This is a genomic window from Pseudomonas sp. FSL R10-1350 (genome assembly GCF_009600525.1).
GTDB classification, from domain to species: Bacteria; Pseudomonadota; Gammaproteobacteria; order Pseudomonadales; family Pseudomonadaceae; genus Aquipseudomonas; species Aquipseudomonas helleri.
In genome coordinates this window covers 1-52,925 of sequence record NZ_WIVR01000036.1, presented here as the reverse complement: position 1 = coordinate 52,925, position 52,925 = coordinate 1, and the positions used below count along the sequence as shown (strand labels likewise).

At 57.8% G+C, this 52,925-nt stretch carries 46 protein-coding genes and 2 pseudogenes; 23 read left to right on the top strand and 25 right to left on the bottom strand.

The genetic code is table 11. From position 1 onward, the window contains the following. Nucleotides 1-17: 17 nt before the first annotated feature. Both GHO25_RS16315 and uvrD read right to left on the bottom strand, forming a co-directional pair. A pseudogene (locus tag GHO25_RS16315) lies at nucleotides 18-197 on the bottom strand (hypothetical protein); the annotation flags it as partial. Between the two features lie 209 nt (nucleotides 198-406). Continuing rightward, nucleotides 407-2,587: a DNA helicase II gene (gene uvrD, locus GHO25_RS16310; protein WP_153331008.1), complete on the bottom strand. Its 2,181-nt coding sequence runs from the start codon at nucleotides 2,585-2,587 to the stop codon at nucleotides 407-409. Nucleotides 2,588-3,033: 446 nt separating this feature from the next. Here uvrD and GHO25_RS16305 point away from each other — a divergent pair. The 3 genes and pseudogenes from GHO25_RS16305 to GHO25_RS16295 all read left to right on the top strand — a co-directional run. Further along, nucleotides 3,034-4,713 (top strand): annotated as a pseudogene (locus GHO25_RS16305) (putative bifunctional diguanylate cyclase/phosphodiesterase); the annotation flags it as partial. A 156-nt stretch (nucleotides 4,714-4,869) separates the two neighbouring features. Then, a complete protein-coding gene (hexR, locus tag GHO25_RS16300) occupies nucleotides 4,870-5,736 on the top strand; it encodes a transcriptional regulator HexR (RefSeq protein WP_048373728.1) in 867 nt (288 codons plus the stop codon). Between the two features lie 192 nt (nucleotides 5,737-5,928). Then, nucleotides 5,929-6,141, top strand: coding sequence for a PA3496 family putative envelope integrity protein (locus GHO25_RS16295; protein WP_048373729.1), 213 nt, complete (start codon nucleotides 5,929-5,931; stop codon nucleotides 6,139-6,141). On the opposite strand, the gene GHO25_RS16290 is transcribed toward GHO25_RS16295, so the two are convergent. Continuing rightward, nucleotides 6,083-7,045 carry a LysR family transcriptional regulator gene (locus GHO25_RS16290; RefSeq protein ID WP_048373731.1) on the bottom strand — a complete coding sequence of 321 codons (963 nt, stop codon included), beginning with the start codon at nucleotides 7,043-7,045 and terminating at the stop codon, nucleotides 6,083-6,085. The genes GHO25_RS16295 and GHO25_RS16290 overlap by 59 nt on opposite strands. Nucleotides 7,046-7,237: 192 nt before the next feature. Here GHO25_RS16290 and GHO25_RS16285 point away from each other — a divergent pair, with 192 nt between their 5' ends. The 5 genes from GHO25_RS16285 (at nucleotide 7,238) to GHO25_RS16265 (ending at nucleotide 13,260) form a co-directional block, all read left to right on the top strand. Continuing rightward, the gene (locus tag GHO25_RS16285) at nucleotides 7,238-8,653 is read left to right on the top strand and encodes an acetyl-CoA carboxylase biotin carboxylase subunit (protein ID WP_048373732.1); all 1,416 of its coding nucleotides are present in this window, start codon (nucleotides 7,238-7,240) and stop codon (nucleotides 8,651-8,653) included. 11 nt (nucleotides 8,654-8,664) lie between these two features. After that, nucleotides 8,665-10,473, top strand: a complete 1,809-nt coding sequence (gene oadA, locus GHO25_RS16280) for a sodium-extruding oxaloacetate decarboxylase subunit alpha (protein WP_048373734.1) — start codon at nucleotides 8,665-8,667, stop codon at nucleotides 10,471-10,473. A 427-nt stretch (nucleotides 10,474-10,900) separates the two neighbouring features. After that, entirely contained in the window at nucleotides 10,901-11,329 is a 429-nt protein-coding gene (locus GHO25_RS16275) for a hypothetical protein (protein WP_123750584.1), read from the top strand. Nucleotides 11,330-11,662: 333 nt separating this feature from the next. Next, a complete protein-coding gene (locus GHO25_RS16270; RefSeq protein ID WP_153391256.1) occupies nucleotides 11,663-12,988 on the top strand; it encodes a type II toxin-antitoxin system HipA family toxin in 1,326 nt (441 codons plus the stop codon). Further along, nucleotides 12,985-13,260, top strand: a complete 276-nt coding sequence (locus GHO25_RS16265) for a transcriptional regulator (RefSeq protein ID WP_048373812.1) — start codon at nucleotides 12,985-12,987, stop codon at nucleotides 13,258-13,260. The genes GHO25_RS16270 and GHO25_RS16265 overlap by 4 nt, the downstream gene beginning before the upstream one ends. A 56-nt stretch (nucleotides 13,261-13,316) precedes the next feature. Here GHO25_RS16265 and GHO25_RS16260 read toward each other — a convergent pair whose 3' ends face one another. From GHO25_RS16260 to GHO25_RS16250, 3 genes are read right to left on the bottom strand one after another with little or no spacing between them, the layout of a single operon-like run. Beyond that, nucleotides 13,317-13,997 (bottom strand): GNAT family N-acetyltransferase, encoded by a 681-nt coding sequence (locus GHO25_RS16260; RefSeq protein ID WP_048373737.1) that lies wholly within the window; start codon nucleotides 13,995-13,997, stop codon nucleotides 13,317-13,319. 14 nt (nucleotides 13,998-14,011) lie between these two features. Next, complete coding sequence (locus tag GHO25_RS16255; protein ID WP_153391254.1) at nucleotides 14,012-14,464, bottom strand: GNAT family N-acetyltransferase; 453 nt, start codon at nucleotides 14,462-14,464, stop codon at nucleotides 14,012-14,014. A 4-nt stretch (nucleotides 14,465-14,468) separates the two neighbouring features. Continuing rightward, the gene (locus GHO25_RS16250) at nucleotides 14,469-15,098 is read right to left on the bottom strand and encodes an FMN-binding negative transcriptional regulator (protein WP_153391252.1); all 630 of its coding nucleotides are present in this window, start codon (nucleotides 15,096-15,098) and stop codon (nucleotides 14,469-14,471) included. Nucleotides 15,099-15,187: 89 nt separating this feature from the next. On the opposite strand from GHO25_RS16250, the gene GHO25_RS16245 reads away from it, so the two are divergent. Continuing rightward, nucleotides 15,188-16,744, top strand: a complete 1,557-nt coding sequence (locus GHO25_RS16245) for a PLP-dependent aminotransferase family protein (RefSeq protein ID WP_153391250.1) — start codon at nucleotides 15,188-15,190, stop codon at nucleotides 16,742-16,744. Nucleotides 16,745-16,835: 91 nt separating this feature from the next. Here GHO25_RS16245 and GHO25_RS16240 read toward each other — a convergent pair whose 3' ends face one another. The 5 genes from GHO25_RS16240 to aspA form a co-directional block, all read right to left on the bottom strand. Continuing rightward, nucleotides 16,836-17,873, bottom strand: coding sequence for a histone deacetylase family protein (locus GHO25_RS16240; protein WP_153391248.1), 1,038 nt, complete (start codon nucleotides 17,871-17,873; stop codon nucleotides 16,836-16,838). Between the two features lie 152 nt (nucleotides 17,874-18,025). After that, a complete protein-coding gene (locus GHO25_RS16235; protein ID WP_153391246.1) occupies nucleotides 18,026-19,018 on the bottom strand; it encodes an AraC family transcriptional regulator in 993 nt (330 codons plus the stop codon). A gap of 53 nt (nucleotides 19,019-19,071) precedes the next feature. Then, complete coding sequence (locus GHO25_RS16230) at nucleotides 19,072-20,076, bottom strand: asparaginase (protein WP_153391243.1); 1,005 nt, start codon at nucleotides 20,074-20,076, stop codon at nucleotides 19,072-19,074. A gap of 56 nt (nucleotides 20,077-20,132) precedes the next feature. Continuing rightward, on the bottom strand, nucleotides 20,133-21,554 hold the full coding sequence (locus GHO25_RS16225; protein ID WP_048373751.1) for a sodium:alanine symporter family protein: 1,422 nt from the start codon (nucleotides 21,552-21,554) through the stop codon (nucleotides 20,133-20,135). Between the two features lie 610 nt (nucleotides 21,555-22,164). Then, nucleotides 22,165-23,589 (bottom strand): aspartate ammonia-lyase, encoded by a 1,425-nt coding sequence (gene aspA / locus GHO25_RS16220; protein ID WP_048373753.1) that lies wholly within the window; start codon nucleotides 23,587-23,589, stop codon nucleotides 22,165-22,167. Between the two features lie 180 nt (nucleotides 23,590-23,769). On the opposite strand from aspA, the gene GHO25_RS16215 reads away from it, so the two are divergent. After that, nucleotides 23,770-24,678, top strand: a complete 909-nt coding sequence (locus tag GHO25_RS16215; protein ID WP_048373755.1) for a LysR substrate-binding domain-containing protein — start codon at nucleotides 23,770-23,772, stop codon at nucleotides 24,676-24,678. 50 nt (nucleotides 24,679-24,728) lie between these two features. On the opposite strand, the gene GHO25_RS16210 is transcribed toward GHO25_RS16215, so the two are convergent. Both GHO25_RS16210 and GHO25_RS16205 read right to left on the bottom strand, forming a co-directional pair. Further along, nucleotides 24,729-25,325, bottom strand: a complete 597-nt coding sequence (locus tag GHO25_RS16210) for a reprolysin-like metallopeptidase (RefSeq protein ID WP_153391241.1) — start codon at nucleotides 25,323-25,325, stop codon at nucleotides 24,729-24,731. Nucleotides 25,326-25,365: 40 nt separating this feature from the next. Further along, nucleotides 25,366-25,920 (bottom strand): M12 family metallo-peptidase, encoded by a 555-nt coding sequence (locus GHO25_RS16205; protein ID WP_178110112.1) that lies wholly within the window; start codon nucleotides 25,918-25,920, stop codon nucleotides 25,366-25,368. A 434-nt stretch (nucleotides 25,921-26,354) separates the two neighbouring features. On the opposite strand from GHO25_RS16205, the gene purE reads away from it, so the two are divergent. From purE to GHO25_RS16185, 4 genes are all read left to right on the top strand, one after another. Next, nucleotides 26,355-26,846, top strand: coding sequence for a 5-(carboxyamino)imidazole ribonucleotide mutase (purE, locus tag GHO25_RS16200; protein ID WP_047279087.1), 492 nt, complete (start codon nucleotides 26,355-26,357; stop codon nucleotides 26,844-26,846). A gap of 11 nt (nucleotides 26,847-26,857) precedes the next feature. Next, nucleotides 26,858-27,943, top strand: a complete 1,086-nt coding sequence (locus GHO25_RS16195; RefSeq protein ID WP_153391237.1) for a 5-(carboxyamino)imidazole ribonucleotide synthase — start codon at nucleotides 26,858-26,860, stop codon at nucleotides 27,941-27,943. A gap of 104 nt (nucleotides 27,944-28,047) precedes the next feature. Further along, a complete protein-coding gene (locus GHO25_RS16190) occupies nucleotides 28,048-28,296 on the top strand; it encodes a GlsB/YeaQ/YmgE family stress response membrane protein (protein WP_048373764.1) in 249 nt (82 codons plus the stop codon). Between the two features lie 80 nt (nucleotides 28,297-28,376). After that, complete coding sequence (locus tag GHO25_RS16185; RefSeq protein ID WP_123750571.1) at nucleotides 28,377-28,913, top strand: DUF3299 domain-containing protein; 537 nt, start codon at nucleotides 28,377-28,379, stop codon at nucleotides 28,911-28,913. An 89-nt stretch (nucleotides 28,914-29,002) separates the two neighbouring features. Here GHO25_RS16185 and GHO25_RS16180 read toward each other — a convergent pair whose 3' ends face one another. Both GHO25_RS16180 and GHO25_RS16175 read right to left on the bottom strand, forming a co-directional pair. Beyond that, nucleotides 29,003-29,899: a D-hexose-6-phosphate mutarotase gene (locus tag GHO25_RS16180; protein ID WP_153391235.1), complete on the bottom strand. Its 897-nt coding sequence runs from the start codon at nucleotides 29,897-29,899 to the stop codon at nucleotides 29,003-29,005. A gap of 25 nt (nucleotides 29,900-29,924) precedes the next feature. Beyond that, nucleotides 29,925-30,326 (bottom strand): acyl-CoA thioesterase, encoded by a 402-nt coding sequence (locus tag GHO25_RS16175; RefSeq protein WP_048373769.1) that lies wholly within the window; start codon nucleotides 30,324-30,326, stop codon nucleotides 29,925-29,927. A 373-nt stretch (nucleotides 30,327-30,699) separates the two neighbouring features. On the opposite strand from GHO25_RS16175, the gene GHO25_RS16170 reads away from it, so the two are divergent. The 7 genes from GHO25_RS16170 (at nucleotide 30,700) to GHO25_RS16140 (ending at nucleotide 40,240) form a co-directional block, all read left to right on the top strand. Beyond that, a complete protein-coding gene (locus tag GHO25_RS16170) occupies nucleotides 30,700-31,989 on the top strand; it encodes an MFS transporter (protein ID WP_048373771.1) in 1,290 nt (429 codons plus the stop codon). A gap of 165 nt (nucleotides 31,990-32,154) precedes the next feature. Continuing rightward, complete coding sequence (locus GHO25_RS16165) at nucleotides 32,155-33,141, top strand: phosphate ABC transporter substrate-binding protein PstS family protein (RefSeq protein WP_048373778.1); 987 nt, start codon at nucleotides 32,155-32,157, stop codon at nucleotides 33,139-33,141. Between the two features lie 197 nt (nucleotides 33,142-33,338). Then, nucleotides 33,339-35,624: an ABC transporter permease subunit gene (locus GHO25_RS16160; RefSeq protein WP_048373780.1), complete on the top strand. Its 2,286-nt coding sequence runs from the start codon at nucleotides 33,339-33,341 to the stop codon at nucleotides 35,622-35,624. Nucleotides 35,625-35,639: 15 nt separating this feature from the next. After that, a complete protein-coding gene (gene pstA / locus GHO25_RS16155; RefSeq protein ID WP_178110111.1) occupies nucleotides 35,640-37,310 on the top strand; it encodes a phosphate ABC transporter permease PstA in 1,671 nt (556 codons plus the stop codon). Between the two features lie 180 nt (nucleotides 37,311-37,490). Continuing rightward, the gene (pstB, locus tag GHO25_RS16150) at nucleotides 37,491-38,324 is read left to right on the top strand and encodes a phosphate ABC transporter ATP-binding protein PstB (RefSeq protein ID WP_048373783.1); all 834 of its coding nucleotides are present in this window, start codon (nucleotides 37,491-37,493) and stop codon (nucleotides 38,322-38,324) included. A gap of 111 nt (nucleotides 38,325-38,435) precedes the next feature. Then, a complete protein-coding gene (phoU, locus tag GHO25_RS16145; RefSeq protein ID WP_048373785.1) occupies nucleotides 38,436-39,188 on the top strand; it encodes a phosphate signaling complex protein PhoU in 753 nt (250 codons plus the stop codon). Nucleotides 39,189-39,352: 164 nt separating this feature from the next. Beyond that, nucleotides 39,353-40,240 (top strand): response regulator, encoded by an 888-nt coding sequence (locus tag GHO25_RS16140; protein ID WP_153329971.1) that lies wholly within the window; start codon nucleotides 39,353-39,355, stop codon nucleotides 40,238-40,240. A 29-nt stretch (nucleotides 40,241-40,269) separates the two neighbouring features. On the opposite strand, the gene GHO25_RS16135 is transcribed toward GHO25_RS16140, so the two are convergent. The 10 genes from GHO25_RS16135 to gcvA form a co-directional block, all read right to left on the bottom strand. After that, nucleotides 40,270-42,231 (bottom strand): DUF4105 domain-containing protein, encoded by a 1,962-nt coding sequence (locus tag GHO25_RS16135; RefSeq protein WP_178110110.1) that lies wholly within the window; start codon nucleotides 42,229-42,231, stop codon nucleotides 40,270-40,272. Beyond that, nucleotides 42,228-42,548 carry a DUF2388 domain-containing protein gene (locus GHO25_RS16130; protein ID WP_048390771.1) on the bottom strand — a complete coding sequence of 107 codons (321 nt, stop codon included), beginning with the start codon at nucleotides 42,546-42,548 and terminating at the stop codon, nucleotides 42,228-42,230. Before GHO25_RS16130 ends, GHO25_RS16135 begins: the two co-directional genes overlap by 4 nt. Nucleotides 42,549-42,574: 26 nt before the next feature. Then, nucleotides 42,575-42,868, bottom strand: a complete 294-nt coding sequence (locus GHO25_RS16125; protein ID WP_123750565.1) for a DUF2388 domain-containing protein — start codon at nucleotides 42,866-42,868, stop codon at nucleotides 42,575-42,577. A gap of 191 nt (nucleotides 42,869-43,059) precedes the next feature. Then, nucleotides 43,060-43,377, bottom strand: coding sequence for a DUF2388 domain-containing protein (locus GHO25_RS16120; RefSeq protein ID WP_048373793.1), 318 nt, complete (start codon nucleotides 43,375-43,377; stop codon nucleotides 43,060-43,062). A gap of 299 nt (nucleotides 43,378-43,676) precedes the next feature. Further along, nucleotides 43,677-43,892, bottom strand: a complete 216-nt coding sequence (locus tag GHO25_RS16115) for a DUF1127 domain-containing protein (RefSeq protein ID WP_048373794.1) — start codon at nucleotides 43,890-43,892, stop codon at nucleotides 43,677-43,679. A 318-nt stretch (nucleotides 43,893-44,210) separates the two neighbouring features. Then, nucleotides 44,211-45,701, bottom strand: coding sequence for an acetyl-CoA hydrolase/transferase family protein (locus GHO25_RS16110; protein WP_048373796.1), 1,491 nt, complete (start codon nucleotides 45,699-45,701; stop codon nucleotides 44,211-44,213). A gap of 179 nt (nucleotides 45,702-45,880) precedes the next feature. Then, nucleotides 45,881-47,317: an NAD(P)(+) transhydrogenase (Re/Si-specific) subunit beta gene (locus tag GHO25_RS16105; protein WP_048373797.1), complete on the bottom strand. Its 1,437-nt coding sequence runs from the start codon at nucleotides 47,315-47,317 to the stop codon at nucleotides 45,881-45,883. Continuing rightward, a complete protein-coding gene (locus tag GHO25_RS16100) occupies nucleotides 47,314-47,637 on the bottom strand; it encodes an NAD(P) transhydrogenase subunit alpha (protein ID WP_003438157.1) in 324 nt (107 codons plus the stop codon). Before GHO25_RS16100 ends, GHO25_RS16105 begins: the two co-directional genes overlap by 4 nt. Before the next feature lie 11 nt (nucleotides 47,638-47,648). Further along, a complete protein-coding gene (locus GHO25_RS16095) occupies nucleotides 47,649-48,770 on the bottom strand; it encodes a Re/Si-specific NAD(P)(+) transhydrogenase subunit alpha (RefSeq protein ID WP_178110109.1) in 1,122 nt (373 codons plus the stop codon). A gap of 436 nt (nucleotides 48,771-49,206) precedes the next feature. After that, a complete protein-coding gene (gene gcvA, locus GHO25_RS16090; protein ID WP_048373802.1) occupies nucleotides 49,207-50,103 on the bottom strand; it encodes a transcriptional regulator GcvA in 897 nt (298 codons plus the stop codon). 158 nt (nucleotides 50,104-50,261) lie between these two features. On the opposite strand from gcvA, the gene GHO25_RS16085 reads away from it, so the two are divergent. Together GHO25_RS16085 and GHO25_RS16080 are read left to right on the top strand one after the other, a co-directional pair. Then, complete coding sequence (locus tag GHO25_RS16085; protein WP_048373804.1) at nucleotides 50,262-51,443, top strand: acyl-CoA dehydrogenase; 1,182 nt, start codon at nucleotides 50,262-50,264, stop codon at nucleotides 51,441-51,443. A gap of 14 nt (nucleotides 51,444-51,457) precedes the next feature. Beyond that, entirely contained in the window at nucleotides 51,458-52,678 is a 1,221-nt protein-coding gene (locus tag GHO25_RS16080; RefSeq protein ID WP_153391233.1) for a CaiB/BaiF CoA-transferase family protein, read from the top strand. Nucleotides 52,679-52,925 lie beyond the last annotated feature (247 nt).

Genomic DNA, 52,925 nt, shown 5'->3' with positions numbered 1-52,925 from the left:
AGCCATCAAACTCGCCAAGCGGCTCCAGCCGCAGCGCCTGCGGCAGCAGGAGCTGCTGCGGCTGGAGCCGCTTGGCGAGTTTGATGGCTTGGCGCTGAACCGGCGCTTTTGCCGCCGCCGAAGCGTTTGGCGTTCGCGTCGAGGCTCATCGTTAAACCGATGCACAACGCCATGGCGATGCTAAGAAAACGTTTCATAAAGGGAATTCCCATTTGTGGATGACACGCGCGCCATGTTGCACAGGTGAGGTGTGACTAGCTAGCAGTGAAATGTTTCGGGCTTTTGCCTGATTGGGTGTAGGACGGATCCTGAAGTCACGTAATACATGTAGGAGAGAGCTTGCCTTGCGATCTTTTTGACGCTCAAAAGATCGCGAGGCCCGCTCGCCCTACAGGCTATTAACGTGTCAGACGGCCTCTAGCTTGGCGTAGCCCATCATCAGCCACTTGCTGCCGTCGGGGAAGTTCACCTGCACCCGGGCCTGTGCGCCAGCGCCTTCAAAATTAAGGATCACGCCTTCACCAAACATAGCGTGCCTAACCAGCTGGCCCAGCTTGAATTCGGTTTCGGGAATTTCCGAACCGCCGAACAGCGTGCTGGCGCTTTGTTTCTGGCCGCCGAAAGGGCGACTAACACTGTTGGACAGACGAACTTCCTGGATCAGACCTTTTGGTACTTCACGCACGAAGCGCGAAACCTTGTTGTAGGTCTCAGCACCATAGAGGCGTCGGGTTTCTGCATAGGTCATGACCAGGTTGTGCATCGCCCGGGTGATGCCCACGTAGGCCAGGCGACGCTCCTCTTCAAGGCGGCCGGGCTCTTCCAGGCTCATCTTGTGCGGGAACAGCCCTTCTTCCATGCCCACCAGAAACACGTACGGGAACTCCAGGCCTTTGGCGCTGTGCAGCGTCATCAGCTGGATACCGTCTTCGTGCTCTTCGGCCTGGGTATCACCGGCTTCCAGCGAAGCATGACCAAGGAAGGCGGCCAGAGGCGACAGCTCTTCGTCTTCTTCATTGCTTTCAAAGTTGCGCGCCGCGCTCACCAGTTCCTCAAGGTTTTCTACCCGGGCCTGGCCTTTTTCACCTTTTTCCGCCTCGTGGTAGGCAATCAGCCCACTTTGCTCGATCACGGTCTGGGTCATCAGGTGCAGCGGCATGTCCATGACTTTGGCGGCGAGGTTCTCGATCAGCTCGATAAAGCCTGCGATGGCACCAGAGGCCCGGCCCGGCAAAGCTTTATTGGCGATCAGCTGGCGCATGGCTTCCCACATCGACACATCGCTGTGACGGGCGTGCTCGCGGATGGCCTCGACGGTTTTTTCACCGATGCCCCGCGCCGGAACGTTGATCACCCGCTCCAGTGCCGCATCGTTGCCGCGGCCTTCGAGCAAGCGCATATAGGCCATGGCGTTTTTGATTTCAGCGCGTTCAAAGAAGCGCTGGCCGCCATAAATACGGTACGGGATACGTTCGCGCAGCAAGGCTTCTTCCAGCACCCGCGACTGGGCGTTGGAGCGGTACAAAATAGCGATGTCGTTGCGGGCCAGGCCGGTGTTCAACGCGCTCTGGATGGTTTCGACCACATAACGCGCTTCATCATGCTCGTTGAAGGCCGCGTACAAGTTGATCGCTTCGCCATCACCGCCATCGGTCCACAGCTCTTTGCCCATGCGCCCGCTGTTGTTGGCAATCAGGGCGTTGGCGGCTTTGAGGATGCCGGCCGTGGAGCGATAGTTTTGCTCCAGACGAATGGTCTCGGCGTCCGGGAAGTCGGTCGAGTACTGGTAGATGTTTTCGATCTTGGCGCCGCGCCAGCCGTAAATCGACTGATCGTCATCGCCCACCACCATCAAGCTGTCGCCACCTTTGGCGAGCAAACGCAGCCAGGCGTATTGCACGGCGTTGGTGTCCTGGAACTCGTCGACCAAGATGTGCCGGAAGCGTTTTTGGTAGTGCTCCAGCAAGCCCGGGTGGTCGCGCCACAGATCGAGGGCACGCAACAGCAGCTCAGAGAAGTCGATCACGCCTGCACGCTGGCAGGCGGCCTCGTAGGCTTCATAAATGCTGCGCATGGTGCCCAGGAACAAATCGCCGCTGGCTTGAATGTGCTGTGGGCGCAGGCCTTCGTCTTTCTGGCCGTTGATAAACCATTGGGCCTGACGCACCGGCCAGCGCTGCTCATCGAGCCCCAGATCACGAATCACCCGCTTGACCAGGCGTTGCTGGTCATCGCTGTCGAGAATCTGAAACGTCTGGCTCAAACCGGCTTCTTGCCAGTGAGCCCGCAACAGGCGGTGTGCCAGCCCGTGGAAGGTGCCCACCCACATACCGGCCGGGTTGATCCCCATAAGCTGCTCGATACGATGACGCATCTCGGCAGCGGCCTTGTTGGTGAAGGTCACCGACAGCACGGAGTGCGGGGACGCGTTTTCGACCTGGATCAACCAGGCGATACGGTGCACCAGCACACGGGTTTTGCCGGAACCTGCGCCGGCCAGGACCAACTGACGCCCAATACTGGCCGTGACGGCCTGACGTTGGGCATCGTTGAGGGAATTTAACAAGAGAGAGAGATCTTCGCGCATCGACGCATTCTAGGGTGCCGGGGCAAACCGGGCAAACACCAATCCAGTTCTGTTGGGCCGTCTGTCGTGGCGTTGTGCCAAACGTCAAAAAAGACTGTCTACAAGCTGTTACGTCATTGGTTTGGTTAACTGCAATAATGTCGTCTATTTTTTGACGTCTCATCGTTTGGTCGTGGGCACTGCTTGTGTATGCTCGGGCGACTTTTTTGGCTCATCTCCCTTGAATAAGAACGTTGCCGATGAATCAGAGTTTTACCTCCCTGGGGATATATTCCGGCTTAGGATTCGGGCTTTTTCTGGCTCTGCTGGGTGCATTCGTCTGGCGAATCGATCTGATTAATCAGCGTCGTAAAGTGCGTAATAAAAAATTCAAAAGTGTGTTCGAAGAACTGCAGGACGCTAATTTTCGCAGTGAGCAGCTCAACGCTGAACTAGCCCGCGAGGTCGAGCAGCGTCGGCTGGCGTCGACGGTGTTCGAGGCCGCCAGCGAAGGCATCGTGATTCTTGACCCTACCTACAAAATGCTCACGGTCAACCAGGCGTTCAGCCGGATCAGCGGGTATGCCGTGGCAGAGCTGGTGGGTCGCCGTGTTGATGAGCTGGCTTGCAGCCGCGATGCGCGGCGGCATTTTCCGATCATTCAGGCCTCGCTGGCAGAGCACGACAGTTGGTTGGGTGAGCTGGTAGAAACCCGCAAGAACGGCGAACTCTACCCGCAATGGTTGCAACTCAAGGTGGTGCGTGACGACGCCGCGCAGGTTAGCCATATCGTGGCCTTTATTACCGACCTGTCGGCGCGGCGTATCGTTGAGGCGCGGGTGCGTCACCTGACGCATTTTGATGAACTGACCGGGCTGGCCAATCGGCTGCTATTTAAAGAGCGTCTGGAAGAGGCCAATCAGCGCGTCCGCCAAGGCACGTCAAGAAACCTGGCATTGCTGCACATCGACCTGGATCGCTTCAAGTTGCTCAATGACAGCCTCGGGCCGGAGCTAGCGGACCAAGTGCTGCAAAAAATTGCAGAGCGCCTGACCAAGGCATTGCCCGAAGCTGACACCATTTCGCGCCTCTCCAGCGATGAGTTCGCCGTGCTGTTCGATGCCTACGGCAGCCTGACCAGCCTGGCGCGGGTTGCCACCCGGCTGATGGGCAAGCTGAGCCGGCCGATAGTGGTCGACGGCCACGAGTTGGTGGTGAGCGCATCAATGGGGATCAGCTTGTTGCCCGATGGCGCCCGAGACATCGCCCAGTTGGTCAGCCAGGCCAACAAAGCCATGCAACAGGCCAAACACATGGGTGGCGGGACGTTTCAGTTTTTCAGTCACAGCCTGCAACACAGCACCCTTGAGCGTTTGCAGTTGGAAAATCAACTGCGCAAAGCCATTGGCGAACGCAAGCTCAGCGTTTTTTATCAGCCTAAGCTTTGCCTCAAAAACGGCCGTCTGGATTCCGCTGAAGCCTTGGTGCGTTGGGATCACCCCGAGTTGGGCAGTGTGTCGCCGAGCGACTTTATCGCGCTGGCTGAAGAAACTGGCCTTATCGTGCTGATCGGTGAATTTGTGCTGCGTGAGGCCTGTCGTCAGGCCGCGCAATGGCAACAGGCGGGGCTGGCGCCAATACGGGTGTCGGTGAACCTGTCGGGCCATCAATTGCGCCAAGGTAATCTGGTCAGCCTGGTGCGCCAGGTGCTGGAAGATACCGGGCTGGCGCCGCACTGCCTGGAGCTTGAAATCACCGAAAGCCAGTTGCTTGAAAATGTCGACTACGTGATCGCCACCTTCCAGCAGTTGCATGAATTGGGCGTGAAACTGGCCATTGATGACTTCGGCACCGGCTACTCATCGCTCAGCTACCTCAAGCGCTTTGCCGTGGACTACGTAAAAATTGATCAGACGTTTATCCGTGGCGTGGGCACCTGCGTTGAGGACGATGCCATCACCAAGGCGATCATTGCCATGGCCCACAGCCTGGAGTTGAAAGTGGTGGCCGAGGGCGTTGAAAACGAAGTGCAACTGGCGTTTCTCAAGGAGCATCAGTGCGACGAAGTGCAGGGTTACTTGATCAGCAGCCCGACCAACGCTCAGGCCATGGCTGATTTATTGCGGGCCGGTGTCGCCATTTGGTAGTGGCAAGAAAGGCTACATGCCCGGAAAACACGGCATTTTGCCGATAAGGCTTGCGAGACTACGACGTATTGGTTGGGCAAAAAACGAATTCTTGTAGTATAACTACAAGATTGCTACATCCCCGGCGCCCGCCGCTTCCAGACCGAGTCCTGCCTTTTGAACCTGCTGCAACATATCGCCCAGTCACGCCACTTGTTACGTAAATCGGAACTCAAGGTCGCCGATCACGTGCTGCTTGATCCTGCGGCAGTAATGCACAGTTCCATGGCCGACCTTGCTCACAGCGTGGGGATCAGCGAACCCACCATCGTGCGCTTTTGCCGGGCGATCGGCTGTTCGGGGTTTCAGGACCTAAAACTCAAGCTGGCGCAAAGCCTGGCAGCGGGTGCCAGTTTTGGTCAATTTGCGATTCATGAAGATGATTCGGTTGCCGATTACAGCCTGAAAATCTTCGACACCACGTTGCACACCTTGATGGATGTGCGCGAGAAGCTCGACCCGGTGGCGTTGCAGCAGGCCGTGACCGCCATGTCGCAAGCGCAACGCGTGGAGTTTTATGGCTTTGGTGCATCGGGCGCTGTGGCCGCGGATGCGCAACATAAGTTTTTCCGGTTGTTGCTGACGGCGGCGGCGTATTCCGACCCGCACATGCAGGCGATGTCGGCGGTAACCCTAAAACCGACAGACGTGGCCATTTGCATCTCGCAGTCCGGGCGTTCCAAAGACTTGCTGATCACCGCCAACCTGGTGCGTGAAAGTGGCGCGACGCTAATTACCCTGTGCCCAAGCCAAACGCCTTTGGCTGAACTGGCGACGGTGAACCTGGCGATCGACGTGCACGAAGACACCGAAATTTATACCCCGCTGACCTCGCGTATCGCCCACCTGGTGGTGATTGACGTGTTGGCGATGGGCGTTGCCATGGCCCGCGGCCCGAGCCTGGTCAACCACCTTAAAAGCGTTAAACGCAGCCTTCGCAGCCTGCGCCTGTCGCCAAAATCGCTGAAAAGCCACGAAGATTAAGAGCGTTGAAGATCCACGGTGGGAGCGGGCTTGCTCGCGATGGAATCGCTGCGATCATTCAGGTAAACCGTGTTGTCTGAATCGCGAGCAAGCCCGCTCCCACAGTTTCATCCCCCTGTCACTGCACGTTCGCAAAGTCGTCACAAACAAAGTCCATCGTGAAACTCCCGTACACGCCTTGGGAGACTCGAAATGGCCCAGCCTTACGAAGAACGCAACAGCGCCGTCAAAACCCGCCGTCAGCAAGAAGACCAGCGTCGCATGGCCTTTCGTCGTGCGATTGAAGACCTTACGGACCAGCGTCAGCTGCGCCTGGAAACAGCCGATTACCCTGATATCGCTGCACTCAATTACTGGCAGACCCCGTCGGCAAATGGCCGTCGAACCGCTCAACCAGCGCGCTGATTTGTTGGCGTTCACTGCGAATAAATTCCAGGAACGCATGCGCCACCGGTGACAGGCGTTTGGCTTTAGCCTGCACCAGGCACCAACTGCGATACAGCGGCAACTCTTCGACCGGCAGCTCATGCAGCAAGCCGGTCGCCAGCTCCAGGCTGACGGCGTGGCGCGTTAACAGCGCCACGCCTAACCCGGCCACTGCGCACTCACGTTGCGACTCGTTCGATGACACTTCCAGGGTTTGATTGAAGTGCACGCGCTTTTCCTTGAAATACTCCTCACACGCCATGCGCGTGCCCGAACCTTGCTCGCGCATCAGCAAGGTATACGGCTCAAGGTCTTGCAAGCGCAGCGGGCCACGCTCGCACAGCGGATGCCCGGCCGGGGCGACGGCAACGATGGGGTTATTCAAGAACGGTAGAAACTCCAGGCCCATGTCCAGCGGCACCATCGACATGATCACCAGGTCATCGCGGTTATCCGAAAGCCTGCGCACGGCCTGTGCCCGATTGACCACCGTGAGCTGCAAGTTGACCTCTGGGTGCTGGCGCTTGAAGGCGGCAAATAAATGCGGCACAAAATATTTTGCGCTCGATTCGATGGCCAGTTTCAGTTGGCCTTGCAGCGAACCCAGCATGTCCGACAGCTGCATATCGAGGTTTTCGAGACGTCCGAAAATATCCCGGCTGGCCAGCTTAAGCGCTTCAGCGGCCTCGGTGAGGTAGAGCTTTTTGCCCACATAATCGAACAAAGGCTGGCCAATCAGCTCTTCCAGCTGACGAATTTGTAGACTTACGGCGGGTTGCGTCAGCGACATTTCTTCTGCTGCGCGGCTGTAAGAGCGCAAATCGCACACCTCATTGAACACCTGAAGCTGGCGAAAAGTTATACGCATCAATGACTTACGCATTTTATTGATTTTTCTTAAGGCAAGTGAGTTGCCTGACTATAAGTCTTTGCTAATGGCAGGCCCAAGAATTATTGATTTTTGTTTATTCATGCGTAGGACTAGTGTGACAACGCAACGGTTCAGACACATTTGGACACGTGCGGACCTGGTCTAGCAGGTCGTTTGTTCCATGGGCTTTAGGGAAAAATCCAAGTGATAAAAAAGATCCTGATCGCCAACCGCGGAGAAATTGCCGTCCGTATCGTGCGTGCCTGCGCAGAGATGGGCATTCGTTCCGTAGCGGTTTATTCCGAGGCTGATCGCCACGCTTTGCACGTCAAGCGTGCGGACGAAGCACACAGCATTGGCGAAGACCCGCTGGCCGGTTACTTGAACCCGCGCAAGCTGGTGAACCTGGCGGTTGAAACCGGCTGCGATGCGTTGCACCCCGGCTACGGTTTCTTGTCAGAAAACGCCGAGCTGGCGGATATTTGTGCCGAACGCGGCATCAAGTTCATCGGCCCGGCCGCCGAAGTCATTCGCCGCATGGGCGACAAGACCGAAGCCCGCCGCAGCATGATCAAGGCCGGTGTGCCGGTAACGCCAGGCACCGAAGGCAACGTTGCCGACATCCACGAAGCGTTGATCGAAGGCGACCGTATCGGTTACCCGGTCATGCTCAAAGCCACCTCAGGCGGTGGCGGTCGTGGTATTCGTCGCTGCAACAGCCGCGAAGAGCTGGAACAAGCGTTCCCGCGTGTGATCTCCGAAGCCACCAAAGCGTTTGGCTCGGCTGAAGTCTTCCTCGAAAAATGCATCGTTAACCCCAAGCACATTGAGGCGCAGATCCTCGGTGACAGCTTCGGCAACGTCGTGCACTTGTTTGAGCGCGACTGCTCGATCCAGCGTCGCAACCAAAAGCTCATCGAAATTGCCCCAAGCCCGCAATTGACCCCGGAACAGCGCGCCTACATCGGCGACCTGTCCGTGCGCGCAGCCAAGGCCGTGGGCTACGAAAACGCCGGTACTGTGGAGTTCCTGCTCGCCGAGGGCGAGGTGTACTTCATGGAGATGAACACCCGGGTGCAGGTGGAGCACACCATCACCGAAGAAATCACCGGCATCGACATTGTTCGTGAGCAAATTCGCATCGCCTCTGGCCTGCCGCTGTCGATCAAGCAAGAAGACATTCAGCACCGTGGCTATGCCCTGCAATTTCGGATCAACGCTGAAGACCCGAAAAACAACTTCCTGCCCAGCTTCGGCAAGATCACCCGTTACTACGCGCCAGGCGGGCCTGGCGTGCGGACCGACACAGCGATCTACACCGGCTACACCATCCCACCGTATTACGACTCCATGTGTCTGAAACTGGTGGTGTGGGCACTGACATGGGAAGAAGCGATGGACCGTGGTTTGCGCGCCCTCGACGACATGCGTCTGCAAGGGGTCAAAACCACCGCCGCGTATTACCAGGAAATCCTGCGTAACCCGGAATTCCGTAGCGGCCAGTTCAACACCAGCTTCGTAGAAAGCCATCCAGAACTGACCAACTACTCGATCAAGCGCAAACCCGAAGAGCTGGCCCTGGCCATCGCCGCCGCCATCGCCGCCCACGCGGGCCTGTGAGGAATAAAACAATGTCCAAGAAAATTTTCGTAACCGACACTATCCTGCGTGACGCTCACCAGTCCTTGCTGGCCACCCGCATGCGCACCGAAGACATGCTGCCGATCTGCGACAAGCTCGACAAAGTCGGCTACTGGTCGCTGGAAGTGTGGGGCGGCGCGACGTTTGACGCCTGTGTGCGCTTCCTCAAAGAAGACCCGTGGGAGCGCCTGCGCCAACTGCGTGCGGCATTGCCTAACACCCGCCTGCAAATGCTCCTGCGCGGCCAGAACCTGCTGGGCTATCGCCACTACAGCGACGACGTGGTTAAAGCCTTCGTCGCCAAGGCAGCGGTTAACGGTATCGACGTGTTCCGTATCTTCGACGCCATGAACGACGTGCGTAACCTGCGCGTGGCCATCGAAGCGGTAAAAGCCGCTGGCAAGCACGCACAAGGCACCATCGCCTACACCACCAGCCCGGTGCACACCATCGAGGCGTTCGTGGCGCAGGCCAAGCAGATGGAAGCCATGGGCTGCGACTCGATCGCAATCAAAGACATGGCTGGCCTGCTGACACCGTTCGCCACTGGCGACCTGGTCAAAGCGCTGAAGGCTGAAATCGGCCTGCCGATCTTTATCCACTCCCATGACACAGCCGGCCTGGCTGCCATGTGCCAGCTCAAAGCGGTTGAAAACGGCGCCGAGCACATCGACACCGCGATCTCCAGCTTCGCTTGGGGCACCAGCCACCCGGGCACCGAGTCGATGGTCGCGGCCCTTAAAGGCAGCGAATACGACACCGGCCTCGACCTGGCGCTGTTGCAGGAAATCGGCCTGTACTTCTACGCCGTGCGTAAGAAGTATCACCAGTTCGAAAGCGAATTCACTGCCGTCGACACCCGTGTACAAGTTAACCAAGTGCCGGGCGGGATGATCTCCAACCTCGCCAACCAGCTCAAAGAGCAGGGCGCGCTGAACCGCATGAGCGAAGTGCTGGCCGAGATCCCGCGTGTGCGTGAAGACCTGGGCTTCCCGCCGCTGGTGACCCCGACCTCGCAAATCGTGGGCACCCAGGCGTTCTTCAACGTCCTGGCAGGCGAGCGCTACAAGACCATCACCAACGAAGTGAAGCTCTACCTGCAAGGTGGCTACGGCAAAGCGCCGGGCGTGGTGAACGAAAAACTCCGTCGTCAGGCCATTGGCAACGAAGAGCTGATCGACGTGCGTCCGGCTGACCTGCTCAAGCCAGAAATGGCCAAATTGCGTGGCGAAATTGGCGCGCTGGCCAAGTCTGAAGAAGACGTGCTGACCTTCGCCATGTTCCCGGACATCGGCCGTAAATTCCTTGAAGAGCGTGCTGCGGGCACCCTGGCTCCAGAAGTGCTGCTGCCGATCCCTGAAGCGGGTGGCGTGAGCAAAGCGGGCGGCGAAGGCGTACCGACCGAATTCGTGATCGACGTCCACGGCGAAAGCTACCGCGTCGACATCACCGGTGTGGGCGTCAAGGCCGAAGGCAAGCGCCACTTCTACCTGTCCATCGACGGCATGCCGGAAGAAGTGGTGTTCGAACCGCTCAACGAATTCGTCGGTGGTTCCTCCAGCAAGCGCAAACAAGCCAGCGAGCCGGGCCACGTCAGCACCGCCATGCCGGGCAACATCGTCGACGTGCTGGTCAGCGTGGGCGACACCGTCAAAGCGGGCCAATCGGTACTCATCACCGAAGCCATGAAAATGGAAACCGAAGTACAGGCCTCCATCGCCGGCAAAATCGTCACCATCCACGTCATCAAAGGCGACCGCGTCAACCCGGGCGAAATCCTGATCGAAATCGAAGCCTGATACGCCATTGATTCAAACGCTTTAAACCTCGGGGGAGCATGTGCTCCCCTTTTTTTATCCGAGATTTGACTCCTACGCGGGGGTGAAATCAGGCATTTCGTACGACGTTTCCCTTTCAATCTGTAAAAGTTTGATCGGCGGCGACTCGATCAGGCCAGGGTGCAGTCTTTGGGTGATTATGTTTATGTAATGCTGATTATTAATATTCAAGATTCTTAATAGTTAAAGTCGAAAGTTATCGTCTAGTTGTAGGAGATTATCCATGTAGGACATTGATATGTACTACATGCCGAAGATATAGCGCCGGTTGATTTAGAGTTTTTAACAAGGCGTGGCCCGGATACATACACTTCGTGGTATACCGTAATTCCACAGGCGGTACTATTGAGAGCCGCTTGAGCAGCGCAGATTAAGGCGGGCATAGATTATGCAAAATCAAAGGGCTATTAAGTGGGCGTTCTGGGCGCTTTTGGTTATTTGCCTGGTACAGGCACTCTATATCTTTATATCTTCCCCATTCAGGCCAGACCCTAGCAAGGTGGTATCAGCCACTAACGTCAGCGGAGGTGGAGCTGTTTATGAATTGCTGTACGACACTGGTGGCGCCACTGTGGCGGACACTTACAGGTATTTCCTCATGGAAGTTCAGTCTAGTGACGAAGCGGTCCTTGAAAAATCTAAAAAGATGGAGCCATTCCTCGTTACCAAGAGTGGCAATGCTGTTCGTGAGGTTACAGGAGATAAGGTGAAATTAAAAACTAATAATACGATTTATAAGTTTGTTAACATCTCAATATTTAAATTAAATGGAGAGATTCAGATCGTAAGGTTTGAACTTGATGCAACTGTCCCTTAGGAATGGCTGCTACCGATCCCTGAAAAGATCGCGTCAATCTGGGCGAAATCCTGATCGAAATCGAAGCCTGATACGCCATTGATCAATTTTTTTACCCGAGATTTGACCCCGACCTGTAGGAGCGAGCTTGCCTCGCGATCTTTTTAAGATCAAAAGATCGCGAGGCAAGCTCGCTCCTACAAGGTCTGCGTTTTAATGCAGATTTATTTTCGGATACGGGACTACATCTGCAATTTATTGCATTTTTAAGCAGGAAGCACCTGTGAAACTGCACTATATTGCAGTGCATGGTCTGTTCGTGTATTTGAAGTGCATTAAATTGCAGGTGGGTAAATGTTCCAATTAACGCTTCAGCTCTACAGTGCTGGCCAGTGGTGGGATGCGATGACGCTGGCTTTTTCTGAGCCGGAAAAAGGTCTGAAAGGGTCTTGTCGCTTTGGGTACAAGCAGGATTATTTAGTAGAAAACCTGCACGCCATTGATAGCCCTTTCTCAGCTTCGGTGAGTGCATGTGTATCGCTTGGTTGGGAGGCCCGGCACACCAAAGAGGCGCCGGCTTTTCTGCATGACATTGCACCCGCAGGTGCTGCTAAAAAAATTCTGACTCGGAAAATAGGTCGTGAAAAGCCGGACGCTCTGGCGATTGATCTTTTTTTACTGGGCCGCAGCACGCCGGCACCTATTGGTCACCTTCGAATTAAAGAGTCGTATGAGCGGTTGGGGGTCAACGCGCCCATTGGTTTTTCCCGGCAGTCACTGATTGACCGCGACAATGATTTTCTTGAGTACGCTCATGAGCAGGGCGCCGCTATTGGCGGGGCGACAGGGGCGGGCGGGGAGGCTCCCAAGCTCTTAATGGCTGAGGCGGCTGATGGATTGTTGTACCCGGATGCCACGCTTGCCGATGCTGATGTTAAGCAGCACTGGTTTATAAAGTTTTCCCGCAATCAAGCGCTCGAGCGTGATCAAGTCATTCTACGCAGTGAATACCTGTACTACCGGGCGCTGCAAACATTGGGTATTGAAACCGTCCCCGTCCAGGGTTTGGCTTTGGAAGAAGGCCGTAAACCGAGCCTGTGGATGCAGCGCTTTGATCGCCAAGTAACGGCTCAGGGAGTGCAGCGGCTGGCCGTGGAATCGGTTTATTCGTTGGCTCAAGTCACGGAGGCAGGCAGTGATATGAGCCACCTGGAAGTGATCAAATTATTGGCAACGCTGTGGGCGCAGGCGGGGCAGCAAGCGCAAATCCCTGATCTGGTGGCTGAATATTTGCGCCGCGATCTTTTAAATAAAATCCTGGGCAACAGCGATAACCACGGTCGTAATACGGCGATCATTCGTGGTGCGGACTCGTTTCGTTTGGCTCCAATCTATGACTTGGCACCCATGGTGATGGACGATGAAGGCATTACTCGCACCACCAAGTGGGGGGCGGGTATTGAGAGCGCTGGGCAGATCAATTGGCGAGCAGCCTGTGAGTCGCTGGGCGCCATTGTTGTTCCGGATATGGCCTTTGAACGCTTACGCGCCGATGCAGAGCAACTGCGGGCCTTGCCGGATCTGCTCAGTGCGAGCGGTCTGCCCGATATCACCATGAATCACCCGCAAATCGCGCTCAAACATCTGGATAAACGCCTACAAGAATGGGGGCTGAAATGACCCTGAGCATTGATGTGCGCCAACTGAAGATCGAGAGCATTGAGGCCGATCTGACGCAGGGCAAGATCACGCTAGGCCAAGCGGTGAAGCGCTTGAGGGTGGATGTCACGACGCTACAGCAAACCCAGTTCGCCGGGATGTGCAGAATCTCGGTCCGTACGTTGATCCAGATTGAACACGACGAGGGCAACCCCACGCTCAAATCCTTGAATGCAGTCTTCAAACCGTTCGGTCTGCAAATGGGTGTGGTGCGTCGGCCAAGAAAATTTTAAGTCCCTTTTGAGCCCAAAAACGCCCAACAGTCCTTGTTGGGCGTATTGATCAAAAATTAATCAGTTAATGCTCTGCATTCTTCAAGTGTCTTGATTTGACCGCTTTTTGGTTGGTTATCCAGTGCCAGCCATTTTTCAAAGCCTGTCGCTATAGCCGGCCATTCCGTACTAATAATGCTGTACCACGTGGTATCACGGTTATTGCCTTTGGCTACCATATGTTGGCGAAATACGCCTTCGTATGTGTACCCTAATCGTACCGCAGTACGATTGGAGCGGGCGTTTTCGCTGTTGCACTTCCATTCCAGGCGGCGGTTGCCCAGGGCGAAGGATTCCTTGGCCAGCAGGTAAGCGGCTTCGGTGCTTTTCGGCGAACGCTGCATCGGTGCGCCGAAGGTGACGTGGCCGATTTCGATGCGCCCGTGCTCGGGCACGATGGACATTAGGCTGAGCATGCCCTGCGCCTGCCCCGAGGCCTGGTCGATGACGGTGTAGTAGTAAGGGTCTTGGCTGGCGGCATTGCTGTTGAGCCACTGGTCAAAGGCCGCACGCTCCTTGAAAGGGCCGTAGGCCATGTAGTCCCAGAGTTTGGGGTCGCCTGCGGGCCCTTCCAAGGCTAGCCATAAATCATCGCCATGGCGCTGTGGATCGAGCTTTTCCAGACGAATGTAACGCCCCTGGATGACGGGGTTGTGTGGACGCTTGGCGGGTTGCCAGTGTTCTAGAGATTGAGGCACCGCGGGTTCCTTATTTATGACAAGGCTTTGCGAAACTGGATAAAGCCAGGGCGCTCGGCAATCCGTTCGTAAAGTTGGATCGCCGTGGCGTTGGTTTCGTGGGTCAGCCAATGGACTTTGGCGCAATGGTTGTCGCGGGCGGTGGCGTAGACGTGTTCGATCAGCAGGCGACCGGCGCCGGTGCCACGGATTTCGGGGCTGACAAACAGGTCTTGCAGGTAGCAGGAATTACCGATGCTCCAGTTGGAACGGTGGTAAATGAACTGCACGATGCCCACCGCTTTGTCGCCTTGCCAGGCAATGGCCAGTTGGGTCGGTTCAGCCGGGTCGAGAAAGCGCTGCCAGGTCGACTCGCTGACTTCGGCAGGCAACTCGGTGTTGTAGAAGGTCAAGTACGCCTGCCAGAGCGGCAACCAATGGTCGTGATCGGCGGCGGTGGCGGGTTTGATCTGCACGTGGTGGGTCATGTTGCTATTCCTTGGCCATTAAGTGAGCGAGGGCGTGGTCGTGTGAATTGGGGTTTGCCAATAGCCCGTCGCGCACACCGAGTTGGTCAACACTGCTGCGGTTTTGGCTGAGTTTGCGTTTGCCGATCAGTCGGGAGATGGGCACGCTGAACCCGACGATGGCTTTGAGCATGCTGTCGATGTATTCGCTGGGGGCGTCGCTGACCGCCCACGGCTCGGGTCGATTGGCTTCATGTTTGCTGCTCAGTCGGCTGACCAATGCCAGCAAGCGGTCGTGATCGTCGAACACGTCGGGTTGGCCATAGGCATGCACGGCCAGGTAGTTCCAGGTAGGCACTGCTTTACCGTGTTCGGCTTTGCTGGGGTAAAAGGACGGGCTGATGTAGGCCTGTTCGCCAGCAAAAATCACCAGCGCTTCGCCGCCTTCAGCCAGTGCCTGCCAGTGCGGGTTGGCGCGTGCCAGGTGGCCATACAACGTACCGTAAGGGCCTTCATCGGGAGCGAGCAGTAGCGGAACATGGCTGGCGATCAGGCCTTGGCTGCCCTGGGTGATCAGCACGGGCAGAGGTGAGGCTTGCATCTGAAGATGCAAGGCAGCGGTGTCGTTTTCGGCGAAGGCGCGGGGTACGTACATAGAAATATTCCTTGGCGAATGACTGCATCCTAGGCAGGCTAATGGTTCGTTGTAAGAGCCATTAATGGTCATTTTTATAGGTCCAATCCATGCCTGATTCAGCGTTATCCATCGCGTTCAATGCGACCGGGATCGAGCTTGATCCCAAGAAGGGGTTGAGCGCCCAGCTGTATCAGGCGTTACGCCAGCGCGTGCTGGATGGACGGCTCAACAGCGGTTCGCGGTTACCGGCCAGTCGCGACTTGGCGGCGGCGCTTGGGGTTTCGCGCAACAGCGTGGTGCGGGCCTACGATCAGCTCTATGCCGAGGGGTTTATCGAAGGGCGGGTCGGTGACGGTACTTATGTGGCGCAATTGCCCGAAAAAGCCTTACCGCTTAAAAAGTTGTCCACCAAGTTACCCACAGGCTTTTCAACAGGGTTACCCACAGGTTTATCCACAAAAGCGGTCGATTTACCTGTAATTACATCCAGTAAACTTATCCACAGCACGGCCTTGGGGAGGGTTATTCAGCACCCTTTACCGCTGCCGGCGAAGGGGGCACCACGGGCTTTTCGGGTGGGGGTACCGGCCTATGATTTGTTCCCGTTCGAGGTCTGGAGCAAGCTCCAGGCGGCTTTTTGGCGCAAGCCGGACATGCAGCATTTGTGTTACGGCGATCCAGCCGGAGAACAGCGCTTGCGAGAGCTGATTGCCGTCTATTTGCGCACTTCGAGGGGTTTATCCTGCACGTCTGAGCAAATTTTGATCACCAGTGGTGCACAGCAAGGAATTAGCCTTTGTGCACAGCTGTTGGTGGAGCCCGGCTGTGGGGTGGCTGTGGAAAACCCCGGGTATCGCGCGGCCGCGCAGGCTTTTGCGATTGCCGGGGCCCGGGTGCAGGGTGTTGCGGTCGATCACGAAGGCATGGACTGCGCGGCGCTGGCGGGTTTGCACGATTGCACGCTGGCTTACGTGACCCCGTCGCATCAGTACCCCACCGGCGTCACCATGAGCCTGGCCCGGCGCCTGGAGTTGCTGGCGTGGGCCGAGCGCACGCAGGGCTGGATCATCGAAGACGACTACGACGGCGAATACCGCTATAGCGGCGCGCCCTTGGCCCCGCTGGCGGCACTGGATCGTCAGGGGCGGGTGATCTATGTGGGCACGTTCGGCAAGGTGGCGTTTCCGGCGCTGCGTCTGGGGTATGTGGTATTACCGCCTGCGCTGGTTGAGCCCTTTGCCCAGCGGCGGGCGCTGGACATGCGTCATTCAGAGGTCAGCACGCAAGTAGTGATGGCGGAGTTCATGGCCGCCGGGCATTTCCAGCGCCATATCAGGCGCATGCGCCGGGCTGCGCTGGCGCGGCGCAATGCCTTGCTGGCGGATTGGCCTACTGATATCCCCGGGCTGGGCGCCGCGCCCAGTGTGGCGGCGGGTTTGCACATGAGCGTGCAGGTTTCAAGCGTTGAGCGTGAGCACACCTTGTTGGCGCAGGCAGAACAGGTTGGGGTTGAGATCAACGGTTTAAGCCGTTATTGGCTGGACGATTCGGTCGAGCCTGTGGATAAACGTGCAGGGTTGGTGCTGGGCTTTGCGGCGGTGCCGGAGGCAGATATCAAAGCGGCGCTGGTGCGGTTGAAACGGGCGTGGAAGAAAGCCCCGTAGTCGCTGTCGAGGCACGAGGCTGCGATGCGGCCCGCAGGACCGCCACATGGGGTCGCTGCGCAACCCATCGCAGCCTCGTGTACAGGCTTTTTTACTTTTTGGACACTTTCAGAAATCCTTCCAGTACGTTGACCGCGTTCACGCCGATCTCTTCTACCGCGTAACCGCCTTCCATCACGAACAAGGTCGGTTTGCCCAGACGGGCAATGCGTTCGCCCATGAGCAGGTAGTCCGGGCTGTCGAGTTTGAACTGAGAAATCGGGTCGCTTTTAAACGTGTCCACACCGAGCGATACCACCACCACATCGGCTTCGTAGTGCTCGATCTCGCTGCAGGCTTGTTCCAGTGCAGTGCTCCAGCGATCCCAGCCTGAGCCGGCTGCCAGCGGGTAGTTGAAGTTGAAGCCTTCACCCGCGCCTTCACCCAGTTCATCGGCATAGCCCAGAAAGAACGGGAACTCGGCTTCAGGGTGCCCGTGAATCGAGGTGAACAGCACGTCGTCGCGTTCATAAAAGATCGACTGGGTGCCGTTGCCATGGTGGTAGTCCACGTCTAGGATGGCGACTTTGCTGCGGCCCTGGTCGAGGAAGGCCTGGGCGGCAATGGCGGCGTTGTTGAGGTAGCAATAACCGCCCATTAAGTCGCTGGCGGCGTGGTGCCCAGGCGGACGGCACAGGGCGAATGCGCTGTGGGCGCCGTTCTGGATGGCCGCTTGCGCCGTCAGTGCAACTTGCGCTGCGCTGTAGGCCGCCTGCCAAGTGCCCGCGGTAATCGGCGCGCCACCGTCAAAGCTGTAATAACCCAGTTGGCCATGCAGGCTGGTGGGGACTACGGCGCGCAGGGTGCGGGCTGGCCATGTGTACGGGAGCAAGTCGCCGTCTTTGCCGTGTTCGAGCCAGCGGTTCCAGGCACCCTGGAAAAAGTCCAGGTAGGCCTCGCTGTGAATACGCTGGATCGGGTCGCGGCCAAAGTCGTGGGGGCCTTGCACCGGGCCCAGCTCACGGTTTTTGACCCGTTGCAGAATGTGGTCCGCGCGCGAGGGCATTTCGAAGCAAGGCAGCAATTGCCCGTCTATCAACTCGCAGCGGCCATGGTGCAGATGGTGGTCGTCTGAATAGATAGTCAGCATTTTTCTTGTTCTCCGTAGGCTAGATCGGTGACCTACAGTTTTGCGGCGCTGGCGGTTTCAGAGAACGACAGGAGCGGCCAAAAGGAGATCAATATGGCCGAAATAACTGTCCGAAATTCGCCCCTTTTCAGGGCGCGCTGCTCCCTGTTGGCTCATGCGCGAAACTGACTGGGCGACACGCCACTCCAGCGAACAAAGGCATGGCGAAAGCTCGCCGTTTCGCTAAAGCCCAAGGTGTCGGCAATGCGATAGATCGGCCATTCGGTCTCGTGGAGTAACAACTTGGCGCGCTCAAAGCGCAGTTCGTCGAGTAATTCCTGATAGCTGCAGCCCGCGTCATGCAGGTGGCGGCGCAAGGTGCGTGGCGAGCAATTCATTTGCTCGGCCAGCCCTTCCAGTCCCGGTGCGGCATTCAGTTGGGCAGCGAGCAACTGGCGGATCCGCGACAGCCAGGTTTGTCGCCCGGTGAACTCCAGGTTCTGTTTGCGGCAGCGCTCCGCCATGGCCTGGTGGGTGATGGTATTGGCCAGCGGCAGCGGGTATTCCAGCCAGTGCCTGGCAAAGGCGAAAGCGTTGTCCGGTGCATCAAACAGGCGCGGGCAATTGAAAGTGTGCTGGTAGCGGGCGTGGTAATCCGGCTTTCTGTGGGCAAAGCGCGCGGCGAGCAAAGGTAGCGGCTGGCCGATCAAGTCTTCGCAAATGACCTTGAGCGAGACAAGGCACAGCTGCGCGTTGAACACGGCCAGTTGCGGGTCTTCATGGTAGTGATCGGCACAGAACCAGACCTGATCGTCTTCGACCTTAAGGCTTAGCTCAAAGAGTGTTCCCAGCAGTGCCGGGTAGCGTAAAGCCAAGCGCAAAGCGTCACCTAAGGTGGCACTGGTGAGTAGGGCGTAACCCAGCATGCCGTAGGACGATACATGCATGCGGCGTCCCAGTTCCAGGCCGATTTCACGGCGCAAGGCCACTGCATTGGCGCAGACGCGCATTTCTTGGTTGGTGGTGATGCGAATGTCGGCGCGGTTTAAATCCGCGGCCCGTATGCCGCTACCGGCCAACAAGGCCTCGCTGGGCAAGCCTTCGGCCTCGAAGGTGCTGAGCACCAGCGATACCGCATTTAGCGTGGTGAGATGTGAGTGCAGCATGTTCGCTTCCTGCGTGGGGACACAGGAAGCGAGCAAGTTGTGTGCCGGGGGCGTTAAGCCAATTCGCCACACAGATCCCGTTCAACCAGGCGGCGTACGTCGGCGGTGGGCAAGTCCGAGCCCAGCAACGCATGCAGCTTGCCGAATGCGGCTTCACGGGTCATGCCGCCGCCCGACAGTACGCCAGCCCCACGCAAGCGGCTACCGGCTTCGTACACGTCCAGCTCCACACCGCCTTCGTGGCATTGGGTGATGGCGACCACGACGATGCCGTTTTCGTACGCCTGTTGCAGGCTTGCGAGAAACGCCGGGTTGTCGCTGGGGCCGGTGCCGCTGCCGAAACATTCCAGCACCAGAGCTTCAATCCCGCTGTTAAGCACGGCATCCAGTTGGGCGGCGCCGATACCGGGGACCAGCGGCAATACACCGACACGGGCTTCTTGCTTGGGCTGTTGATAACTCAGCGCTGCTGGCAATGATTCGGCCTTGGTGCCGCCGCCGTTGCGCTTGAGCGCCACGAACGGGTTGCGGCCAAAGCTGCGTACTTTGGCGCAGTGGGTCGGGTCCAGCAGTTCGTCATGGAAGTACAGCTGCACGCCGAAGGGCTGACCTTGGGCAAGCGCGCTCAAGGCACCGCTGACGTTTGGCCAGGCATCGCTGTCGGGCACGCCCGCAGGCAGCATCGAGCCGGTGAACAGTACCGGGGCCTGCAAGCCCAGCAGTTGAAAGCACATGGCCGCAGCGCTGTAGGCCAGAGTGTCGGTGCCATGCAGGACAAGCACTGAGTCGCAGCCATCCTGTTCGACAGCTTCAATGATTGCGCTGCGCAGGCGCAGCCAGTAGGCGGGTGTCATGTTGGCGCTGTCGATCAGCGGGCTCATTTCACGAAAGTGCCATTGCGGTATCTGCACGTGCGGTTGGCTGGCGAGGAAGTCGCGCATGCGTGCTTCAAAGCCGGATGCAGGCGCCAAGCCGCTGGCGCTGGCTTGCATGCCGATGGTGCCGCCGGTGTAGAGCACCATGACGCGCTGGGCAGGATGAAGAGTGGCTGCAGTCATTCAGGAGTCCCCATAAGCAAAAACGCGGCGGTTCTGTCAGAACCGCCGCGTTGATATTAGCGTTTTGTTTCTTCGGTCTTGGCGGGCGGCAGAGGCGGCCAAGCCTTCAGGTCCAGATCCAGGTCCGGGAATTTGCTGGAATCGAAGACGGGAACCTTGATACCCGCGTTACGTTGGTCATCGTAGTCCTTGAGCACGCGCATGCATATCTTGAACAGCATCGCCAAGGCGATCAGGTTCACGAAGGCCAGCAAGGTCATGGTGATGTCCGCGAAGGCGAAGACGGTTTCCAGGTTCTCAATCGAGCCCCACACAATCAACATCAGTACCAGAGCGCGATAACCCATCAACGCCTTGCGGCTTTCACCGACCAGAAAGCGCAGGTTGTTTTCGCCCAGGTAGTAGTTGTAGAGCATCGAGGTGAACACGAACAACGCCAGTGCCACGCTGATGAACACGCGGCCCCATTCACCGACTACTGCGGCCAGCGAGTTTTGCGTCAGAGCAATGCCGTCGCCTTCAAAGCCCGGAGTGTAGAAGCCGGACAGCAGAATCAGCAGCGCGGTGCAGGTGCAGATCACGAAAGTGTCGAGGAATACGCTGAACGCCTGAACCACGCCTTGGGCAATCGGGTGTTCCACGTCTGCCACGGCGGCCACGTTCGGGGCGCTGCCCAAACCGGCTTCGTTGGCGAATACGCCACGTTTTACGCCCATCACGATGGCGCTGCCGATCATGCCGCCAAACACCGGGTCCATGCCGAAGGCACTTTTCACGATGTGGCCGAGCATGGCGGGGACTTGGTCGAATTGCAGCACGATCACGTAAACGGTGACGGCGATGTACGCCAGGGTTTTGACCGGAACCAGCAGGTCTGCCACCGAAGCAATACGCTTGATACCGCCGATAAACACCAGACCCAGCAGTACGGCAATGGCCACGCCGGTGTAGTTGACGTCAAAACCGAAGGCGTTTTGCAGCGAGTGGGTAACGGCATGGGCTTGCAGGCCCATAAAGGCAAAGCCGAAGGTGATCAGCAGCAAGACTGCCATCAACTTGCCCATCCAGATTTTGCCCAAGCCGTACTTCATATAAAAGGACGGGCCGCCGCGCAGTTGGCCTTCCGCGTCGCGACGCTTGTACAGCTGGCCTAACGAACATTCGATCAGGCTGCTGGACATGCCGACCAGTGCGGTCACCCACATCCAGAACACGGCACCGGGGCCACCCAGGGTCACGGCAATGCCGACACCGGCAATGTTGCCCGCGCCTACACGGCCCGCCAGGCTCAGCATCAGCGCTTGAAACGAGCTGAGTTGGCCGGCGCTGCTGCGCAAGCTGTCTTTAAACACTGCAAACATGTGCAGGAAGTAACGGAGCTGAACGAAACGCGAGCGGATCGTGAAGTAGCCACCGAGCCCAACCATGAGCACGATTAGTACTTTCCCTGAGAGGAAGTCATTGATGACTTCTAGCATGGATTATTCCTCGCTGTTTTTATCTGATGGCAAAACGGCCGGATCAGGGTTACCCATTACGCCCGTCAAGTCAGGGCATAAAGCTAGGTAATCAAAGGGATCCTGGCCATGTTGCTGCTTGGTTTACGATGCTGTTTCCGCACTGCCGATGGCCGCTGTTGCAGGGCCCATGCACGGGAAGAGGGGCGGCACTATACCTAGGAGTGTAGGAAGCGTCTCTATAAGTGACTGATTTTTCATGTGTGTCCCGTCTGAAAAGCCCTCGTTTGTGGCCGAAATCGACGGTAGGCGCTGACGTAGGCTGCAATTTTTTGAGCGAGCTATCGGTCGGGGGGTACGCAAAAAGATGTAGCAGTTGCCGAAGGCTACGTCCGATTGCGCAGCGATCGTAAATCCGGAATACGCAGTATTGCTGGTGCATCGAGGTGTCTGATTTTACGGCGGCTTCGCCCCCGGACGTAGCCTTCGGCAACTGCTACGAAAACGTACAGTGCCCTTGAATCCCAGGCAAAAAAAAGGGCCTGCAGATGTGTCTGCAAGCCCTCAAAAGGTGAGAGGTGTCTAGTCCCTCGACCTGGTGAGCTTCAAATCGGTAGCGGGTGTTACGGCGTTAGTCCTTCAAAGGCACCAAACGCGGGGCAATCATGTTTTCCGGGCGCAGGATGTCGTCGAGCATGGCGTCGTCGAGCAAGCCTTCTTCGCGCACCAGTTCCAGTACGCCACGGCCGCTTTCAAGGGCGATACGGGCGATACGGGTGGCGTTTTTGTAGCCGATGTACGGGTTCAGTGCAGTTACCAGGCCGATCGAGTGTTCGACCAGTTCACGGCAGCGTGCTTCGTTGGCGGTGATGCCGACGATGCAGTGTTCGCGCAGCATGTCCATGGCGCGTTGCAGCAGGCGGATCGAGTCGAGCACCTTGAAGGCGATCAGCGGCTCCATCACGTTCAGTTGCAGTTGGCCGCCTTCGGCTGCCATGGTCAGCGCCAAGTCGTTACCGATGACCTGGAAGGCTACCTGGTTAACAGCTTCCGGAATAACCGGGTTGACCTTACCGGGCATGATCGAGCTGCCTGGCTGACGCGCTGGCAGGTTGATTTCGTTGATGCCGGTGCGTGGGCCGCTGGACAGCAGACGCAGGTCGTTGCAGATCTTCGACAGCTTGACCGCGGTGCGCTTGAGCATGCCGGAGAACAGCACGAAGGCGCCCATGTCGGAGGTGGCTTCGATCAGGTCGGCGGCCGGTACCAGCGGCTGACCGCTGATCAGCGCCAGACGCTGTACGGCCAGCGCTTGGTAGCGCGGGTCAGCGTTGATGCCGGTACCGATCGCGGTGCCGCCCAGGTTCACTTCAGTCAGCAGTTCCGGAGCCAGCGTCTTCAGACGGGCCAGGTCTTCGCCCATGGTGGTGGCGAAGGCACGGAATTCTTGACCCAAGGTCATCGGTACGGCGTCTTGCAGTTGGGTACGACCCATCTTCAGGACGTGGTTGAATTCAACACCCTTGGCGGCGAAGGCCTGAATCAGGCTGTCGAGGCTGGCCAGCAGGGCGTCATGGCCCAGCAGCAGACCCAGACGGATCGCGGTCGGGTAGGCATCGTTGGTCGACTGCGCCATGTTGACGTCGTCGTTCGGGTGCAGGTACTGGTACTCGCCTTTCTGGTGACCCATTGCTTCGAGAGCAATGTTGGCGATCACTTCGTTGGCGTTCATGTTGGTGGAGGTACCGGCGCCACCTTGAATCATGTCGACCACGAATTCTTCGTGGAAGTCACCGCGGATCAATCGTGCACAGGCTTCGCTGATGGCGGCGTGCTTGGCAGCGCTCAGATGCCCCAGTTCACGGTTGGCGTCTGCAGCGGCCTGTTTGACCATTGCCAGACCGACAACCAGTTTTGGGTAATGCGAAATCGGAACGCCCGAGAGGCGGAAGTTATTCACCGCTCGCAGGGTCTGGATGCCGTAATACGCTTGAGCCGGTACTTCGAGGGCGCCAAGTAGGTCGTTTTCTGTGCGGAATGATGCAGCGGAGGACATGATAGAAATCATCTCGATATGGACCCGGTCTGGGCCGGAACGCTGCGAATCCTAGGCTTGCAGACTATTTTGGGCCAATGCCTTTAAACACTATCCTATGCAGAAACGGCATAATGGCGACGTGACGCGACCGCCGCGTCGAACGTGTGACCCAATTTGGTGCGCGTCCGGGAGGACTCGATGAATCTCGAAAGTAAATGGCTGGAGGACTTCAGTGCCCTGGCCGCCACTCGCAGTTTTTCTCAGGCGGCAGAGCGCCGCTTTGTGACTCAGCCAGCTTTCAGCCGACGTATTCGCAGCCTCGAAGCGGCCCTGGGGCTGACCTTGGTGAATCGTTCCCGCACCCCGGTGGAGTTGACTGCGGCCGGTCAGCTGTTTTTGGTTACGGCGCGCACGGTGGTCGAGCAGCTTGGCGAGGTGTTGCGTCACTTGCATCACCTCGAAGGCGGGCAGGGCGAGGTCATGCAAGTGGCGGCTGCGCACTCTCTGGCGCTGGGGTTTTTCCCGCGCTGGATCGCTCAATTGCGCAACGAAGGGTTGAACATCGCCACGCGGCTGGTTGCGACTAACGTCGGAGACGCGGTGCACGCTTTGCGCGAAGGCGGCTGCGATTTGATGCTGGCTTTTTACGATCCGGACGCTGCGTTGCAGATGGATCCGGAGATTTTTCCGTCGCTGCACTTGGGCAACACCGAAATGCTGCCCGTGTGCGCTGCCGATGCTGACGGCAAGCCGCTGTTTGATCTGGAAGGTGAAGGCAGCGTGCCGTTGCTGGCGTACAGCGCCGGGGCGTTTCTTGGGCGCTCGGTCAACTTGCTGCTGCGCCAGCGTGCCCTGCGGTTTACCACTATTTATGAAACCGCGATGGCGGACAGCCTCAAGAGCATGGCGCTGGAAGGTCTGGGTATCGCCTGGGTTCCGCGTTTAAGTGTGCGGGCAGAGCTTGAGCGGGGCGAACTGGTGATCTGTGGCGGCCCGCAATGGCACGTGCCGCTAGAGATTCGCCTGTATCGCTGCGCGTTGGTGCGCAAGGCGAACGTGCGATTGTTGTGGCGCAAGCTGGAAGGCGGGGCGTCATCGACCCCTTAAGTGAAGGCCGGGCGTGACGGCCTTCATTCAACGGTTCTCAGCAACTGTTGTCAGTCGAGCTGGCTGACATAGTTGCGGATATTTCCACGGTTCTCATCGCTGTAGCGAAAGCGTGCGCAGGTCCCCTCTTTACGCTCCGTTGCCATGAATGTTGCACACCCGTGGGCGCTAAATTGTTCGGGGTCCACATAGTAAGAGGTCGCCGCGTGGGTTGCGCCGAAACAGTGGCCTATTTCATGAGCCACGACAGTGCGGCCCAAGGTAGTGGCGAAAGCGATGTTGGATTCCTGCAAGGCCAAGCCTTCGACCCCCTGGGCAGGGGATAAGTAGCCATCAATCAGTATCAGGTATATATCAGTGGCTTTGGCTGTTCGTTGCTGCGCAACCCTGTACGCATCAACGGCGTGATTGATGTCAGCTGAAATCAATCCTATATAGTCGTCTAAATTTGGGTATCGGGTTGCATATGACAGGTAGTCAAAGTCTGTCATGCCTGGCGTGTCGTAGATAAATTCAACGTTGACTGGGCGCTTTGTTATGTCTGAAAGTTCAGGCGTGAAGTGAGTGAAAAACATGCCTTTCAGGTGTTCTTCATTTTTTAACATGACAGTGTCATGGACAAAGGTATAAATATTAATCGGGAGCATGGCTGATTACACCGTTTAGTAAAGATCAGAGACTTATGAGTTAAGGGGCATCGCTCAGGAAGGCTTTGATGCGCTCTCTGTTTTTTGGCGTATAGCGATAACAGTTGCCTCGGACATTGGATATGTCTTGATACATGTACGTCTCACATTCACCGCCCCACGCATTCCAGCCCAATTCGGCATCTTCATGGGTTGCGTTGAAACTGTGACCGATCTCATGGGCAATCACTTGATAGGACTGGGCGCTGGCAATGACGGCAGGTTTGCCGGGGTAGGCGCACCCCAGGGTCGTGGCGTTGATCGGGTCTTTGGTGACTAAAATATAGCGCTCGGTTTTTCCCCACTCCAAACCCTTGTCGTTTTTGTAGCCGGCGGCGGCTTTTTGCCAACTCCATAAAATGTCATCTACGTTTTCGCCCTTGTAGTTATGGTCTGTCAGACCCTGTACATGACGTACTTCATTAAAGGCAAAGGACCTGCCGGTAATAAAAGCTATTTCATCCGTAAACTCCTTGAAATAGCCCCGGCCCAGCGTGTGGGCGATGCTGCCTGGGACATCATCGTGAACAAAGATATAAAGCGTAATCGGTTTCATGTTAATCATCCTTAATTGTGGCGCTGACACATTATTGAGTGTTGTGAGCGCCGCCTGCAGTCCTTGCAGGTAGTTGGTTATTTGGGTGCTGCATAAAGAGTTAAGCGGTTATTGCGTGAGTGTGTGAGGCGTCTAATTCGATGCGGCAAGTAGTCAATATCACCTCAGATCGTAAGTCTGACAGCAGGAGGCAACATGCCTCCAATGCTGTTAATTATTGACCTGTCGGTCAGTAAAACCAGTCGTTTCGGGGTTTGATTTGCCTGCAGACAGATGGTCGCCAAAGGTGCTTTCAAATGGCCTCTTTGGGGTATACTGCGCGGCCTTCGGCTGGCATGACCGGCCTTAATTTCTATAACAAGCCACGTCGGATCCTCCACGTGGCTTGTTGTTTTTTGACGCGCCTGCGGGCGCCCAAGAGAAGAGGCGCGACGATGAGTGCACTGGTAGGCGTGATCATGGGCTCCAAGTCCGATTGGTCCACCCTCAGCCACACCGCCGATATGCTGGAAAAACTCGGCATCCCTTACGAAGTTAAAGTGGTCTCTGCCCACCGGACTCCGGATTTGCTGTTCCAGTATGCCGAAGAGGCCGAAGGCCGCGGGATCGAGGTCATTATTGCCGGAGCCGGTGGCGCAGCCCACTTGCCTGGCATGTGTGCCGCTAAAACCCATTTGCCTGTACTGGGTGTGCCGGTGCAATCGTCGATGCTGTCGGGTGTCGACTCGCTGCTGTCGATCGTGCAAATGCCGGCTGGCATTCCGGTCGCTACTCTGGCCATCGGCAAAGCTGGCGCGATCAACGCCGCGCTGTTGTCGGCGAGCATTCTGGGCGCCAAGCACCCGCAGTTCCATACCGTATTGAAAGCATTCCGTGCAGAGCAGACTGACAGCGTGCTGGACAATCCAGACCCGCGCCTGGCCTGAGGTTTTTGACGATGAAAATCGGTGTAATCGGTGGCGGCCAACTCGGTCGCATGCTGGCCCTGGCGGGGACTCCGCTGGGCATGAACTTCGCCTTCCTGGACCCGGCACCTGATGCCTGTGCTGCTGCCTTGGGCGAGCACATTCGTGCGGACTACGGCGATCAGGATCATCTGCGCCAGTTGGCTGACCAGGTTGATCTGGTGACGTTTGAGTTTGAAAGCGTCCCGGCTGAAACCGTGGCATTCCTGTCGCAATTCGTTCCGGTTTACCCGAGTGCCGATGCCCTGCGCATTGCCCGTGACCGCTGGTTCGAAAAGAGCATGTTCAAGGACTTGGGCATTCCGACGCCTGCGTTCGCTGACATCCAGTCCCAGGCGGATCTGGACGCGGCGGTGGCCAGCATCGGTCTGCCTGCGGTGCTCAAAACCCGCACCCTGGGTTATGACGGCAAAGGTCAGAAAGTGCTGCGCACTGCGGCTGATGTTGAAGGGACGTTTGCTGAGCTGGGCAGTGTTGCCTGCCTGCTGGAAGGCTTTGTGCCGTTTACCGGTGAAGTGTCGCTGATCGCCGTGCGCGGTCGTGATGGCGAAACCCGGTTTTACCCGCTGGTGCACAACACCCACGACAGCGGCATTCTCAAGTTGTCGGTAGCGAGCACGGATCATCCGCTGCAAGCCTTGGCCGAAGACTATTCCAGCCGCGTGCTCAAGCACTTGGATTACGTGGGCGTGATGGCTTTCGAGTTCTTTGAAGTCGACGGTGGCCTCAAGGCCAACGAAATTGCCCCGCGTGTGCACAACTCCGGCCACTGGACCACCGAAGGCGCCGAGTGCAGCCAGTTCGAAAACCATCTGCGCGCCATCGCTGGCCTGCCGCTGGGTTCGACGGCCAAGGTGGGCGAGAGCGCCATGCTCAACTTCATCGGCCGCGTGCCACCGGTTGAGCAGGTGATCGCGATTGCCGACTGCCATTTGCATCATTACGGCAAAGCCTTCAAGGCCGGCCGCAAGGTGGGCCATGCCAACCTGCGCTGCGCCGACATGGCCACCCTGAACTCGCAAATCCAGCGCGTTGAGGCGTTGATCGACGAGGCATAAGTCTGCAGTCGACGGAACCATTGAGGTGCCGTTGCTCTCTGATGGCGTGAAACCAAAGTGCTGACTAGGCTTTGGTTAACGCCATCTAATGAGAGGACGCGTGCATGGGCATCATCGGAACCATTTTTATCGGCTTGATCGTTGGCCTGCTGGCTCGTTTCCTGAAACCGGGTGACGACAGCATGGGCTGGATCATGACCATCATTCTGGGTATCGCGGGCTCTTTGGCGGCGACCTATGGTGGGCAGGCGTTGGGTATCTACCATGCTGGCGAAGGTGCCGGCTTTATTGGTGCGGTCATCGGCGCCATTATCCTGCTGGTCATTTACGGCATGGTGAAGAAAAAGAGCTGATCGCGTGCAGCCCTCTCTGCGCTGATCGCAGAGAGGGCTAGAATGCGCGACGTATTCACTTCTCTTTGATTGAGCTCTTCATGCGCCGCCTTCTATTGACCTTTCTTTTGCTGGGCTGCGGCCTGGTACACGCGGCAGAACTGCCCGAAACCGACTGGCTGGACTTGATGCCCAAGTCGGATCAAAAAGCCCTCGAAGCCATGCCTGAAATCGATCACAACTCGCCTGAAGCTCAGGGGACGTTTACCGATAAGGGTGGCTTGAAGCAAAGCAAAGGCCTGCCGGCCGTGATGTATTCCAACAAAACGGTTGCCAGCATGAACGGCAAAAACATCCGTTTGGGCGGTTACCCCGTGCCGTTGGAAACCGACGCCAAGGGTCGCAGCACGCTGTTTTTCCTGGTGCCTTACCCGGGGGCTTGCATCCATGTGCCGCCGCCGCCGCCCAACCAATTGGTGCTGGTGCGCTATCCAAAAGGCTTGAAGCTGGACGACATCTACACGCCGCTGTGGGTGATGGGCACGCTGAAAGTCGAGAAGGTCAGCAATGACCTGGCAGATGCGGCTTATGCACTGGATGCCAGCAAAGTGCGGGTGGTGGTTGAGGCGGATTTGTAACAGCTGCCTGGACTGTAGGAGCCGCCGCAGGCTGCGATCTTTTGACGTTCAAAAAGATCGCAGCCGTCGTTCCTCGGCAGCTCCTACGTTCAGGCCAGTTTTTGGCTGCTGATGCTCACACTCAAGGTGTGGTTTGCGCCTGGCGCCAGGGTGATGATGTCGTCCATGACGTTGGCGGTTTCGATGCACAGCATGCGTTGCCAGCCATCTAAAGCCATGTCGCCGAGGGTGGCTGTTTTGTCGATCCACGGGTTCCAGATCACGGCAGAGCGCGAGCCTTGGCTGGTGAGCTGAATGCGGCGGTGCCAGTCTGCATCGACAATGCTCAACTGTGGCGGTGTGTCCAGGTAGATACGGTCAGTCTCACCGGTAAAGGTCAAGTTGCCGATTTGTGGCACACGCCTCCAGTCGTCGAGGGTTTCGATGTAGGTCAGCCCGTCAACGCCTTCGACATGAACGTTGCGTACGTCACTGACCGCGAAATAGCTGTGCAGCGCCTGGCTGATGCTCACCGGTGCGTCGCTGCGGTTGTGGCTGGTGAGGCTGACATGCAACTGGGTATCGAGACGGATGTTCAGGGTCAGTGCCACGTGATGGGGCCAACCGGGCAGGCCGCCTTCGATGTGGGGCAGGCCCAACTCAATGTGCAGGGCTTCACCTGCATCGTCGATTTCCAGCACTTCCCATTCACGGGTGCGCACCAGACCGTGGGCGGTGGCGGGCTCAGTACTGTCGTGCATGGCCTGCACGCTGTCCGGGTTGCGCGCCAGGTTGCCAAACCACGGCCAGCACACTGGCATGCCGGTGCGGATGCCATGACCTTTTTTGAATTGGGCTTTTTCATTGAGCCAGATAATGGGCGGCTCATCGCCCACCTGGTAGCTGAGCACCTGCGCGCCTTGTTTGGCGACCAGTAGCTGGGCCTGGCCATGCTGAAAGTGCCAGCACTCCAGTTCGTCCAGGGTGACAGACTCAATGTGGTACATGGCAGGCTCTCTATACAGGGGCGGGTTAGCGGCGTGGCGGAACGGAACGTGTGCGGCCGCTGCCATCAATGGCAACGAAGACAAACACGGCTTCGGTGACTTTGCGCCATTCGCTGGACAGCGGGTCGTCGCTCCAGACTTCAACCATCATCTGGATCGAGCTGCGGCCGATTTCCAGTGCCTGGGTATAGAACGACAACTGCGCGCCGACGGCCACAGGCACCAGAAACGCCATGCGATCAATCGCGACGGTGGCTACTCGGCCACCCGCAACCTTGCTGGCCATTGCGGTACCGGCCAGGTCCATTTGCGAGACCAGCCAGCCACCAAAAATATCGCCGAAACCATTGGTTTCGCGTGGCAATGCGGTGATTTGCAAAGCGAGGTCGCCTTGCGGGATTGGATCTTCTTGTTCGAGCTCTATCATGCCGAAGGGCCTCTGACCCGTGATTCATCTTGTGTATTGCGGGTGAATAAGCGTCTAAAGAAAAACGATTCAGCCCGAACATACTACGTTCGTCACGTTCTTCATAAGCCGCGCCAAGGGAAACTCTGCGAAATCGGCTGGGGAGGGCCCAGCGGGCGCTTTCGCACAGCAACCTTGGTAGTTTCCGAATGTTTCATTCGGGCACGAGTATATCGGGCCATCGCTCGCCCGACGACCTTCCGGTTCTGCTTTTTCAAGCCGCTGTGCGTCTAGCTCTATGCTTTTGCAAACAATTTGTTATCTTTCAAGGCCTACCAAGCCTTGCCGGCATCGATGCAGCTTTCGCCGCACCTAATAAGAGAAGCCATACCTCATGATCACTGAGCCTTCCAGTGCCGCACCCCCCTCGCGACCGTTGTCGCGTAATGACCTCAAAACCTTGTCGTTGTCCGCTCTGGGCGGTGCGCTGGAGTTTTACGATTTCATCATCTTTGTGTTCTTCGCCACGGTCGTCGGGAAGCTGTTTTTCCCGGCTGACATGCCCGAGTGGCTTCGCCTGATGCAGACCTTTGGCATTTTTGCCGCGGGTTACCTGGCGCGTCCTTTGGGTGGCATCGTCATGGCGCACTTCGGCGACCTGCTGGGCCGTAAAAAGATGTTTACCTTGAGCATTTTCATGATGGCCGTGCCGACCCTGATCATGGGGTTGCTGCCAACGTATGAGCAGATCGGCATGCTGGCGCCGATCCTGTTGCTGCTGATGCGGGTGATCCAGGGCGCGGCCATTGGTGGTGAAGTGCCGGGGGCATGGGTTTTTGTTTCGGAACACGTGCCGGCGCGTCACGTTGGCTACGCCTGCGGCACCCTGACCTGCGGCTTGACGGCCGGTATTCTGCTGGGCTCGTTGGTGGCAACCGCCATCAACTCGATCTACACCCCGGCCGAAGTCTCGGACTTCGCCTGGCGAATTCCATTCCTGTTGGGCGGTGTGTTCGGTTTGTTTGCGGTGTACCTGCGCCGCTGGCTGCACGAGACCCCGGTGTTTGCCGAGCTGCAACTGCGCAAGGCGCTGGCCGAAGAAGTACCGCTTAAAACGGTATTGCGTGACCACCGTGGCGCCATTGTGATTTCGATGCTGCTGACCTGGCTGCTGTCTGCCGGGATCATCGTGATCATCTTGATGACCCCGACTGTGTTGCAAACCGTGTATGGCTTCCCGGCCACCACTTCATTACAAGCCAACAGCCTGGCCATTGTGTTCCTGAGCCTGGGATGTATCGCCTCGGGTGCCCTGGCTGATCGCTTTGGCGCGGGCAAGGTTTTTGTAGTGGGCTGCGCTGCGCTGTTGATCACGTCGTGGACCTTCTATCACAGCCTGTTGCAGCACCCGGATTGGCTATTCCCGCTGTATGCCTTGAGCGGTTTGTTTGTAGGCACCATCGGCGCGGTGCCGTATGTCATGGTTAAAGCCTTCCCACCTGTGATCCGTTTCAGCGGTTTGTCGTTCTCGTACAACCTGGCCTACGCAATCTTCGGCGGCCTGACGCCCATGGCCGTGACCTTGTTGCTCAAGGAAAGCCCGATGGGCCCGGCGTATTACGTGGCGATTATTTCTCTGATGGGCCTGTGTGTGGGCGCTTATCTGTGGAAAAAGGGGCGCTGATCACGCGGCTTAAGCTCCACGCCTTTTAGCAGTCTCGATAAGTGCCATCATTTATGGCTCAATGATGGCATTTCATCTAATTGTCACAATCGGTTCATAGAGTGTTCATCAGGCCTGCTGATACTGGCCCCCGATTCATCTAACCCGGTTTGCTAGGAGTAAGGCATGAAACTGAAGCGTGTGATGGCGGCCCTGACTTTTGTCGCCGCGGGCGTTGCGGCTGCTAACGCAGTTGCGACGGGTGTAGATCCGACTATCCCGGCTTACACCAAGACCACCGGTGTGTCTGGCAACCTGTCCAGCGTTGGTTCCGATACCCTGGCGAACCTGATGACATTGTGGGCTGAGGCTTACAAGAAAGAATATCCAAACGTAAACATCCAGATTCAGGCCGCTGGCTCTGCCACCGCGCCACCTGCGCTGACGGAAGGCACCTCTAACCTGGGCCCGATGAGCCGCAAAATGAAGGACACCGAACTGGCTGCTTTCGAGCAGAAGTACGGCTACAAGCCAACCGCCGTGCCGGTGGCTGTGGATGCCCTGGCGGTGTTCGTGCACAAGGACAACCCGATCCAGCACCTGACCATGGAACAAGTGGACGCGATTTTCTCGTCGACTCGTCTGTGCGGCGCTAAAGATGACGTGAAGACCTGGGGCGACCTGGGTGTCAAAGGCGACCTGGCCAACAAGCCGGTTCAGCTGTTTGGCCGTAACTCGGTATCCGGCACGTATGGCTACTTCAAAGAAGAAGCCCTGTGCAAAGGTGACTACAAGCCTAACGTGAACGAGCAACCAGGCTCGGCGTCGGTTGTGCAGTCCATCAGCTCCTCGCTGAACGGCATCGGTTACTCGGGCATCGGTTACAAAACCGCTAGCGTGAAGACCGTCGCACTGGCCAAAAAAGGCAGCACTGACTTCATCGAAGACACCGAAGAAAACGCACTGAACGGCAAATACCCGCTGTCGCGTTTCCTTTACGTGTACGTGAACAAGGCGCCTAACAAGCCGCTGAACCCGCTGGAAGCCGAGTTCATCAAGCTGGTCCTGTCCAAGCAAGGTCAGGAAGTGGTCGTGAAAGACGGCTACATCCCGCTGCCGGCTAAAGTGGCTGCAAAAGCCTTGGCTGACCTGGGTCTGAAAGAAGGCAACTAAGCCTTCTGCTATGCAGCAGGCTGCGATGAGGTTACGGTGCTAGCCGTTGCCTTGAGGTCTTGAGAGACTCATCGTAGCCTGCGGTAGCGACTACCGGTTCGCTGCATTTTCGTTCCGCTACCAGGTCCGCTGGTCAGCGGTTTTTTGCGTCACTGATTTGTCATCTTTTTGTCATACAGGCCCGCTAGGGTGTGCGCATGAATGATCTGGCCAATTCCCGAATGACTTCGACCTCCGCTCCCAAGCGCATTGATTTCAATACGCCTGAACTCAAACGCAAGCGTCGCATCCGTGCGCTCAAAGATCATCTGACCCGTTGGTATGTGTTTATTGGCGGCCTTGCCGTGCTGGGCGCCATCACGCTGATTTTCTTCTTCCTGGGCTATGTGGTGTACCCGCTGTTCCAGGGCGCTGACCTGACCGCCAAAACGGCGATAACGCCGGTGTGGATGCAAGACGCTGGCAAGCCCCTGATGCTCTCGGTTGAAGAGCAGAATCAGGTCGGTATGCGCGTGTCGGACAAGGGCATGGTGCTGTTCTTTAGCGTCAAGGATGGCAGCGAACTGTCGCGGGTTAACCTGCCGCTGCCGGTCGATACCCACGTGACTTCGCTCGGTGAAGACCAGCCGGGTAGCCCGGTGGTGGTGTTGGGCTTGTCCAATGGTCAGGCGCTGGTGTTCCGGCACACCTATAAAGTCAGTTATCCGGATGGCAAAAAGACCATCACCCCGGCCATTGAATACCCGTATGGCGATGCGCCGATCACCCTTGACCCGCGCGGCCTCGCGCTGGATCACGTGAACCTCAACGTGAACGACTCCACCGTCGTGCTGGCGGGGTCTACAGGCTCGCAACTGAACGTCGTCACGCTGACCAGCGAAGAGAACATGATGACCGGCGAGGTCACCAAGTCCGAAAGCCGCATCGACCTTCCGCAGATGACCGAGAAGGTCAAGGCGCTGTATATCGACCCGCGTCAGCAATGGCTGTATGTGGTCAACGGGCGGGCCCAGGCGGACGTGTTCAGCTTGCGCGACAAGAGCCTTAATGGCCGTTACAAACTGCTGGAAGACGCCAACACCGAAATCACCGCCAGCACGCAATTGGTCGGTGGGATCTCGCTGATTTTTGGTGATTCGAAAGGCGGATTGAGCCAGTGGTTTATGGCCCGTGATTCGGACGGCGAGCTGCGTTTCAAGCACATCCGCAGCTTCCAGATGGGCACCTCGCCGATTGTTGAAATTACCGCCGAGCAGCGCCGCAAAGGCTTTTTGGCTCTGGACGCGGCCGGTGAGATTGGCGTGTTCCATAGCACTGCGCATCGCACTTTATTAGTAGAAAAGGTCGCTGAAGGCCCTGGCATCATGGCGCTGTCGCCACGTGCGAACCGCATCATCGTGGAAGAGGGCGGCAAGTTGCTCCCGCTGTTCTTGAAGAACCCGCATCCGGAAGTGTCCTGGAGCGCGCTGTGGAGCAAGGTCTGGTACGAGAACTACGACGCACCTAAATACGTGTGGCAATCCACCGCTGCCAACACCGACTTCGAACCGAAGATGAGCCTGGCGCCGTTGACCTTCGGGACCTTGAAGGCGGCGTTCTACGCCATGCTGCTGGCCGCACCGCTGGCCGTTGCCGCAGCGATCTATACCGCTTACTTCATGGCCCCGAGCCTGCGCCGCAAGGTCAAGCCGGTGATCGAACTGATGGAAGCCATGCCGACGGTGATTCTGGGCTTCTTCGCCGGCCTGTTCCTGGCGCCGTATGTAGAAGGCCACTTGCCGGGTATTTTCAGCCTGCTGGTGCTGATGCCGGTGGGCATTCTGCTGGCGGGCTTTGGCTGGAGCCGCCTGCCGGAGTCCATTCGTTTGCGGATCCCGGAAGGCTGGGAAACGATCATTCTGATTCCTGTGGTGCTGCTGGTGTGTGGGCTGTCGCTGTACATGAGCCCGTACATGGAAGCCTGGTTCTTCGGCGGCGACATGCGCCTGTGGATCTCCCACGACCTGGGCATCACCTACGACCAGCGAAACGCATTGGTGGTGGGCCTGGCGATGGGCTTTGCGGTGATCCCGAACATCTACTCGATTGCTGAAGACGCCGTGTTCAGCGTGCCGCGCGGTCTGACGCTGGGCTCGCTGGCGCTGGGCGCTACGCCGTGGCAAACCATGACCCGCGTGGTCATCCTGACGGCCAGCCCGGGGATTTTCTCTGCCTTGATGATCGGCATGGGCCGTGCGGTTGGCGAGACCATGATTGTTTTGATGGCCACGGGTAACACCCCGGTCATGGAACTGAACCTGTTCGAAGGCTTGCGCACCTTGGCGGCGAACGTAGCGGTGGAGATGCCGGAGTCGGAGGTGGGCGGCAGTCATTACCGCGTGCTGTTCCTCTCGGCGCTGGTGCTGCTGTTGTTCACCTTTGTTATGAACACTCTTGCCGAGCTGATCCGTCAGCGTCTGCGCAAGAAATATTCGTCGCTTTAAGGAAGGTAGAAGTCTGTGAAGCAGAACTCCCTCAAAAGCTGGTTCAAGAGCGGCGCCCCCGGCGTCTGGATCAGCGGTGGTGCGGTGACCATCGCGGTCATCATGACTATCGGTTTGCTGTCGGTTATTGCCGTGCGCGGTCTGGGCCACTTTTGGCCAGCCGACCTGATACATGCGCAGTACAACGTGCCAGGCAGTGCTGATCACCTGGTGATCGGCGAAGTGGTGCAAAAAGAAGAAGTGCCCCGTGAGCGCCTGAAAAGTGCGGGCTTGCCTGTGCCTGAGCAAGGCCCGGAGTTCATGACGCGTGAGCTGATCAAGGTGGGTAACCGCGACCTCAACGGCAACGACTTTACCTGGGTGGTGGGTGAGTGGTTGACCGGCGAAAGCACGCCGCCAGAGCTGATGGCGATTGAGCGTCGCGAGTGGGGTAATTTCTACGGTTACCTGGTCAACGTGAAAGAAAACGGTCAGGTGGTGGCCGAAGGTGCTGCGGCCTGGCCCGAGCTGAAGGCGCGGGTCAAACGCGTTAATGCGCTGGCAGCGCAACTCAGCCAGCTGGAAAAGAAAGACATTGGCGCCATCAACGCCGGGCTGGAGCGCATTCGTTTGCACGGCCGCAAACTGGAGCTGGCGGGCAAGCTGGATGCCACCGCACAAGCAGACATGGACGCCGAGCGTGCCGAGCTGAACGCACGCTATAAAGCGGTTGAAGACCGCTTGGCCGACTTGCATGCACAGTTCAACCGCGACAGCCTCACGGCCCGTGATGCCAACGGCAAAGAGCTGGAGATCAACATCGGCAAAGTGGTCAAGGTTTACCAGCCGAACAACATGAACAGCTGGCAGAAGCTGGCCATGTATTTCAGCAATATCTGGGAGTTTTTGAGCCAGGACCCACGCGAAGCCAACACTGAGGGCGGGATCTTCCCGGCGATTTTCGGCACCGTGATGATGACCTTGATCATGGCCGTGATCGTGACCCCGTTCGGCGTTCTTGCTGCGGTGTACCTGCGTGAATACGCCAAGCAAAACACCCTGACTCGGGTCATCCGTATCGCGGTCAACAACCTCGCAGGCGTACCGGCCATTGTGTACGGGGTGTTTGGCCTGGGCTTCTTTGTGTACGTGTTGGGCGGTTCGGTTGACCGGCTGTTCTTTGCCGAAGCCTTGCCGGCGCCGACGTTCGGTACGCCGGGGCTGTTGTGGGCGTCGTTGACCCTGGCGCTGCTGGCGGTGCCGGTGGTGATTGTGGCCACAGAAGAAGGGCTGGCGCGTATCCCGCGTACCGTCCGTGAAGGTTCATTGGCCCTGGGTGCGACCAAGGCCGAGACCTTGTGGAAGATCGTGCTGCCGATGGCCAGCCCGGCCATGATGACCGGCCTGATCCTGGCCGTGGCCCGCGCCGCGGGTGAGGTGGCGCCGCTGATGCTGGTGGGCGTGGTCAAACTGGCGCCGTCGTTGCCGCTGGATGGCAACTACCCTTACTTGCACCTTGACCAGAAGATCATGCACCTGGGCTTCCACATTTATGACGTGGGCTTCCAGAGCCCCAACGTTGAAGCCGCCCGCCCGCTGGTGTACGCCACCGCGCTGCTGCTGGTGCTGGTGATCGCGACCCTGAACCTGTCGGCGGTGTGGATCCGTAACCACCTGCGCGAGAAGTACAAGGCGCTGGATAGCTGATTGATAACGGAATCTTAAGTGTGGGAGCGGGCTTGCTCGCGATGGCATCTCTGCGGTTTCAAGATTAGAGCGAGCCGCCTGAATCGCGAGCAAGCCCGCTCCCACAGAATCTGGCATACCACTGGCCCTTTTTAGTGACCATAGATAGCCAAAACGAATATTTAGCGTATGGAGCAACCCATGCAGCATGATTCCTCAACCCACGGCGTTAACATGTCAGCCTTGGGTCGCAGCAAACAGAGCCTGAGCCTGGCTGACGAAACCGTCGCCATTGAAGTGCCGGGCCTGAACCTGTACTACGGCGAAAAACAAGCACTGTACGACGTCAGCCTGAACATTCCGAAACAGCGGGTTACAGCGTTTATCGGCCCGTCGGGCTGCGGCAAGTCCACCTTGCTGCGTACCTTTAACCGCATGAACGATCTGGTTGACGGTTGCCGGGTGGAAGGCGAAATCAACCTGTATGGCCACAACATCTACCGCAAGGGCGAAGACGTGGCCGAGCTGCGCCGTCGTGTGGGCATGGTGTTCCAGAAGCCGAACCCGTTCCCCAAGACCATCTACGAAAACGTGGTGTACGGCCTGCGCATCCAGGGCATCAACAAAAAGCGCGTGCTCGACGAAGCGGTGGAGTGGGCACTTAAAGGCGCGGCTTTGTGGGACGAAGTAAAAGACCGTCTGCACGAGTCGGCACTGGGCTTGTCCGGTGGTCAGCAGCAGCGTCTGGTGATTGCCCGTACCATCGCTGTTGAACCTGAAGTGTTGCTGCTCGATGAGCCGTGCTCGGCGCTCGACCCGATTTCGACGCTGAAAGTCGAAGAACTGATCTACGAGCTCAAGTCCAAATTCACCATCGTCATCGTGACCCACAACATGCAACAGGCGGCCCGGGTTTCGGACTACACCGCGTTCATGTACATGGGCAAAATGGTTGAATACGGCGACACCGATACCCTGTTCACCAACCCGGCCAAAAAACAGACCGAAGACTACATTACCGGGCGCTATGGTTAGTAGCAGCGGCAAGCTTTTAGCTTCAAGCGGCAAGTTAAAGCAGCTTGGTGGAATGACAGAGATAGCTTGCGGCTTATGGCTTGCAGCTCACAGCTTTTGCGGAGCAAACCCATGATTTCAAAGGATGGCCTCACCCATCACATTTCCGCGCAATTCAACGCGGAACTCGAAGAAGTACGCAGCCACTTGTTGGCCATGGGCGGGCTGGTCGAGAAACAGGTTAATGACGCGGTCACGGCGTTGATTGAGGCTGACTCCGGGCTGGCTCAGCAAGTGCGTGAGATCGACGAGCAGATCAATCAGATGGAGCGCAACATCGACGAGGAATGCCTGCGCATTCTGGCCCGTCGCCAGCCTGCGGCCTCTGACTTGCGGCTGATCATCAGCATCTCCAAGTCGGTGATCGACCTGGAGCGCATCGGTGACGAAGCGACCAAAATCGCGCGCCGGGCTATTCAGTTGTGCGAAGAAGGTGAGGCGCCACGCGGCTATGTTGAGGTGCGCCACATTGGCGATCAGGTGCGCAACATGGTGCGCGATGCCTTGGACGCGTTTGCGCGTTTTGACGCCGACCTGGCGTTGTCGGTGGCGCAGTACGACAAGATCATCGACCGCGAATACAAAACCGCACTGCGCGAGCTGGCCACTTACATGATGGAAGACCCGCGTTCCATTACGCGTGTGTTGAGCATCATTTGGGTGCTGCGTTCGCTGGAGCGTATCGGCGACCACGCACGCAATATCTCGGAATTGGTCATTTACCTGGTACGCGGTACAGACGTGCGCCACATGGGCCTCAAGCGTATGCGTGAAGAAGTTGAAGGCACCAAGGCTAATGTTGAGTCGCAAGCGGACGATAACTAAGACTGCCTGCGACATAAAACGCCCGGCTCATTGCCGGGCGTTTTCGTTTGTGGCGTTTATAGTTAAGGCGCTTGGCGAACTGTAAAAAGGGGCGAGGCGCTGATCGGTCTTGGCAAATGGCCATCATTTGGCGCAGGGTTGTCAGGATTCTAAAGGAGCAGTCGATGAGCAAGGTCAGTGTGTTGGTGGTGGATGACGCGTCGTTTATCCGCGATCTGGTTAAAAACTGCCTGCGTAACTATTTTCCCGGTATCCGCATCGAAGACGCGGTCAACGGCCGCAAAGCTCAGGCACTGCTGACCCGCGAGCCGTTTGACCTCGTGCTGTGTGACTGGGAAATGCCGGAGATGTCCGGCCTTGAGCTGCTGACGTGGTGCCGTGAACAGGACCGCCTTAAAGCACTGCCGTTCATCATGGTCACCAGCCGTGGTGATAAAGAGAACGTGATACAGGCGATTCAGGCCGGGGTTTCGGACTTTGTCAGCAAGCCGTTTACCAACGAGCAATTGCTGACCAAAGTAAAAAAGGCCTTCACCAAGGCCGGCTTGCTGAATGCAGTAATGGCCAGCGCCCCAGTGCGAACCAGCACCGGCCTGGCCAACGACTCTTTGAGCGCCTTGACCGGTGGCAAAGCGCAGGTGGTGACGCCGACCGCGCCGAGCCGACCGGCTGCGCCAGCGGCTCCTGTGGCCCGCCCGGCCAGCCATACACCCACGGGGCGCGGCCAAGGGCAGTTGCGTTTGCCTACGGGGATTCAGCCCTGCGTGATTAAAGCGCTCAGCCTCAAGGAGGCGCTGCTGGTGGTGCGCCGTGGCGATGAGCTACCGCAGATCCTGGCCAGTGCGGTGTTGGACCTTGAGCAAGGCGAGCGGGCCGAGGTGGCGCGTTTGAATGGCTACTTGCACGCCATCGTCGCGTACGAACCCAAGCCGGACAGCGACTGGTTGCAACTGACCTTCCGCTTCGTGGATCAGGATGCCGAGAAAATGAACTACCTGTCGCGGCTGATCGCTCACGGCACGGCGCAGAAGCAGTTTGTGCCGGGGGCGTAAGATCAAAAGATCGCGAGGCGAGCTCGCTCCTACGGGAGTTGCAGGCCGCCTGCGGCTTTGTGAATGGCGCGCAGGTGTTCGCCGATCTGTTTGACGTTGGCTTCGGTGGCGGCGATTTCTGCTGCGCGGGCCGGCTCAAGGAGGCTGCGCACTTCTTTGTCCAGATCGCTGGTCAGGCGTAGCAACTGTTGCTGGCGCTGGCTGCTTTCGGACTCGAGCATTTGCCACTCTTTGGCCTGTGGCAGGCCATAGCCGCTGCTGCCGAGCAATTCGGCCGGGCGGCTAAGGAAGCCACTGCTGGCGAGAATCTCTTGCAGGGTTTTGTTGGCCTTGTCCATGCCGCCATCTTTAAGCCCGCGTGCGCCCAGGTACTTTTGCTTGACCTCGTCTTGAGCGAGCAGCAACTGGCGGCGGAAGCTGGCCTGTTCGAGCAGCAACAACGCCGCGCTGGCGCGCAGGTCGGCTTTTTCAAACCACGGGCGGCGTTGCTCGGCGTCCAGGGCCATCCAGTCTTCAACGCTGGTCTGCTTGATTGGCAGGCGGGTTTTTAGCACGTCGAACATGGCTTGATAGCGGTCACGGTAGGAATCAAACCGATAGCCCAGACGCAGCGCTTCACGCGGGTCGTCCAGCACGCTGGTGTCTGCCAGGCCACGGGCTTTGAGCACTTCCAGCAGGCCATTGGGCACGATGCTGTCCAGGCCTTTGAGTTGCGCGTTGTCGCTGCCGCTGCGCAGCAGTTTCAAGGTCTCGACTGCGCAGTTGTTGGACACAAAGTAATAGCTGCCGTCGTAGCTCCAATGCATCTCGGCAGCGTGCTCAACCACTTCTTCGATTTCCGGGCGGCTCAAGTTCAGCGGTACAGAGGCGAGGCTGCGCAGTTCTGTCTTGGTGTATTCATCGATGACCTGGGCCAGCGGCAGTACAAACAGGCGCGACGGGTAGGCGCCGGTCAGGCCGTCCCAGCTTGAAAGCTGTACGTCGTTCACAAACGCCCGGTAGGACAACACCAAGTGTTCTTGCAGGTCGAGTCGGCAATCCGGACCGCGTGGACGGCCGGGGGCGCAAATCACCAGGCGCAGCATGCTGTGGCCCCAGCGGCTGGCCCATTCCTGGTTGGCCTCGGCCAGCAGGTAGTCGACGGCGTATACACGCTCCGGGTCAACGGTGCCGAGGGGCTGTTTGGCAAAGTCGTTGCCGGCGTTCAAAAAGGGGAAGCTCTTGGGGCAGTCGTCTTTGGCGGCGGGTGCCCAGCCGAAATGATTTTTGTAGTAGCGGTACAGCGCCGGGCGCCGGCACGCGTAGGCCGGGTCGAGGAGGAAGTACTCCATGTTGACCGCGACGAATTCTTTGGGGTTGGTGACTTCGTACAGGTCCGGGCTGCGCACGACCTGATGGTTGTCTTGCTCGCGCTCACCACGGCGGCCCACGTATTGCTGCCAACCGGCGAGGTCGAGCAGGCGCGGGTCATCGCTGAGGGTAAAGCGGCGGTCGGTCTGGCCACGGCATTGGTCGGGCAGGCCGATGAGCCCCGTGCTGTTGCTTTGCCGTGCGCAGCGCTGGATGAGCGTGCGGTCTGCGGCAGGCCAGAGGCGGGCGCGGTCATAGAGGTGGGTCAGCTCGTGCAGAACGGTGGCGAGCATTTCCTGGCGCACGGTGCCGTGGGGGCGGTTGGTCTTTTGAGTCGCGGCCGAGCCATCGGTGAGGCTGGCCAGCAGGTTGCGATTCAAGTCCAGCTCAGACACCAACGAGGCTTGCCCGTAGGCATTGCTGGGCATGTCATCGCTCCAGCCGACCACAATCTGGCGATCCAGTTGCTCGATAAAGCGCGGGGGCAGCTTTTGCATGGCTTCATCGAGCAGCGCTTGGCTGGCGTGCTGCTGGGCGGGTGTCAGGCCCTCTGTTTTGAGCTGCAGATGGAGCGCTGCGTGGGCATTACTGCCGATAAGCAGCAGGGCACACGCTGCGAGCCAGCCCGTCAGTGGTTTCACAGCGCGAGGATAGCTTCGGCGAGGTCATGGTCGCTGGCGTTGCGCGCTTCAGGCAGGCGGTCGCGCAGGGTATTGAAGGCGGACTCCAGTTGCACACCACGAATGGAGCCTTCGCTGGCGACGAAAGTGGCGGCGTCATCGTGGGCTTCACGGACTACTTTAGAGTCACGAATGGACGTGGTGGTGTCGGAGGTGAAGTCGATGGAGCGGCCAAACGCGCGCACGATGATGTTACTGGTCTGCACAACGGTCTGTGCTTGCGCCACATCGGCGAGCAGCAACAGGCCAAGGGTGGCGACAATTAAAGGGCTACGCATGAAACATCTCCAGAAAACGCGGGTATTTATTGGACGAGAATTGCTTGTGCCAGTTCAAGGTCGGAGGCATTCAATTCAGGCTGGGTCTGGCGCAGATAGCGCAAGGCTGACTCCAACTGCGCGCCTCGCTGTTGACCGTCACTGGCAATAAAGACGGCAGCGTCATCCTGGGCGGCACATAGCAGTTTGTGATCGAAGGGCGCGGACGTCACTTTACTGGTGACGTAGCCGGTGAGCACGGTATTTTGCGTGGTTGTGTCGAAGGCGTGGGCTGATTGAGTCCAGCAGAGGGCAAGCAGGGCTAGTAAAGAAAAACGCATGGGTCTCGTTCTGTGTGATCGAGGCCCAAGGCTAGCGTAATGGTCGGGTCAGAACCAGTACGTGGCGGGATCTTCATCTTTGATGCTATTCCCGTGGGAGCGGGCTTGCTCGCGATAGCATCACAGCGCCCGTTCAGAGACACCATGTGCTCTGCATCGCGAGCAAGCCCGCTCCCACAGGTCATTAAACATCAGATTGCGAGGATTGCCTGCGCCAGTTGGGCATCGCTGGCTTGCAGTTGAGGCGCTTGCTGGCGAATGGCGTCGAAGGCGCTTTCCAGTTTCACACCACGGATTGCCCCTTCGCTGGCCACAAAACTGGCGGCGTCATCACGGGCTTCGCGCACGATTTTGTTGTTGCGCAGCGAGCCGGTCGCGTCGGAGGTCAGGTCAGAGGTCGCTTTCAGGGCGCCCACGATGGCATCGGTTGTCACGAGAAAGCTGGAGGCGCTGGCGCTGGCAGCGAGTGTCAGCAAGGCGGCAGCGCTGAGCAGGCGAAGAGTGGGCATGGTGATACTCCAGAAGAGGGTCGTATAAAAATAGTCGGTTATAGGCGAATAGTAGGCGCAGGGCGGCGTGTCGCAAAGGATGTTTTGCCTTGCGGTGCAGACAGGATGCTCTGGATCAGGCTATTTCGTGATTGTACTGGTCTATTCTTATTTTTATAAAACTGTACTTGTCATGCTTCTGGCGCTCAAAAATAGCCGTCCCAAACGACAAAACCCGTCGGCGGTTACCCGCGACGGGTTTTGTTTTTTCAATTCTGGGTGCTGGCGGTGGACCGATGGTCAGGGCCAGCGAGCGCTCGTTAGCGCCAGAACGGCTTGCTCAGCTCTTCGTAACGCTGTGCTTCGCTAATACCGGCATCAGCCAGAAGACGCGAGTCCAGGCGAGCCAATTGATGGCGGCTGGAGATACGGCGCTGCCACAACATCAGGTTGGCAAGTACGCGCAAAGGCATGGAAGCCTGGGTGTTTACAGCATTGCTTTCGGTGAACAGATCGGAACTGAGTGTACGTTCCATGATGGCATCCTTCCGCTTGTGGCGGCATTGGCTAGTGGTTTAACTGATGCCAATGATCCTCCTCTACGTCCAGACTCTGTAGATACAGTTCACCTGTATTGCGATGGGCCAGTTAACTGTTTATAGGCGCTGTACGGCCATAAACGAGCACAACTGTACCTGTCGGCACTAAGTTGGTGCATTTCTAGTCATTTTCGTGGGAAGTGACCCTGATAAGGGTAAGAAATTACCAGTACAGCAGTACAGTTTTTGTCAGGAAGGCATAAAAAAGCCGCCGCAGAAAACAGTGTTTTCGACGGCGGCTGTCTAGCACGCGTGTTACGGCAGCATTTTCCCGGTTTCTTCCAGGTTGATGTGCCAGCTCAACGCCTCGCGCAGGATGTGCGGGGTGTGGCCGCCAATGGCGCAGGCCTTGGTGAAGTAGTCATTCAGCGCTTCACGGAAGTCTGGGTGCACACAGTTGTCGATGATCACGCGGGCGCGCTCACGCGGCGCCAGGCCACGCAAGTCAGCCAGGCCTTGTTCGGTGACCAGAATGTCGACATCGTGCTCGGTGTGGTCAACGTGGCTGACCATTGGCACCACGCTGGAGATCGCACCAGCTTTGGCGATCGACTTGGTCACGAAGATGGCCAAGTGCGCGTTACGGGCGAAGTCGCCCGAGCCGCCGATGCCGTTCATCATGCGCGTGCCGCACACGTGAGTGGAGTTGACGTTGCCGTAGATGTCGAACTCCAGCGCGGTGTTGATCCCGATGATGCCCAGGCGGCGAACGACTTCCGGGTGGTTGGAGATCTCTTGCGGGCGCAACACGAGTTTGTCTTTGTAGCGCTCAAGGTTGCCGAACACGTCGGAGTTGCGACGTTCAGACAAGGTGATCGAGCTGCCCGAGGCGAAGCGCATTTTGCCCGCGTCGATCAGGTCGAAGGTCGAGTCCTGTAGTACTTCGGAGTACATGGTCAGGTCTTCGAACGGCGAGTCGATCAGGCCACACATCACCGCGTTGGCGATGTTGCCGATACCGGCTTGCAGCGGGCCGAGCTTGTTGGTCATGCGGCCTTCATCCACTTCTTTTTTGAGGAAGTTGATCAGGTGGAAGGCGATGCCGGCTGTTTCGCTGTCAGGCTCGCTCACTGTCGACGGTGAGTCAGCCTTGTTGGTGATCACGATCGCGACGATTTTTTCGGCCGGGATCGGGATGGCGGTGCTACCGATACGGTCATCGACTTTCACCAACGGGATTGGTGTACGGGTCGGACGGTAGGTCGGGATATAGATGTCGTGCAGACCTTCCAGGTTCGGGTTGTGCGCCAGGTTGATCTCGACGATCACTTGTTTGGCGAAAATCGCGAAGCTGGCGGAGTTGCCCACCGACGTGGTCGGCACAATGTGGCCTTGCTCGGTAATCGCAACGGCTTCGATGACGGCGATGTCTGGCAGGGTGAGTTGCTTGTTACGCAGTTGCTCGACGGTTTCGGACAAGTGCTGGTCGATGAACATGACTTTGCCGGCGTTGATCGCCTTGCGCAGAGTGTTGTCCACCTGGAACGGCATGCGACGTGCGAGTACGCCGGCTTCGGTCAATTGCTTGTCGAGGTCGTTGCCCAGGCTGGCGCCGGTCATCAGGGTGATTTTCAGCGGCGAGTGCTTGGCGCGCTCGGCCAAGGCTTGTGGCACGGCTTTGGCTTCACCGGCACGGGTGAAACCGCTCATGCCGACGGTCATGCCGTCTTTAATAAGGGCGGCGGCTTCTTCGGCGCTCATAACCTTATCGTGCAGGGAGTTCAGACGAATACGTTCACGGTACATGGATTGTTATCTCGGGCAACGGAAGCAAGATGCGCAGTCTATTCATTTTCAAAGCGCGGCGTCCCGCTACCATGGTCGAATGCCGCAGGCCGATTTAGAGCCTTTGGTCGGGATCAGTCAGAAATAAAAAACCCCGGCGAATTAAGTGCCGGGGTTCTCGGTGTTACCAGGCCGCGATGTTACTCGACGGCTTTGACCATATCTTCAATAACTTTCTTGGCGTCACCGAAGACCATCATGGTTTTATCCAGATAAAACAGTTCGTTATCCAGGCCCGCATAGCCGCTGGCCATGGAGCGTTTGTTCACGATGACGGTTTTGGCTTTATAGGCTTCGAGGATCGGCATGCCCGCGATAGGCGATTTCGGATCGTTCTTGGCCGCCGGGTTAACCACGTCGTTGGCGCCGAGCACTAACACGACATCGGCCTGACCGAATTCGGAGTTGATGTCTTCCATTTCGAACACCTGGTCGTAAGGCACTTCTGCCTCGGCCAGCAGTACGTTCATGTGGCCGGGCATACGACCCGCCACCGGGTGAATCGCATACTTGACGGTCACGCCGCGGTGGGTCAGTTTTTCGGTCAGCTCTTTAAGCGCGTGCTGCGCCCGTGCCACGGCCAGGCCGTAACCCGGAACGATGATCACGGTGTCGGCGTTGGTCAGCAAGAAGGTCGCGTCGTCAGCCGAGCCGGATTTAACCGGGCGTGCTTCTTGTGTGCCGGCAGGGCCGCCAGCGTCCGCTGCGCCACCAAAGCCACCGAGGATCACGTTGAAGAACGAGCGGTTCATCGCTTTGCACATGATGTACGAGAGGATGGCGCCTGACGATCCGACCAGCGAACCGGCGATGATCAGCATCGAGTTGTTCAGCGAGAAGCCGATACCGGCAGCCGCCCAGCCCGAGTAGCTATTGAGCATCGAAACCACGACCGGCATGTCGGCGCCGCCAATCGGGATGATGATCAGCACGCCCAGTACGAACGCCAGGGCCAGCATCAGCGCGAAGGCGTTGAGGTTGCCAGTGAGCATAAAGGTCACGCCCAGGGCCAGTGTCGCCAGACCCAGCACAAGGTTGAGTTTGTGTTGGCCGCTGAACTGTACCGGTGCGCCCTGGAACAGGCGGAACTTGTATTTGCCCGACAGCTTGCCGAACGCGATGACCGAACCCGAGAAGGTAATGGCACCAATCGCGGCGCCCAGGAACAGTTCGAGGCGGTTACCGGCCGGGATGGCGTCGCCCAAGTGTTTGACGATGCCCAGCGATTGCGGCTCTACCACGGCGGCAATGGCGATAAACACCGCTGCCAGACCGATCATGCTGTGCATGAAGGCGACGAGCTCTGGCATTTTGGTCATTTCGACGCGCTTGGCCATGATCGAGCCTGCGGTGCCGCCAATGAGCAGGCCCACAATCACATAGCCGATGCCGGTGGTCGCGATTTCAGCGCCCAGTTTGTACACCAGCCCGATGGTGGTCAGCACGGCCAGGGCCATGCCGAGCATGCCGAACAGGTTGCCGCGACGCGAGGTGGTGGGGTGCGACAGGCCTTTAAGGGCCTGGATGAAACAGATCGATGCAACCAGGTAGAGAACAGTGACCAGGTTCATGCTCATGGCTTGCGCACCTCTTCTTTAGCTTTAGGTGCTTTCTTCTTGAACATTTCCAGCATGCGCCGGGTGACCAAAAATCCACCGAATACGTTAACGGCTGCCAAGGCGACGGCCAAGGTGCCCATGGTTTTGCCCAGCGGAGTGACGGTGAGCGCGGCAGCGAGCATGGCGCCGACGATCACAATCGCGGAAATGGCGTTGGTCACGGCCATGAGCGGGGTGTGCAGTGCGGGGGTAACGTTCCAGACCACGTGGTAGCCGACATAAATAGCCAGCACGAAGATGATCAGGTTGTAGATACCGGGGGAGATGAGCTCTTCCATTGTTTTTATCCTCAGCCGTTTTTGCGCACAACTTGACCGTCGCGGCACATCAGGCACGCGGCGACGATGTCGTCTTCAAGGTTGATCTGGAACTGCCCTTCAGGGGTGAAGACCAGCTTGAGGAAGTCCAGCAGGTTGCGGGCGTACAGCGCTGATGCGTCCGCGGCAACTTCTCCGGCCAGGTTGGTCGGGCCGACAATGATCACGCCGTTTTCGACGACCACTTGATCGGCCACGGTCAGCGGGCAGTTGCCCCCTTGTGCAGCGGCGAGGTCGATGACAACCGAGCCAGGCTTCATTTGCGCCACGGTTTCAGCGCTCAGCAGCACCGGTGCTTTGCGGCCGGGGATGAGTGCGGTGGTGATGACGATATCGGCTTGCTTGGCGCGCTCGTGCACGGCCTGGGCCTGGCGCTGCATCCAGCTGGCAGGCATCGGGCGTGCATAGCCACCCACGCCGACCGCGCATTCGCGCTCTTCGTCGGTCTCGTAAGGGACGTCGACGAACTTGGCGCCCAGCGATTCGATTTGCTCTTTTACCGCAGGCCGCACATCTGAGGCCTCAATGACCGCGCCCAGTCGCTTGGCTGTCGCAATGGCCTGCAGGCCGGCAACGCCTGCGCCGAGAATCAGCACACGGGCGGCTTTTACCGTACCGGCGGCGGTCATCAACATGGGCATGAAGCGCGGGTAATGGTGGGCGGCCAGCAGTACGGCTTTATAGCCGGCAATGTTGGCTTGGGATGACAGCACATCAAGACTTTGCGCACGCGAGGTACGCGGGGCAGCTTCCAGCGAGAAGGCGGTGATCCCACGCTCGGTCAGTTTGGTAATGGTTTCATTGCTGAACGGGTTGAGCATGCCAATCAGCACGGCGGTGCTATTGATCAGGGCCAGTTCGCTGTCGTTGGGGGCAACTACTTTAAGGATCAGCTCGGCGCCAAAGGCGTCTGTGGCGCTGCCAATAGTTGCGCCTGCGGCTTCATAGGCGCTGTCAGTCACGCTGGCATTAATACCTGCGCCGCTTTGAACAGTCACCTTATGGCCTTGGCCGATCAGCTTCTTGATGGTTTCCGGGGTTGCAGCAACCCGCGTTTCACCCGTTTGGGTTTCGAGAGGAACACCAATGTGCACGTCATATCTCCTGCGTGATCTTTTATAAGAAAGCCAGCGCACTACGGATGGTGCGACTGGGGCGGCCGATCAGCACGATCCCACCAAATATTGGGTGGGGCGCGGCATTCTGCTGGCGATTTTTGGGGCTTTCAAGAACTTATGAAGGGTGACGGATTTTTAACTACAAGTCATGCAGTGACCGAATGTCGCAACGCTCGGCTGTAGGCCTTTATTTATAAGGCTTAGAGAGATTTAAGGCTGTTTTCGAGTTTTTTTCACATTTCTTTTGGTTATCGCTGCATAACTTTCAGAAATACCCTGTAAGCCGCGTGGTTACTGGCTTTCAGGTTTGTCCAGTTAGACTTAAGTCAAGCGTGCAAAATAGCGACATTTGCGTATATATGTAGTTGTTTTTTATATGTCACTACATTGATTTTTGAGGATTCTAATTTTCTCAAATCAAGCTGTAGGCCGCGGCCTGCTTGATTAACCAGTCTCGAAAGGCGTGTAGCGACGCGGACTCAATTTTGCGTTCCGGGATCATTAGGTAGTAAGCCTTGTTGCTGGGCAGTGTGTGCGGGTTGGCGATAACCAGGCGTTTCTCGGCCAATTCGCGCTGAATCAGGAAGGGCGGGATCAGCGCGACGCCCATTTCGTGTATCGCGGCTTGGGCCAGCATCGAAAACAGTTCATAGCGTGGCCCGGTCATGTCGCGCGGAACGCTCATGTCCTGTGCGTTGAACCATTGGCGCCAGGCGTAGGGGCGGGTGGTTTGCTGGAGCAGGGGGAGTTCGGCCAATGCCTGGGCGCTGAGGTTTTGCCAGCCGCCCAGCAGTGAAGGGCTGCACACGGGGAGCGGGTTCTCGCCCATCAGTCGGTGGGACGATGTACCGGACCAGTCGGCATCGCCAAAGTAGATGGCTGCATCGAAGTCAGTGTCGGCAAACAGGAAGGGGCGCGTACGGTTTGTCAGGTTGACGGTAACGTCGGGGTGCTGTTGCTGGAAATCCTTGAGGCGGGGCAATAGCCATTGCGTGCCGAAGGTGGGGACAACGGCCAGCTCAATGGTGTTGGCGCCTTGTTGTCCCATCACGGACAGCGTGTCGCGTTCGACGGCATCCAGTTGCGTCGCAACCCGTCGGCTGTAGGAAAGGCCTGCTTCTGTCAGTTTTACGCCCCGCTTGGAGCGTCTGAAGAGTTCTACGCTGAGGAATTCTTCAAGGCTGGCGATCTGTCGGCAAATAGCGCCTTGGGTGAGGGAGAGTTCGTGTGCGGCCTTGGTGAAGCTCTCATGACGTGCGGCCGCTTCAAAGCTGATCAGGGCGGTTGTGCTGGGGATCTTGCGGCGCATGTACGGCTTCCTCACTAAAGGTGATCAGAAATGGCCTTTCAGGCAGTCACGGAGTGAGAAATTATCACAACGGCGTGCTGAATCCTCGTTTGTGCTCTTTATAAGAGGCGGCCTAGGATCGGCGTACGACATTTGATCTATTTCGCGAGGGTTCTTTCATGGCGGGTAAAGCAAGCTTCAACTGGATTGATCCACTGTTGCTGGATCAGCAGCTCACTGAAGAAGAGCGCATGGTGCGTGACAGCGCTGAGCAGTTTGCTCAAGACAAGCTGGCGCCACGTGTTCTGGAAGCTTTCCGTCATGAACAGACTGACCCGGCGATTTTTCGCGAGATGGGTGAGACGGGCTTGCTGGGGGCGATGATCCCGGAGCAGTACGGTGGCAGTGGCTTGAACTATGTCAGCTACGGCTTGATTGCTCGTGAGGTTGAGCGGGTTGACTCGGGTTACCGCTCGATGATGAGTGTGCAGTCATCCTTGGTCATGGTGCCTATCAATGAGTTCGGTACTGAGGCGCAAAAGCAAAAGTACCTGCCGAAGCTGGCGTCGGGTGAGTGGATTGGCTGTTTTGGTCTGACGGAGCCTAACCATGGTTCTGACCCTGGCGCGATGATCACTCGTGCGCGCTCGGTGGATGGCGGCTACAGCCTGACGGGCAGCAAGATGTGGATCACTAACAGTCCGATTGCCGATGTGTTTGTGGTGTGGGCGAAGGATGACGAGGGTGACATTCGTGGCTTCGTTCTGGAGAAGGGCTGGAAGGGGCTGAGCGCTCCGGCGATTCACGGCAAGGTTGGCTTGCGTGCGTCGATCACTGGCGAAATCGTGATGGATAACGTGTTTGTGCCACAAGAGAACATCTTCCCGGATGTTCGCGGTTTGAAAGGGCCATTCACCTGCCTGAACTCCGCACGCTACGGCATCTCGTGGGGCGCATTGGGCGCCGCAGAGTTTTGCTGGCACACGGCGCGTCAATACACGCTGGATCGTCAGCAGTTCGGTCGGCCGTTGGCGGCGACCCAGTTGATCCAGAAAAAACTGGCAGATATGCAGACCGAGATTACGTTGGCCTTGCAGGGTTGCCTACGCTTGGGGCGGATGAAGGATGAAGGCACCGCGGCGGTTGAGATTACTTCGATCATGAAGCGCAATTCGTGCGGCAAGTCGCTGGATATCGCGCGTATGGCGCGGGACATGTTGGGTGGCAATGGCATCTCCGACGAGTTCGGCGTGGCGCGTCACCTGGTTAACCTGGAAGTGGTGAATACCTATGAGGGGACGCATGACGTGCATGCCTTGATTCTTGGGCGTGCGCAGACGGGTCTTCAGGCGTTCTATTAACAGGAGCTTGGCTCATGGGTGCTTTATCGCATTTGCGGGTGCTGGATTTATCGCGAGTACTGGCTGGGCCGTGGGCTGGGCAGATTCTGGCGGACCTTGGCGCTGAGGTGATTAAGGTCGAGCGTCCGGGCAATGGCGACGACACGCGCGCGTGGGGGCCGCCCTTCCTTAAGGATGCTTATGGGGAGAGTACGGGGGAGGCGGCTTATTACTTGTCGGCTAACCGTAATAAGCAGTCGGTGACCATCGACTTCACCAAGCCGGAAGGCCAACGCCTGGTGCGGGAGCTGGCGGCGAAGTCCGATATCTTGATCGAGAACTTCAAAGTGGGTGGTCTTGAGGCGTATGGGCTGGATTATGCCTCGCTCAAGGAGGTCAATCCGCAGTTGATCTATTGCTCCATTACCGGGTTTGGTCAGACGGGCCCGTATGCGAAGCGGGCTGGTTATGACTTCATGATTCAGGGATTGGGCGGGCTGATGAGCCTGACTGGTCGGCCTGAGGGTGAGGAGGGTGCCGGGCCGGTCAAGGTTGGGGTTGCGCTGACGGATATTCTGACGGGGCTTTACGCGACCGTCGCCATTTTGGCGGCGCTTGCTCATCGTCAGCAAGACGGCGGTGGGCAGCATATCGATATGGCGCTGCTGGACGTGCAGGTGGCGTGCTTGGCCAATCAGGCTATGAATTACCTGACGACAGGCGTGTCGCCCAAGCGCCTGGGGAATGCTCACCCGAATATTGTTCCTTATCAGGATTTCCCTACGGCCGATGGCGATTTTATCCTGACCGTGGGTAATGACAGCCAGTTTCGTAAGTTTGCTGAGGTGGCGGGTCAGCCTGGCTGGGCGGATGATCCGCGCTTTGCCAGTAATAAGCAGCGGGTTGCCAACCGTGCTGTGCTGGTGCCGCTTATTCGCCAGGCGACTGTATTCAAGACGACGGCGCAGTGGGTTGAGCAGCTAGAGGCGGTGGGCGTGCCTTGTGGGCCTATCAATGAGCTGGCGCAGGTGTTTGCGGATCCTCAGGTGCAGGCGCGGGGGCTGGCTTTTGAGCTTCCGCATGCGCTGGCAGGTTTGGTGCCGCAGGTGGGGAGCCCTATCAGGTTGTCCGAAACCCCGGTGGAGTATCGCAGGGCGCCGCCGTTGTTGGGTGAGCACACGCAGGAGGTGTTGGGGCGTGTGCTTGGGGTGACGACGGTGGACTTGGAGCTTTTGCGGCAGTCTGGAGTGTTGTAGCTATATAGAGGGGGCGTTAGCCCCCTCTATATAGGTGTGTTTACGGAGATATAGAAGTTAATTGATAGAGTCGCTCAATTAGCGCTTGACTCGCTGTAATAACGGCCTATAATTCGCACCACTTCCGGTGCAGTCGAAACGGAAAACTCCTTGAATATCAATGAGTTGGGTTGTTTTGACGGTGCCAGCTTCAATTCATCGAAGCAGGAAATGAGGTGTTGACAGCAGCGTGTAACGCTGTAGAATT

What these genes read in the sequence shown, in the direction of transcription:
- GHO25_RS16255 (WP_153391254.1), bottom strand. Translation starts at nt 14,464, where the DNA reads ATGACCCACCACGTGCAGATCAAACCCGCCACCGCCGCCGATCACGAC.
- GHO25_RS16190 (WP_048373764.1), top strand. Translation starts at nt 28,048, where the DNA reads ATGGGCATCATCGGAACCATTTTTATCGGCTTGATCGTTGGCCTGCTG.
- GHO25_RS16295 (WP_048373729.1), top strand. Translation starts at nt 5,929, where the DNA reads ATGGCCCAGCCTTACGAAGAACGCAACAGCGCCGTCAAAACCCGCCGT.
- GHO25_RS16195 (WP_153391237.1), top strand. Translation starts at nt 26,858, where the DNA reads ATGAAAATCGGTGTAATCGGTGGCGGCCAACTCGGTCGCATGCTGGCC.
- GHO25_RS16180 (WP_153391235.1), bottom strand. Translation starts at nt 29,899, where the DNA reads ATGTACCACATTGAGTCTGTCACCCTGGACGAACTGGAGTGCTGGCAC.
- GHO25_RS16205 (WP_178110112.1), bottom strand. Translation starts at nt 25,920, where the DNA reads ATGAAACCGATTACGCTTTATATCTTTGTTCACGATGATGTCCCAGGC.
- phoU (WP_048373785.1), top strand. Translation starts at nt 38,436, where the DNA reads ATGATTTCAAAGGATGGCCTCACCCATCACATTTCCGCGCAATTCAAC.
- gcvA (WP_048373802.1), bottom strand. Translation starts at nt 50,103, where the DNA reads ATGCGCCGCAAGATCCCCAGCACAACCGCCCTGATCAGCTTTGAAGCG.
- GHO25_RS16265 (WP_048373812.1), top strand. Translation starts at nt 12,985, where the DNA reads ATGACCCTGAGCATTGATGTGCGCCAACTGAAGATCGAGAGCATTGAG.
- GHO25_RS16130 (WP_048390771.1), bottom strand. Translation starts at nt 42,548, where the DNA reads ATGCGTAGCCCTTTAATTGTCGCCACCCTTGGCCTGTTGCTGCTCGCC.
- purE (WP_047279087.1), top strand. Translation starts at nt 26,355, where the DNA reads ATGAGTGCACTGGTAGGCGTGATCATGGGCTCCAAGTCCGATTGGTCC.
- GHO25_RS16115 (WP_048373794.1), bottom strand. Translation starts at nt 43,892, where the DNA reads ATGGAACGTACACTCAGTTCCGATCTGTTCACCGAAAGCAATGCTGTA.
- GHO25_RS16250 (WP_153391252.1), bottom strand. Translation starts at nt 15,098, where the DNA reads ATGTACGTACCCCGCGCCTTCGCCGAAAACGACACCGCTGCCTTGCAT.
- uvrD (WP_153331008.1), bottom strand. Translation starts at nt 2,587, where the DNA reads ATGCGCGAAGATCTCTCTCTCTTGTTAAATTCCCTCAACGATGCCCAA.
- GHO25_RS16100 (WP_003438157.1), bottom strand. Translation starts at nt 47,637, where the DNA reads ATGGAAGAGCTCATCTCCCCCGGTATCTACAACCTGATCATCTTCGTG.
- GHO25_RS16160 (WP_048373780.1), top strand. Translation starts at nt 33,339, where the DNA reads ATGAATGATCTGGCCAATTCCCGAATGACTTCGACCTCCGCTCCCAAG.
- GHO25_RS16120 (WP_048373793.1), bottom strand. Translation starts at nt 43,377, where the DNA reads ATGCCCACTCTTCGCCTGCTCAGCGCTGCCGCCTTGCTGACACTCGCT.
- GHO25_RS16290 (WP_048373731.1), bottom strand. Translation starts at nt 7,045, where the DNA reads ATGCGTAAGTCATTGATGCGTATAACTTTTCGCCAGCTTCAGGTGTTC.
- GHO25_RS16170 (WP_048373771.1), top strand. Translation starts at nt 30,700, where the DNA reads ATGATCACTGAGCCTTCCAGTGCCGCACCCCCCTCGCGACCGTTGTCG.
- oadA (WP_048373734.1), top strand. Translation starts at nt 8,665, where the DNA reads ATGTCCAAGAAAATTTTCGTAACCGACACTATCCTGCGTGACGCTCAC.
- GHO25_RS16080 (WP_153391233.1), top strand. Translation starts at nt 51,458, where the DNA reads ATGGGTGCTTTATCGCATTTGCGGGTGCTGGATTTATCGCGAGTACTG.
- GHO25_RS16275 (WP_123750584.1), top strand. Translation starts at nt 10,901, where the DNA reads ATGCAAAATCAAAGGGCTATTAAGTGGGCGTTCTGGGCGCTTTTGGTT.
- GHO25_RS16240 (WP_153391248.1), bottom strand. Translation starts at nt 17,873, where the DNA reads ATGCTGACTATCTATTCAGACGACCACCATCTGCACCATGGCCGCTGC.
- GHO25_RS16165 (WP_048373778.1), top strand. Translation starts at nt 32,155, where the DNA reads ATGAAACTGAAGCGTGTGATGGCGGCCCTGACTTTTGTCGCCGCGGGC.
- aspA (WP_048373753.1), bottom strand. Translation starts at nt 23,589, where the DNA reads ATGTCCTCCGCTGCATCATTCCGCACAGAAAACGACCTACTTGGCGCC.
- GHO25_RS16110 (WP_048373796.1), bottom strand. Translation starts at nt 45,701, where the DNA reads ATGTACCGTGAACGTATTCGTCTGAACTCCCTGCACGATAAGGTTATG.
- GHO25_RS16125 (WP_123750565.1), bottom strand. Translation starts at nt 42,868, where the DNA reads ATGCGTTTTTCTTTACTAGCCCTGCTTGCCCTCTGCTGGACTCAATCA.
- GHO25_RS16215 (WP_048373755.1), top strand. Translation starts at nt 23,770, where the DNA reads ATGAATCTCGAAAGTAAATGGCTGGAGGACTTCAGTGCCCTGGCCGCC.
- GHO25_RS16270 (WP_153391256.1), top strand. Translation starts at nt 11,663, where the DNA reads ATGTTCCAATTAACGCTTCAGCTCTACAGTGCTGGCCAGTGGTGGGAT.
- GHO25_RS16175 (WP_048373769.1), bottom strand. Translation starts at nt 30,326, where the DNA reads ATGATAGAGCTCGAACAAGAAGATCCAATCCCGCAAGGCGACCTCGCT.
- GHO25_RS16245 (WP_153391250.1), top strand. Translation starts at nt 15,188, where the DNA reads ATGCCTGATTCAGCGTTATCCATCGCGTTCAATGCGACCGGGATCGAG.
- GHO25_RS16210 (WP_153391241.1), bottom strand. Translation starts at nt 25,325, where the DNA reads ATGCTCCCGATTAATATTTATACCTTTGTCCATGACACTGTCATGTTA.
- pstB (WP_048373783.1), top strand. Translation starts at nt 37,491, where the DNA reads ATGCAGCATGATTCCTCAACCCACGGCGTTAACATGTCAGCCTTGGGT.
- GHO25_RS16140 (WP_153329971.1), top strand. Translation starts at nt 39,353, where the DNA reads ATGAGCAAGGTCAGTGTGTTGGTGGTGGATGACGCGTCGTTTATCCGC.
- GHO25_RS16085 (WP_048373804.1), top strand. Translation starts at nt 50,262, where the DNA reads ATGGCGGGTAAAGCAAGCTTCAACTGGATTGATCCACTGTTGCTGGAT.
- GHO25_RS16185 (WP_123750571.1), top strand. Translation starts at nt 28,377, where the DNA reads ATGCGCCGCCTTCTATTGACCTTTCTTTTGCTGGGCTGCGGCCTGGTA.
- GHO25_RS16235 (WP_153391246.1), bottom strand. Translation starts at nt 19,018, where the DNA reads ATGCTGCACTCACATCTCACCACGCTAAATGCGGTATCGCTGGTGCTC.
- GHO25_RS16225 (WP_048373751.1), bottom strand. Translation starts at nt 21,554, where the DNA reads ATGCTAGAAGTCATCAATGACTTCCTCTCAGGGAAAGTACTAATCGTG.
- GHO25_RS16230 (WP_153391243.1), bottom strand. Translation starts at nt 20,076, where the DNA reads ATGACTGCAGCCACTCTTCATCCTGCCCAGCGCGTCATGGTGCTCTAC.
- GHO25_RS16105 (WP_048373797.1), bottom strand. Translation starts at nt 47,317, where the DNA reads ATGAGCATGAACCTGGTCACTGTTCTCTACCTGGTTGCATCGATCTGT.